The following is a 54151-nucleotide window of genomic DNA, read 5'->3' as shown; positions in this document are numbered from 1 at the left end:
CCAGGGCCAGCTACCAGGCCTTCCCGGAAAAGCCCGACCACAGCTCGTTGAGGTCCGGAAACTTCCATTGGTCCGGGTCCTCGCGCGCCACGATCTTCTCGGTGCAACCCGGCTCGGCCAGATCGATGGTTGCGGGCGGAATGCGCAGGTCCGACTTGGTCGAGAAGAACACCTTGACCTTGGGCGAGGTCAGCGACTGCTGGCCCTGCTCGGTCACCACGCCGATGCGCCCGGAGGTCAGCCGCACCAGCGAGCCCACGGGGTAGATGCCGATGCTCTTCACAAACGCCTGGAACAGCCGGGGATCGAAGTGCCCTTTGGTCCACTCGGCCATGCGGCGCAGCGATTCGGCCGGATCCCAGCCGCGCTTGTAGGGGCGGTCGGAGGTGATGGCGTCGTACACATCGCAGACGGCCGTCATGCGCGCGATCAGGGTGATCTGCTCGCCCTTGAGCTTGTCGGGGTAGCCGGAGCCATCCATCTTTTCATGGTGGTGGCGGCAGGCATCGAGCACCGCAGCCTCCACACTGCCGCCCTCCTGCAGCATGAGATAGCCCTGCACGGGGTGGCTCTGCACCACGGCAAACTCCGCATCCGTCAGCTTGCCCGGCTTGTTGAGCACTGCCAGCGGAATGGCCGCCTTGCCCAGGTCATGCAGCAGCCCCGCCATGCCGGCCACGCGCGTGTGCTCTTCATTCAGGTTGATCTGCTTGGCCAGCGCCACCATCAGCGCACACACCGCCACCGAATGCATGTAGGTGTAGTCGTCTGCCGTCTTCAGGCGGGCCAGGCTGATCAGCGCGCCCGGGTTGCGGGTGACCGAGTCCGAGATCTCTTCGACCAGGCTGCGGGCGTTCTCCGAATTGACCGCCTTGCCCATGCGCGCCTCGCTGAACATCGAGACCATGGCCTGCCTGGCTTCTCCGCAGATCGATGCGGCCGCCTGCAACTCGCTGTGCATGCTGGCGGCAGCCCGGCCACTTGCGCGCCGGGGTGCCGGGGGCGGTGAAGGTGGAGACGGCGGGTCGACCTGCAGGGGCGGCAGCTTGTCGAGCATGCCGAAATCGGTCTCCACCTGAAAATCCGCCTCCTCGCGCGAGACGGAGCGCACACCGGCCGCCACGTCCAACCCCTTGGACGTGTCGATCCAGACCTCTTCGATGGACGCGGCCTTGATGCGCGCCAGGTCCTTGGGCTCCTTCAAGACGAACTTGGCCCGCCAGAACGGGTGGTCCATCCAGGAGCCGCAGAAATCGTGCACATACATACCCAAGGTAAGGTGCTGGATACTGATGCGCTTGAGCATGGGGGAGTGTCCTGTGGCGGCCAAGTGCCTGGTCCATTCTTGTCCATCGTCGGGCTGGTAACAAGCGGGTGATTGCCACTGTGGCAAAAACTCCCTTGCGGTGGTTTCGGGCAGTAGGTTCGCAGGGCAGGGCCCTCAGCCCGCCGCTTCGACCAGCGCGCGCCCCGCAGCGCGCAGCACCTTGCCCGCGCTGTCGCCCAGCAGCAACGAGCCACTGCTGAAGGCCCCGTCGATCAGCAGCGAGAGCTGTGATGCCGTGACCTCGGGCTTTTTCAGCCCCATGCGCTTGCACAGCGCAGCCAGGCGTTTGCGCTGCTCCAGCCGGTGCGCGGCCGATATGGCGCGGGCCGGGTGGGCCGGGTCGGCAAACTCCGCCGCCACGTTGAGCTGCGGGCAGCCGCGGTAACCGGGGCGCGCCACGCGCTCGCCCACCCAGGCGAGCAGGGCGTCGAGCTCGGCGGCGGCATCGGGTGCGTGCGGTGCAACGGCTCCGTCCCACTGCTGCCAGAACTCCCGGTCTTCGCGCTCCAGAAAGGCGGCGACCAGGTCGTCCTTGGTGCGGTAGTAGCGGTACAGGCTGGTCTTGGCGATCTGCGCGCGTTCGATGACCAGGTCGATCCCCACGGCGCGCACGCCCTCGGCATAGAACAGCTGGCAGGCCGTGTCGAGAATGCGCTGCTGTACGTCTCCCATGGGCGGCATGTTCGCGGTGGTGAGCGCCCCCGGGTCTGAATGGGCTGCGCTGGTGGTCTTGCGGGCGGCGGTAGGGCTCATGCCGGCATTGTCCCATATCCCGGGTTGACACAATACAGACCTGTATGTAGCATCGCGCCACCTTCAAAAAAACGTACAGGTCTGTATCGTGATCGAAAACACCTCCACCGCTTCCTCTTCGTCTTCTTCCGCTGCATCCCGCCCGGTGCTGGTCTACGGCGCCGCCGGGCACACTGGCCGCTTCGTGGTGCAGGCCCTGCGCGAACAGGGCCACGCCGTGCTGCTCGCCGGGCGCGACCTGGGCAAGCTGCAGGCTGCCTTCCCCGATGCGCCGGCGGACCAGCTGCGCGTGCAGGCGCTCGACGGCGATGCCGCCGCCCTCACGGCTTTGCTGGCCGAAAGTGCGCTGGTCGTGAACTGCGCCGGCCCCTTTGCCGACAGCGCGCCCCAGCTGCTGCAGGCCGCCGTGCAGGCCCGCGTGCACTATGTGGACGTGTCGGCCGAGCAGCCCACGGCGCGCGAGGTCTTCGGGCAGTGGGGCGAGCGCTTCACCGTCGCCGGCATCTGCGCCGCGCCCGCCGTGGCCTTCTACGGCGCGCTGGGCGACCTGCTGGCCACCAGCGTCCTCGGTGACTGGCCCGACGCCGATGCCGTCGAGCTGCATATCGCCCTGGACAGCTGGCACCCCACCGAGGGCACGCGCAAGACCGGCCAGCGCAACGCCGGCCGCCACGTCGTGTATGCCAACGGCCAGTTCCAGGCGCCACCCGCCGTGGCCCCGCGCAAGACCTGGGCCTTTGCCGCGCCGTTTGGCGAGCAGGGCGTGGTGGGCTTTTCCAGCGCCGATGCCGTCACCATCGCCCACCACATCCGCGTGCCCGACGTGCCCGCCTGGATGAACGAGACCCCGCTCACCGAGCTGCGCGCTGCCGATACGCCCGCGCCCGTGGCGGTGGATGCCTCAGGCAGATCGGCCCAGCGCTTCCTGGTCGAGGTGGTGGTGCGCCGGGGCGGTGAAGAGCGCCGCGCCAGCGCCAGCGGGCAGGACATCTACGCCATCACCGGCCCCCTGGCCGCGCAGGCGGTGGGGCGCATTCTGGCAGCGCGCGGAGGGCTCACCGGGGCCTTGTCGGCGGGGCAACTGGGCGATGCGCGCTCGTTTTTGCAGGCGCTGGCGCCCAGGTACCTGCAGCTCGATTTTGGTGGGTGATGGCGCAGGGGCCATGCCCCTGCGGCTTGTCATGGAAACTGGATTGGGTTTTTGCCAGCCCCCATGCGATCATCCAAGGCAATGACCCATCCACCAACCAAGGGAGTTGCAGTGTGAGCGAGATGGCCAAGGCTGAAGAACCCAACGCTTCGCTGCTGCTGCAGCAAGAGCAACAACAGGCCATGACCGGCCTGGACGGTGTCGAGCGCGTCGTGGCCGAGCCACTGCGCTTCAAGGCCAAGCTGGCCATCGGCGAGAACGCCTATGCCTCGTTGCGCATGGTGAACCGGGGCCGCGAGCTCTGGGACGTGCTGGGCGCAGCCGGCGCCGGAGCGGCTGTCGCCAAGTCCGGCCTGGTGGCGTCGGCGTTCTTTGCGCCCTCGGGCCTGATGGGGGCGCTGGGCGTGGGCGCAGCTGCCACGCCCGTGGGCTGGGTGGCCTTTGCTGCGCTGGCCTCGGGTGGTGTCTGCTATGGCATGTACCGCTGGCTGGGCCACTCCAAGGGCAGCCGGGTCATCGAGATTCCCCGCTGCCTCAACACGCCACTGGACACGCTGGGGCTGGCGCTGTTCGACCTGATCGCGCCGCTGTCGCTGCGGCTGGCGGCAGGGGCCGATGGCGTGGTGCCACCGCCGCGTCACGCCTTCCTGGCCGCGCACCTGGTGGACGAGTGGGGGCTGGATGATCGTTTTGTCGCACAGGCCATGGCCGCCATCGAGCCCGGCCTGGCCGATGCCCCGCCCCAAGAGCTGGCGCGCGAACTGGCCGCCTTTCTGCATGCCAACCCGGACTGCAACCACCAGGTCATTGCGGCCGAGATGGGGAGCTTTCTGGCGCAGATGCTACAGGCCGGCGGGGCAGCGCTGGCCGAGCCCGAGCAGCAATTGCTGGCCCAGGTGCAGCAGACCCTGCAGACCCCGCCGCCCGGCGACGTGGCCAAGGCCTGGACCCGGGCCAGGGAGCATGCGGGCCACTACGGTGGCCAGGTCGCCGGTGCGGCCGGCAAGGCGGCCACATGGACCAAGGAACAGCTGCCAACCGTGCAGCAGATGGAGGAACTCAGAATGCGTGGAACCGAACTGCCCGGACAGATTGCGGGCGCCGTGGGCAAGGCCGCCAGTTGGACCAAGGACCAGATGCCAAGCGCCCAGCAGGTGGAGGAATTGAAGAAGCGCGGCGGTGAGCTGACAGGCCAGGCGGCCGAAACCCTGCGCAGCGCCACCCGCGCAGCGCAGGACGCGTTGCCCACAGCCGAACAAGTCCAGCAAGGGGCGCAGCGCACGGGTGAACTGGCCCGCAAAGGGCTCGATAGGCTCCGGGCGAAGCTCGGTCGTTGAACCGGGCTGGGCGCGGGGGCAGGCGCATCGATCTGTCTATGATGCTGCGCGTATGAAGAAGCCCCTGCTCGCCGCTGCGCTGTTCCTGCCCCTTGTGCTGTCTGGCTGTGACGACGCGCACAGTGCCCGCGTCGAGGAAACCCGGGGCCGCATGGTCGGCACTTGGCTGCGCGAGGCCGAGTTTGAGGGGTCCAAGATGCGTATGGTCGTTGCCCTGGGCCAAGACGGAAAATTCAGCGAACACGCGAAGGTCGTGGCGCCGGATGGCACCACGCAAAGCGAGCATTACAGCGGCGAATGGACTTATGACGGCACCAATTTCAAGCGCCGCTATCTTCAACAAGCCGGCCGCCAGTTCTCAGGCGGTGGCATCCGCTACGCCACCTACCAGCTCACGTCGCTGACCCGCACGGATTTCACGGGCAGAGACAACCGCGAGGGCCGCGAGATTACCTACCGCCGGGTCACTGAAGGCACGGAGCCTTGATGAGCACCGGGCTGTGAAGCCGCCGTAGCGGCTATCACTCCTGCGCCCCCAACCGCAGGCCCAGGGGGCACCGCCATCGTCGCGCCCAGCAGCAGGAACTGCGCTACCACAGAGCCTTACTGCGGAACACGGTGTTGGCGGATGGCCATGGGCTCGACGACCCAGGGCAGTCATCCGGCGCCGCTATAGTGCCAAGGCAGGGCCGCGCCTGGAGAGGGGCACTGCTCTTGCAACCAGAAACCGCTGGACAAAAGCACCGCAAATGAAAAGAAGGAACACCCCGATGCCCGGACCCCACCTCGACGCCCCGCTGTTCATCAAGGACATCTACGAGACCCGGGTCGACACCGCCAAGACCCCGTTCTTCTACAACGACGGCGGCATGCCGGTCTACCTGGCCGATCCGCCCGCCGATGTCACGCCGCTCACACCCGCCGCCACCCACCCGGCCCTGGCAGTGGGCCACGAGTACCTGGTGGCCGACGTGCTGGGCGTAAAGCCCACGCCGCCCTGGGGCGTGGAAACGCAGCTGGGGTTTGCGGCCGAGCAGGTGGAGTTTGCGCCGCTGTGGGCCACGCGCAGCATGGCGGCGGCGTTTGGCATGACGCTGGTGGAGCCGGGGCAGGCCGTGCAGATCGAGAGCCCGGTCACCGCGCTGCAGCAGGTCGAATACGAATACGGCGTCTTCGCCGGCCACTGGTCACCGTACCAGGGTACCGGCAATGCCCTGCTCAGCGTGGTCTGTACCGACCTGGAGCACCATGATTTTCCGCATGTGTTCGCCTCCACCGACCCCACCCAGCCACTGGTGATCTCGGTGGGCCGCTACTGGCCGGCGCTGGGCAAGATACGCCTGGCCGACCTGTGGGTGCCGCGCGGCAGCGCGCTCTACGTGCCGCCCAAGCCGGCCAGCAGCGACCCGGCGGCGGTGATCGACCTGCACAACAACCGCAACTCGGCCCGCGCCTGCTGGGGCGACATTCATCAGAACAGCATTACCACGCACACGCTGCTGCAGACGGAGGGCGGGTTTTTCTACTGGTACTGGAATGGGATTGCGACCGTGCACAGCCGCCCGGTGGCGGTAAGCTGAGCAATTGGTGTGAAGAATCGACAGGGAGCAATGACCATGGACTTGTCCGACCTGAGCATCGGAGTGGGCACCGCCATGCCGGGCGGCTATGTCAAGCCTGCGGACTTCATTGATGCCGTGGACCAGCGGCTGTATGCGGCCAAGAAGAATGGGCGCAACCGGATTGAAGTGGTGTGAGCAAGCGGGAGGCACATGGGCTGCATTCTTTCTTTCAATGGACCTGACGCGGACGTGGCGCAATTGCTTGCGCTGAGTCCTGTGGAGCCCATCAATGCATGGCGGCGGGGTGAGCCTTTGAGTTCCAGGCCGAACAGCAGATTGGCTCGCACCTCGGGGGTGGTTTTGCAGATCAGCGATGCGGAGTTCGAAGAGCTGGAGTTGCAACAGGCGGATGCGATCCGCTTCCTCAATGACCACGACCAGGCGTTGCAGGCCATGCGCACCGTCAAAGGTGTGGAGGTCGCATGCGTGGACTTTGGTATCGCCATGCGCAGCGTCATTGTCCAGTCCGATAGATTCCCCGCCGAGCTGATTGCAGCACTTGCCAAGGTGGGCTGCACCATGGAACTGACGCAATATCCCACGGGGCCCAAGGCCAGGAACCTGCGGCGTTACCGCAAGGCATTCCGGGCATCGGCCCCCTGAGGGATTTCACAGCGCCGGGAGTCGGCGGCCAGTTCAGGCCAGATCGCCGGCGCAAGGCAGGTACAGCCCCTCCGCCGTCGTGATCGACCGCGCCGCGCGCACGGCCCGCGCCGTGGCAATCGCCGTGGCCTCGGCCGCCATGGTCGACAGCACCATCATCCCCGGGTTCTTGCCCGAGACGCCCGTGCCCAGGGTGAAGAGCGTGTCCCCATCGGACATGGTGTGCACCGGGTTGATGCTGCGCGCCAGGCCGTCGTGCGCGGCCACGGCCAGGCGGTGGGCCTGCACCTTGGTGATGGTGGCATCGGTCGCGATCACGCCGATGGTGGTGTTGGTGCCTGCCAGCAGCGGCTTGGGCGCCTCGCCGCGCAGCAGGGCGCGGCGCGTGTCGCGCAGCTGGCGGCCATCGTCGGTGCGGGCGCCGGCGATCACCTGCGCCGTGTCGGGGTCGATCACATCGCCCAGGGCGTTGCATGCGATCAGCGCACCCACGGTGACGCCATCCACGGTGACCGATGCCGTGCCGATGCCGCCCTTCATCGCGTTGTGGATGCCGAAGATCTTGCCCACGGCCGCGCCCGTGCCCGCGCCCACATTGCCCTCGGCCGGGTCGGCGCGCGAGGCGGCCTCGCACGCTGCGTAGCCCGCCGCTGCATCGGGGCGAACGCGCATGTCGCCCACCAGCAGGTCGAACAGCACGGCGCTGGGCACCAGGGGCAGGCGGCCCACCACCACGTCGAAGCCGATGCCGCGCTCTTCCAGCCAGCGCACCGCGCCGCTGGCGGCATCCAGCCCCCACGAGCTGCCGCCCGCCAGCATGATGCCGTGCACCTTTTCCACCAGATTCGATGGGTCGAGCAGGTCCGTCTCGCGCGTGCCGGGCGCGGCGCCGCGCACGTCCACGCCACCGACTGCGCCTTCGCGCGCCAGTATCACGGTGCAGCCCGTGGGCCGGCGCGTGTCGGTGAAGTGGCCGACCTCGATGCCGGGGACACGGGTGATGCTGCCGGCGTCGTGGTTGGCGTGGGTGCCGGAAGAGGTGAAAGTGGTTGTCGTTGGGGTCGTCATGGCCTGTGATTATGGGCGGTGGAAAAGCGCGGTCAGCAGGTCCAGCAGTCGACCTGTTTTCGGCCCCGATGTAACAGTGTGCTTTGAGGTCGTTTAAACGTGACGGGTATCACCTCTCTTGCGACAGCGGAGCACCACAATGGGGCGATAAAACAAGAGAGGAAGGATCACCATGACAACGACACCACCCTGGCGTCAGGCTTTGGCCTGTCTGTTGCCCGCGCTGCTGGCTGGCCTGGGTTCATCGGGCGCCGTGCAGGCGCAGAGCATTGCAACGGGTTCGCGCCACGGGCTTGCACTGCAGGCTGACGGCAGCGTGCTGGCCTGGGGCGACAACCGCCAAGCCCAGCTGGGTTTTGGCAAAACCGTGTATGCCGATGTTGCGCGCGAGATCGGGCTGCCGTCCAGGGCCGTTGCCGTTCGTGCCAGTGCGGCCGGAGCGCTGGTCCTCGATGCCGAAGGCAACGTATGGAGCTGGGGCACCAACCGCAAAGGGCAGTTGGGCGATGGCACGCTCGCGGATCGAAGTACACCCAAGGTGATTTTCAGGGGGGCTACCGCCATCACCAATGGCGATGAATACCTGCCCTCGTTTCTGATCGACAAGGATGGTCAGCCCTGGTGGTGGGGGCCGCTGCCCTCCGGTGTGGACGCCACGGCGCCCGAGCGCGCAGCGCAGGTGCCTGCGCGGCTCACGCAGATTCAGCAGGGCGGTAAAACCACCATTGCGCTGGACGACCAGGGCAAAGTGTGGTCTTGGGGCGAGGGGGTCGCCTGTGCTGGCTCGCCTTCATTCACAGGGCCTGTGGCCATGGCAGATCTGCCCCCGCTCAGGGACATCGTCATCGTCGCCAATCCGTCCAACCGCGCAACACCTCTGTACCAGCAGCCGAGGTTCCCGAGTTCCCTGGTGTATGGCCTGGACCGGGATGGAAAATTTTGGAAATGGGGGACCGAGCCCAACTTTCCCAGCCAGTTGGATGTGCCGCCGCCGCCAAAAACCTTTTGCCCGCCTGTCCAGACATCGAAGGACAGTAGCGGCTTTTCGTACATGCTGCGGATCCATCCGGATCTGGTGCGCGCTGGCGTGGATATCCAGCGCACCATTGCGGGCAGCTGGAGCATGCTGGGGCTGACCTCTGGTGGCGATCTCTGGCAATGGAAAGACGTGATTGAAGGGGAAGCTCCCGGCGTGCGCCTGACTTTGCGACGCGTCGCCACCGATGTGATCGATGCGAGTGGCTATGCCAGCGAGGGGATCTATCTGCGCCCGGGCCTTTTGTACATCACACGCGATGGCAAGCTCTACGGCATGGGCTCCAATACCAGCGGGCATCTGGCCACACCGGCAAGCGAGATCAGTGGCCTGTCCAGTCCGGGGCGCGTGGCCTTGCCTGCGGGCGCCGCGAGCGTGCATGCGCAGCCCACAGGCAGCTATGCGCTGCTCAACGATGGAAGAATTTTTGCCTGGGGCCTGGGCGCTGCCGTGTTCGACCTGGCCAGGTACTTCGACATGGGGCGCTATTCGCAGACGCCCACCCACTTTCCATTGCCTGCACCGGTCGTGAAGCTGGCTGTCGGGTTGGACCAATGGCTTGCGGTGGATGCCTCGGGAAGCGTCTGGAGCTCCAACGGCTGGGGCAGTGAAAGCCGGCCCGGCAATGCCTACCAGGCGGCCATGGTGAGCCGATCCACCGGCATGCCGCTGGCGAGGGATGCCGCAGTAGGCAGCTATGACTACGGTGCAATCCTCGGAGTCGACGGGTCCGTGTGGACCATCGGCAGCGGTGCAGGCATTGCCCGACCCCCACCCGGGATTGGCATGGCGGAGTTCTTTGCCTGGCAGGCGCTTCCGCGCAAGGTGCTGGGCCTGCCACCCTCCATCGTGCAGGTGGCCTCTATCGGAGATGTGAGCGCCAAGGCGTCGTATGCGCTGGACGCCTCGGGCGGAGTGTGGTTCTGGGGTGACCGCACTTTTTATGGAATCGCCGGCCAGGATGGCGCGGCCCTTCCATTCGTCGAGCGCACTGTCAACACCCCCATGCTGCTGCCCCTGGGGCAGAAGGCCACTGCCATCCGCACCCATGACCTGAGCTTCTGCGCGGTCCTGGAAGATGGCTCTGCGCAGTGCTACGGCAAATTCTTCAACGAGCATCTCGGCCAGCAGTTGCGGCTGCATGCGCCGATCAGGGAGCTGTCCATCGGCGCGGATGAGCAGACACTGGGGTTGGCGCGCGGAAAACGCAACGGAACTGTTCATTTCCGCCTTGCCGACGGCACCGTCTGGGCCTGGGGCCAGGGCCGCTACGGGCAACTGGGCGCAGGTATCCATGCCAATACCGCAGAGCCCATTCCCGTCAGCAACGAGGCCGGCACAGGCGACCTGGATCTCGACCCGGCAACACCCAATGTGCCTGCGGCAAGCCGTCCGCCATTCCGTGTCAAGACGCGCCTGGCGGGCAACCTGCGCACGCTGTCGTTCAACGCGGACGTGTTCGGTGCCGGTGATGGTGGTGCGGGCAGCGGCGCCACCAACCTCTACGTCTTTGCCACTGCAGACCTGCGCACCTGGATGCAGCTGGACGAGCAGGGCCAGTGGAGCCTGCTGCGCTCGCCGGTGCCCGCTGCGGCCAGCAACGCGCCGCTTGCCGGGCAAAGCCAGTCGGTGCCGCTGCCCATCCTGCCGCAGTTCGTAGGCACGGGCCTGGCGGGTGTGCGGGTATTCGTGGGGCAGGGGCGCGATGCGCAGGAGATGCTGCAGGCGCAGCGCTTTCGCGAGGTGCTGGAGCTGGCGCCGGAGGAGTGAGTTCTCTGTCGTAAGGCGGTGTGCTCTCAGTTCGCCACCGGCTCGATGCGCGTCACCACATAGGCGCCGGCCTGCTGTTCGGCGCGAAAGCGCACCTTGGCCCCCGCCTTGACCTGCGCGGCCTGGGCCGGGTCGGTGATGCGGAACACCATGGTCATGGGCGGCATGTCCAGGTTGCGGATGGGGCCGTGGCGCAGCGTGACCTTGGCGCTGGCGGCGTCCCAGCGCACGACCTCGCCTTCGCTGAGCTCCGGTGTGGCGGCAGCAGGGGCATTGGTCGCCTGGGCCGCGGCGGGCGCCGCGTGGCTGCCGTGGTCTTCGCCATGGTCATGGTCGTCGCCGGCGAAGGCGGTTGCCGCGCTGAAAAGCAGTGTGGTGGCGAGCAGGGCGATGCGCAGTGGGTGGGTGGTGTGGTGGATCATGTCGATTCCTTCTTGTTGCCTGGGTAGTTCTTGAAAACGCGGGTGCTGCCGTTGCGTGCAACCAGCAGCACGGCATAGCTGTCCTTGCGGCCGCCATAGGCGGGGCCGTCCATGCCGGGTGAGCCGATGGGCATGCCCGGCACAGCCAGGCCCAGCGCATCGGGCTTTTGCCGCAGCAGCGTGCGAACGTCGCTGGCGGGCACATGGCCCTCGACCAGGTAGCCGCCGACCAGGGCCGTGTGGCATGAGCCCAGTTTTTGCGGCAGGCCCAGGCGGGCGCGCACGGCGTTGTTGCCGGTGTCGTGCACCTTCACCGCAAAGCCGTTGGCCTGCATGTGGTCCACCCAGTCCTGGCAGCAGCCGCAGTTCGGGTCTTTCCAGACTTCCACTGGGGTGGGTGCTGCAGCATTCACAGCAAAAGGCAGGGCACCTGCGGCCAGCAGGGGCAGGGTGGCGGTCAGCCAGGCGCGGCGGGTGCGGGGGGTGGTTGGTACGTTTGTCATGGGATGGGCTTTCTTGTCGGGAGTCAGCCCTTGCGGGGCAGCACATTGATGGTGCCGACCATGCCGGCCTGGTAGTGGCCGGGGATCAGGCAGGCGAAGTCGAAGCGGCCCGCACGGTTGAACTGCCAGACGATCTGGCCGCGCTTGCCGGCGGCCACATGGGCCATGTAGGGCTCGTCGTGTTCCATGCCGGGGTGCTTTGCCATCATCTCGGCGTGCTGCGCCAGCGTGGCCTGGGTGCCGAGCACGATCTCGTGCAGCAGCTGGCCCTGGTTGTGCACCACCAGGCGCACGGTCTCGCCTTCGCGCACCTCGATGTGGGCGGGCGCAAAGCGCATGTCGTCGCCCATGCGCAGCGTGATGGTGCGCTGCACGGCCTTGGCACTGCCGGCAATGCCCCAGTCCTGCTGCTCGGCGGGCAGGGCGGCCTTGGGCACTGGCGCGTGGGGCGCATTGCCGTGGGCCCAGGCGGCGCCGGTGCCGGCCAGCAGGGCGGCGGTGGCGACGAGGTGCAGGGCAAGGCGGTTCAATGGTCGGATGGTGTTCATGGTGTGTCCTTGGGTGGGGTCAATGCTGGTGGGGGCCGCCGGTCGCAGCGGGCTTGCGTGCGCTGGCGGCCCCGGGCGCGGTGCCCGGTGGGGTGGTGCGCGGCGGGGCGGGCGTGGCAGCGGGTGTGCCCTGCCATTCATAGGCCTGGGTGCCGGGCGGCTGGGCGTAGTGGCCGGGGTCGCGGTAGTCGCCCGCGGCCTGGTTGGCACGCACTTTGAAGGTGGTGAACATGCCGCCCATCTCCAGAGGGCCGTAGGGGCCGGTACCGGTCATCATGGGGAAGGTGTTGTCGGGCAGCGGCATCTCCATGGCGCCCATGTCGGCCATGCCGCGCTCGCCCATCACCATGTAGTCGGGCACGATCTTCTGGATCTTGCCGACCAGGCCCTTGTGGTCCACGCCGATCATGGTGGGCACGTCGTGCCCCATGGCGCCCATGGTGTGGTGGCTCTTGTGGCAGTGAAAGGCCCAGTCCCCGGGCTCGTCGGCGATGAACTCCACCTGGCGCATCTGGCCCACGGCCACGTCGGTGGTCACCTCGGGCCAGCGCGCGCCCTTGGGCACGGGGCCGCCGTCGGTGCCGGTCACCTCGAACTCGTGGCCGTGGATGTGGATGGGGTGGTTGGTCATGGTGAGATTGCCCACGCGGATGCGCACGCGCTCGCCCTGGCGCGCCACCAGCGGGCTGATGGCCGGGAAGACCCGGCTGTTCCAGCACCAGATGTTGTGGTCCAGCATGGTGTTGACCTTGGGCGTGCGCGCGCCGGGCTCCACGTCGAAGGCGTTGAGCAAAAAGGCGTAGTCGCGCTGCACCGTGGCGATGTGCGGGTGCGCGGCCTTGGGGTGGGTGATCCACAGACCCATCATGCCCATGGCCATCTGCACCATTTCGTCTGCATGCGGGTGGTACATGAAGGTGCCGGGGCGCCGTGCCACGAACTCGTAGACGAAGGTCTTGCCCGGCTGGATGGCCGGCTGGTTCAACCCGGCGATGCCGTCCATGCCATTGGGCAGGCGCTGCCCGTGCCAGTGCACGGAGGTGTGCTCGGGCAGGCGGTTGGTGACGAAGATGCGCACGCGGTCGCCCTCGACCACCTCGATGGTGGGGCCGGGGCTTTGCCCGTTGTAGCCCCACATGTTGACCACAAAGCCCGGCGCGACCTCGCGCACCACGGGCTCGGCCACCAGGTGGAACTCCTTGACCCCGGCGTTCATGCGCCAGGGCGCGGTCCAGCCGTTCAGTGTGACCACGGGGTTGTAGGGCCTGCCGGTGGGCGGGTGCAGCGGCGGCGCGGTGTCGGCGCTGGCCTGCAGGGCGGGCTCGGGCAGCGCAGCCAGGGCCACGCGGCTGACGGCGGCGGTGGCCACGGCCGTGGCGGCGCCTGCCGTGAAGAAATGGCGTCTTTGCATGTCAGTGGCCTTGTGGGGTGGATGCGGCGGTGGCGCCGGAGGCGAGGCCCTGCAGGGCGCCCGGTGAGGTGCCCGTGAGGGCCAGTTGCAGATCGGTCTCGGCCAGCCAGAAGTCGCGCTGCGCCTCGATGGCGCCGGCCACCGATTGCGTGCTGGCGCGCGCCTCGGCCAGCAGCTCCCACACGCTGGCGAGCATGCCGTTGTAGCGCAGCGTGGTTTCGCCCGCGATGAGCTGGCGCAGCGGCACCACCTCATCGCGCTGCTGGCGTGCCAGGTCAAGCGCCGTGCGGTAGGTGAGCCAGGCGCTGCGCACCTCGCTGCGGGCGCGCACGGCGGTGTCCTGCAGCGTGGCGGCGCTCTGCTCCACGCGCGCCTGGGCACGGGTGCGCGCGGCGCCGCCCCAGTCGAACAGGGGCAGCGGCACATCCAGCTCCCAGCCGCGCGTGGTCTCGCGGTGGCTGCTCTCGCGCTCGGTCGTGGTGTTGCGGCTGTAGGCCAGGCCCAGGTCGCCGAACACGGCGCCGGCGCGGGCCCAGCCCTGCTGGCGTGCCTCGGTGTCGAGCTGGCGGCGCGCGGCCTGCACGTCCAGGCGCTCGCGCAGCGCGGTGGCCTCGATCCCATCGGCAGGCAGCGCCGTGGCGGGCAGGGACGGCAACTGTTCGGCGAGGGTGTAGCCCGTCTGCGCCCCCCACAGGCCCATGCTGCGGCTGAGCTGCTCGCGCGCGGTGGCGGCAGCCAGGCGGGCGCGGGCACGCTGGGCATTCGCTTCCTGCAGCACGGCCTGTTCGCGCGCATGCTGCAGGCGGTTGAAGTTGCCCACGCGGGCCATGCGCCGGGCCAGTTCGGCACCGGCCTCGGCGGCTTCGACCATGCGCTCGTGCGTGGCGGCCACCTGCTCGGCCGCCACGGCGCGCAGCCAGGCGCGGCGCGTGTCGGCGGCCAGGGCCACCACCTCCTGCGCGGCCTGCAGCGTGGCCACCTGCATGCGCTCGGCCTGGCGCTCCATGCGCCAGGGCAAGGTGACCAGGTCCAGCAGGCTGAAGGCCAGCGTGCGCTCGATCTCGCGCTCATGGCTGTTGGCCAGCCGCGCGATCGAGAACTGCGGGTTGGGCAGGGTGATGGCCTGCACGCGCTCGGCGTCGGCCACGCCCAGCGCGGCCAAGCGGGCCTGCAGGCCGGGGTTGTGCAGCAGGGCGATGCGCACGGCCGCGTCCTGCGTGAGCGGCTGGGCTAGCCAGCCGTCGATGGCCTGGCGTGCCTTGTCGCGCGCGGCCGGGTCGGCGGCGGGCAGGGTGGCATCGGCGATGCCGGTGCGGCCCTGGGTAAGGGCCTGCACGTCGCCGCGCAGGCCATCGGGCGACACGCTGGCGCAGCCGGTGAGCCAGGCGGCCAGGGCCAGGGCAGACCAGCGCGGGAGCGTGCGTGCGGTCGCGCTCATGGCTGGTGGCCCTGGTGGTGGGCCGCCGGGGCCGCGCCCCGGCCGGCCTCCCAGCGCACGATGTCGGCGTGGCCGCGCGGGAAGGCGGCCACGGCCCGGTGGGCCGCACGCCAGTCGGCCAAGGGGGCATCAACGCCGGGCTGCGGCTGCATGGGGGTGTAGGCCAGCGGAGCGTGGGGGGCCTGTGGCACTGCCGCGGGGGCCGGGTCGACCGCAGCAGGCGGCTGTGCCCCTGCCATGGCGGGCAGCAACAAGGCCAGCCACCCCAAAGGGCGCAGCAAGGGCCAGCGAAGAACGGGTAAGAGGTCGCGCATGGTGCGGTCTCCAGAAGAAACGGGAAGGGAACGGCGCCGTGGCCTGCGGTGTGCGCGCGGTATCGGATATCGGGATACCGGGGCTGTTTGAGCGTGCAGGGGCGGGCGGGCTCGGGGCGGGCGCAGTTCAGGCAGGGGGGCGAAGTGCAAGCCCATGCGCCAGGACAACGGCGCGCAAGGGGCGCCGCTGTGGTGGGCAGTGGTTTGCCAGGCGCTCCCGCACGGGCCGGAACAGGCCCTGGGGGGGCAGCCTCAGGCTATGGGCGGCTTGATGGCCAGCGCGGCGGTGGCGCTGTCAAACGGGGTGGCGGCCGCAGGGGCGGCGCCGGCAGCCAGAGGCAGGGGCGCCGCCGGCATGGCCGGTGGCTCCATCAGGGCCGTGTGGCAGATCTCGCAGGCCGTGCAGTTGGCGTGCTGGCTGTGCGTGGCGCAGCCAGTGCTGGTGGGCGCGCTGCCGTCGCAGGCCAGCGCACCCGCATCGGTGCCGCCATGCCCGCCACCATGCGTGCTGCCATGGTCTGCGGTGTGGGCTGCATCGGTTGCGGATGCGTGGCCGTGCTGGCCATGGTGGTCTGCAACCGCAGCCGGCGCTATCGCCGCCGGCCCATGCTGCATGGGCAGCATCCCTGCGGCCATGGCGGTGCCCACCAGGCCCCGAAAGACCAGCACCACCATCAGCAGATAGAACAGGGGGCCGCGACGCATAGGACAATGATAAGACCTTTGGCTGAGGAGTTCCGCAGGCGCCCGCTTGTCGCATGGTTTACCCGCAAGCTCGCCGCGCACACCGCGCCAGCGGTTACGATGTATCCAGATGTTTTTGCGGCCGCCGCTGGCTGGCCGCCTGCCCATCCTTCCTCTTTCGCGAAAGGCCCCATGCGTGCTTTGCCGCCGTTGGCTACGGGCTCCCTGTCCGCCAGGATACGGCTGCTGATCCTGGTGGCCACGCTGCCCGCCCTGGTGCTGGTGGCCTACCAGGCAAAGGCCAACCGCGAGGAGTCGGTGGCCGCGGCGCGCGAAAATGCGTTGCTGATCACCCGCACCCTGGCCTACAGCCAGCAGAGCCTGATCGACACCACGCGCACCTTTTTGCAGCAACTGGCCACGACCCGCCGGGCGCAGCAGCTCGATGCCCCCGATTGCTCGCACTACTTGGCGGAGGTGCTGGCGCTCAACGCCACCTATATCAACATCGGCCTGCCCCGCGCCGATGGCGATCTGCGCTGCAGCGCCGTGCCGCCCAGGGCGCCGGTGAACCTGACCGACCAGCCCTACTTCCTGCGGGCCATCGTGGCGCGCGAGTTTTCGGTAGGCAGCTTCCAGGTGGACGCGGCGGTCGGCCTGGCCAGCGTGAGCTTTGCGCAGCCGCTGATCGACCCCGAGACCCGCGCCGTGTTGGGCGCTGCGGTGGCCGTGGTGTCGCTCGACTGGTGGAGCCGCCGCCTGCACGAACTGGGCCTGCCCCAGGGGGCCGTGGCCCGCGTGCTCGGCCCCGATGGCCGGGTGATCGCGCGCTTTCCGCCCGATGCGCAGGAACTTGGCACCCAGCCCGACCTGCCCCAGCCGGGCGCTGGCGCACAGGCCCTGCGCGGCGGTGCCAGCCTGCTGGAGACCGAAAACGGTGCCCGCTACATCGAGGTGGCGCGGCCCCTGCTCGAATCCCAGGGCAGACCGGTGGCCAGCATGCGCCTGTCGGTGCCGCTCGATGCGCTGTATGCCCAGGTCGCGCGTCAGATGTGGCGCGACATCGGCTTTTTGCTGCTGGGCCTGCTGGCCTCGTTCGTGCTGGCGCATGAAGGGGTGCGCCGCGGCGTGGGCAAGCCGCTGGCACGGCTGCTGCGGGCCACCGACCAGCTCGCCCAGGGCCAGCAGGTGGCTGCGGTGCCCGAGACGGGCTTTCGCGAACTGGCCCAGTTGGCGCAGCGCTTCAACCACATGGCCCAGGCCCGCCAGCAGGCCGAGGGCGAACTGCGCCAGAGCGAGGAGAACCTGGCCATCACCCTGGACTCCATCGGCGACGCAGTGGTGGCCACCGACGCCGCGGGGCAGGTGGTGCGCATGAACGGCGTGGCCGAGCAGATGACCGGCTGGCCCCTGCGCGAGGCGCGGGGGCGGCCGCTGGCGGACGTGTTTCGCATCGTCAATGCGCGCACCCGCGAGCCATCGAAGGACCCGGTGCAACTGGTCATGGGCAGCGGCCAGGTGGTGGAGCTGTCCAACCACACCACGCTGATCGCCCGGGGCGGCACCGAGTACCAGATCGCCGACAGCGCGGCCCCGATCCGCAATGCCGCAGGCGAGATCACCGGGGTGGTGCTGGTGTTCAGCGACGTCACCGAATCGTACAGCGTGCGACGCCAGCTGGAAGACAACGAGGCGCGGTTTCGCACGCTCACCATGCTGTCCTCGGACTGGTACTGGGAGCAGGACGCGCAACTGCGTTTCGTGACCCTGGAGGGCGAGGCCGCCAGGCGCACGCTGCCGGGCCCCCAGTGGCATGTGGGCAAGACCCGCCACGAGGTGGCTACCGACGACGGCGGCGGGGTCGCTGCGTCGGATGGCATTGCGGTGGACTGGGAGCAGCACGAACTGACCCTGCGCGAGCACCGCGAGTTCCGCGATTTCGAGTACCCGCGCCGCTCCACGGGCGGTGCGGTGGAGTGGGTCTCGGTGAGCGGCACGCCGATGTTCGATGCGGACGGCAATTTCCTGGGCTACCGGGGCATCGGCAACAACATCACCGAGCGCAAGAATGCCGAGCGAGAGTTGCGCATTGCCGCCATCGCCTTCGAGTCGCAAGAGGGAATGCTGGTCACCGATGCCGACACCGTGATCCTGCGCACCAACCGCGCCTTTACCAAGATCACCGGCTACGACAGTGCCGATGCCGTGGGCCGGCGCGCCAGCTTTCTCGCGTCGGGTCAGCACGACGAGGCCTTTTTTGCCGGCCTGCGCCGGACCCTGGACAGCGTGGGCGAGTGGAGCGGCGAGATCTGGAACCGCTGCAAGGACGGGCAGGTGAACCTGCACCAGATGGGCATCACGGCGGTCAAGGACGCCCAGGGGCGGCTCACGCACTACGTGGCCTCGCTGAGCGACATCACGCAGAAGGCGGCCGCCGCCAAGGAGATCGAGCACCTGGCCTTCTACGACCCGCTCACCCTGCTGCCCAACCGGCGCCTGATGATGGACCGGCTGCAGCAGGCCTTTGCCAGCAGCGCCCGCTCGGGCCAGTACGGTGCGCTGCTGTGCCTGGACCTGGACCACTTCAAGAACCTCAACGACACCCTGGGCCACGACATGGGCGACGTGCTGCTGCAGCAGGTGGCCCAGCGCCTCAAAGCCTGCGTGCGCGAGGGCGACACCGTGGCGCGCCTGGGCGGCGACGAGTTCCTTCTGCTGCTCAAGGGCATGAGCAGCGAGCCCACCGAGGCGGCAGAGCACACCCAGACGGTGGGCACCAAGGTGCTCGCCGCGCTGAACCAGCCCTACCAGCTGGCCCTGCACCACGTGCACAGCACGCCCAGCATCGGCGCCGTGCTGTTCAGCGGGCAGAGCCAGTCGGTGGACGAGCTCATGAAGCGCGCCGACCTGGCCATGTACGCCGCCAAGACGGCAGGGCGCAACGCCGTGCGCTTTTTCGACCCGCGCATGCAGGCCGCAGTCACCGCCCGCGCCGCGATGGAGAACGACCTGCGCGCCGCCCTGGCCGAAGAGCAGTTTCGCCTGTACTACCAGGTGCAGGTGGGGCAGGGCGAGCGGGCCATCGGTGCCGAGGTGCTGATCCGCTGGCAGCACCCCGAGCGTGGCCTGGTCATGCCCGGCGAGTTCATTCCCCTTGCCGAAGAGACCGGGCAGATCCTGGCCATCGGCCTGTGGGTGCTGCGCACCGCCTGCCTGCAGCTGCGCCAGTGGCAGGACGACCCCGCCCGCAGCCGCCTGCAACTGGCCGTGAACGTGAGCGCGCGCCAGTTCCGCCAGGGCGACTTCGTGGACCAGGTGTTTGCCGTGCTCAGCGAAACCGGCGCCCGCGCCGACCGCCTCAAGCTGGAGCTGACAGAGAGCATGGCGCTGGACAACGTGCAGCACACCATTGCCCGCATGAACGCGCTGCGTGCACTGGGCGTGGGCTTTTCGATGGACGACTTCGGCACCGGGCAGTCCTCGCTGTCTTACCTCACGCGGCTGCCGCTCGATCAGCTCAAGATCGACCAGAGTTTTGTGCGCAACATCGGCATCCAGCATACCGACGCGCTCATCGTGCAGACCATCATCGGCATGGCGCAGAGCCTGGGCATCGACGTCATCGCCGAGGGCGTGGAGACCACTGCCCAGCGCGAGTTCCTGGCGCAGCACGGCTGCAACCTGTGGCAGGGTTATCTGTTCAGCCGGCCAGTGCCGCTGGAGAACTTCGAGCAGTTGATGGCGCAGCGGTATGCCGGGAGTGCGTAACAGTCCCGGCCCTTGAAGCAGTCAGTACGCCCCACCCACGCCCGCAGCCGCTTGGCAGCGTCGCCCTTTGGGGGGCGGCACGAGGCGCTCAGGGAGTAATCACGGTGCTGGCGGATACGGCGGCACATGCCCGCCTTGCGCCAGCGCGCTGGCCACGGCGAACATCAGCTCCAGGTTGATCTGCTCGGGGTCACGCGGCACCACATCGTAGTGGCACAGGGTGCCCAGCAGCGTGCCGCCGGAGTCCATGACCGGTACGCCGCAGTAGGTGGGGACCGCCTCGCGGGCGGGGTGGCCTTCGGTGCGCGGGTCCAGCAGGGCGTGGGCGGTCTTGAACACGCCCTTGCTGTCGCGCACATAGCAGCAGTAGGTGGCGGTTTCCGCCACGGCCTGCGCGCGCAGGGTGTCCGGGTTTTCCTTGTCGAAATGCACGGCCGCATCGGCCTTGCCATCCTGAAAGCGCCAGATGCCGATGAAACGGTAGTCCGTGAGGCCTGCCAGGTAGGCCAGGGCATCGCGCACGCCGCTGGTGGCCAGAACGGCCTGGAACTGCTCGAAATCACGGACGGTGTGGGCTGGCGCCATGGGCACTCCAATGCGGGGACAGTGCATTGTAGGCAGGTGGGAAAACATCCTGTTTCATTTGTGCCCTCGGGCTTTGCAGGGCTTTGAATGCAACGCTTGTTCCGACAGGGGTGTGCCCGGTGGGGCATGGCACGGAAAATGCTGATACTCTGAAGGCCTTACGCACCCCGACACCCATGCACCAACCCCAGCCTGCAGTCTCCCACCCGCCCAGGCCCGCCAACAAGGGCGGTGCGTGCATCGGCCGCGCGCCCTTGCCGTGACGATTTCGCTCAAGTCCCACTTCCAGCCGATCTTCAGCCTGGCCCATCGCCGCGTGGTCGGCTACGAGGCCCTGCTCCGGGGTACCACGCCCAACGGCACGCCCGTGCCGCCGCCCGAACTCTTCGCCCGCTGCCAGTCGGTCGAAGAGCAGACCGCGCTCGATGTGGCCGCCTGCGAGCTGCACGCCAGCAGCTTTGCGCGCTTTCCCAGGCAGGCGCACTGGCTGTTTTTGAACGTGGATGCCTCCATCTTCTCCAGCGGCAACGCCATGTCTGCCTCGCAGCGCCTGCTGCAGGTCTGCCGCCAGTCGGGCCTGGCGCCCCACCAGATCGTCGTCGAGATTCTGGAGACCGCGATCGATGACCACGTCGATCTCGAAGCGCAGGTGCGGGAGCTCAAGGCCCAGGGCTTTCTGCTGGCGCTGGACGACTTCGGCGCCGGCCACTCCAACTTCGACCGGGTGTTCACCCTGGCGCCCACGCTCGTCAAGCTCGACCGCAGCGTGGTCGTCAAGGCGGCGCAGAGCCAGACCGTGCGGCGCGTGACCACCCAGATGGTCTCGCTGCTGCACGAGTGCGGCGCGCTGGTCCTCATGGAAGGCATAGAGCGGCGTGAGGAAGCCGTCATCGCGCTCGACTCCGACACCGACTTCGTGCAGGGCTACTTCTTCGGCCGGCCCGCCGCGCAATTGCTGCCGCCTGACCATACCTGCGCAGAGATCGAAGAAACCTGGGCCCTGTGCGGCGACCGCTGGCACGATCAGCGCCGCGAGTACCGCGACCGCCTGCAGCCCTATGTACAGACCATGGTGCACGCCTGCGCCGGCATGCAGGCCGGCGCCTCCCTGGCCGAGGCCTGCGCCGCCTTTCTCGGGCTGCCCAATGCCGATGTCTGCTACCTGCTGGACGCCAGCGGCCACCAGGTGGGTACCAACCTGTTCTCCGGGGGGCATGGGCCGGTGCTGGCCGAGCGCGACGCCTTCGCCCCGCTGCGCGACACCACGGGCGCCCGCTGGTCGCGCCGGCCGTACTTTCGCCGCGCCCTGGGCGACGTCGGCGTGGTGCAGGTCACGCGCCCCTACCGCACCATGCAGAGCCTGAGCATGTGCATCACGCTGTCCGTAGGCTTCGAGCAGCACGGCCAGCGCCTGATCATCTGCGGCGACATGGAGTGGACGCCCCTGGACGTGCGGCCGGATTTTTCGGATACGGTGTCCTGACCCCCAGCGGGGCTACCGCCGCTGTCACCACCCATTTTGGCGCTGGCCTTCGGCCCGTCTTCAAGGTACAAGCTCCAGTCCATCCGTTTGCACTGGAGACCTATGCGACTTCGCAACGCCCTGGCCATGCTGGCCCTGATCCTTCTCACCGCACTGCAGTCCGTTCATGCGCAAAAGACCAGCCCTTACGAATACGACGAGATGCGCGACAGGATCAAGCGCTTCGGCACGGGCAATGCACCGATATATGTGTGGGTCCTTACGGGGTTCGATGCGCTCACCATGCCGGCAGACCGCCGGGCGGTGGAGCTGCAGGCGCGCATCCAGCAGGTGGTGACCGAATTGGGCAGCGAGGTGCTGCCGGGCGGGCGCAGGGTCAACCCGCTGGGCGGCGTCATCTTGTGGGTGACCGAGCCGGGCCTGGAGATACTGCAGGCTAGCAGTACCGCGCGCAGGGTGGCCATTGGCCGTGAGTGGTGGTACGACACCTTCCTGTCCAGGGAAAACGGCCTGGACGAGATCGAGCGCCGCCTGCGCCAGAGCGCCAACGGCAAGGTGGATGTGGAAATCACCGTCGATGTGCCCGGTACCGAGTTTGACATCGACCGCCACACCGGCGAAGCCAGCCAACTGATCCAGACCCCGGAGCAACAGCGCACAGCCGTGCAGTCCGCACTGGCCTTGCTGACCGTGCTGGGCGTGCCCATGTACCCCCCGCCCGCCACCACGGCGAGCGGCGCCATCACCGTGCTGGACATTTCGGGGGTGGAGCGCAATGGCACCATGCTGCTGCGGGCCAACGAACAAGGGCTGGCAGAACTGGCCGGGGAGCAGCGGGGCATCATCGCCATGAGGCCCGTGGGCTACCTGCCCATGCGCCCTGCCAACATCAGCGCGCAGCCCTACGGCAACCCACAGGGTGCGGGGCAGACACGCGTGTCTCTCTCGCTCAAACGCGCCTACATGACCAGCACCCCTGCCAGTGTGGCGCCGTACCGCAGGTCCAACCAACGCCTTTTGGACAGCGTGCTCGATCCCTACACCGTCATCGGAACACCGCAGTGGGGCTCGGATTTCAGCTATATCCAACCGGTGCTGTCCGATGCCGACGTGGAGCGCCTGCTGCGCAGCGGCGACCAGCGCCTGCAGGCGATCAGCATTGAAAAGCCCACCAATCGGACCGGACCAGCGCCCTGAGCGCATGCCTGCATGCGCAGGTTTCGAGCCCGTGTCGGCGTGAAGGTGCTCACGTCCCCATGTACCGCCCCGGCCGGTGGTTCATGGCCAGCACCAGGTTCAGCGCCACCGCGCCCGCAATCGACCACAGCACGCGCAGCGGTTCCACCGTGAACAGTGCCAGCAGCACAATGCAGCAATCCACCGCCATCTGGACCTTGCCCGCGCGCCAGCCATAGCGGTCCTGCAGGTACAGCGCGGCAATCCCCACGCCGCCCAGGCTGCAGCGGTGCCTGAAGAGCACCAAAAACCCCGTGCCCGTGATGGTGCCGCCCGCAATCGCCGCATACAGCGGCTGCAACTGCGCGAACTGCAACAACTGCGACTGCAGCTCCGTCATCGCTGAGAGCAGCAGCACCGCGATGAAGGTCTTCACCGTGAACGCCCGCCCCAGCTTGCGCAGCGCCAGCCAGTAGAACGGCAGGTTGATCACGAAGAACAGCTTGCCAAAGCCAATGCCCGTGGCGTAGTGCGCTAGAAAAGCCAGCCCCGCCGTGCCGCCCGTGAGCAGCCCGGCACTGGTGAAGAAGGCCACGCCCACCGAGATCAGGAGTACGCCGGTGAAGATGGCGACGGCGTCTTCGGTGGGGGTGTGGGGGGCGGAAGGAGGCTGGGACTGGGAGGGCGCTGCAGGTGGCTGGAGTGGTGAAGTCGATGCTGCTGGATCGGAGCTGGTCATGGAGGATGCGGGGGGCGCGACGAATCGCTGAAAGGGGCGTGGATTGCAACATGCAATCCGCTTGCATGGCTTGCCCTGCATCAACTGCACGGGGCTGGTATGAAATTGCTTACTCACCGCCCATTGCCGCGTATTGAAAAATCCGATGAGGAATTAACCCTTGGCGTCGGTAGAAAGGGTGAGATCTGCCCTTGGGGTGAAAATTGCTTGTTTTTCTAAGCTATAGAATATTTGGTGAGGACTCAGTTTTTGACCGATTGATTGCAGTATGGATGAGTGAGTTGGAGGTTTTTCGCGATTGCAGGTCCTCCTTCTTCCTTGCGCTTTATATGGTCGTAAGAAACCGACTTGTCCGTATCGAGGTATCCATTGCAAATAGGGCACTTCAAGGCAGAAGCAAGCGCGTTTTGAATGAAGACTTGACTCTTCGAATCATCTGAAAATTTGCTAGGAGAGGCGTCAGCGCTACCTGTGATAATTTTACCATCCAGCCCTGCGAATTTCACTAAATCGCTTTCACCAATACTCGTTCCGGCGTAAAGAGCCTTGATAACTTCGTCTAGGACTGCAGCATAGCGGTCAATGCGCGACTTGCTGCTAATTTTTTGCAGGATGGTAGCGATTAGTTCTTTGTGATCGATCAGAACGGCCTCCAGTTGCGCACGCACTTTGGTGAATCGCATGAAAAATCCGCTATCATTGTTGGCAATTTTCTTTGCTACTAGAGTAACTGTACCCATGAACATTGGCTCAGAGTGGCGACCCGTCGGCCCGTAGTAGTAGACAGCTGGATGTAGTCCAAGACTCCCCTTGTCGTTGCCGGTCAATCTTTTAATTAAGTTGAGTGTCTTATTCAAAGCCTGAACCGTAGCTAAGCCGTCTGGGTCATCGCTCTGATCACTTATCTCTATGGGCTCCCCCTGCTGGTTACGGACAGCGATTAGTATCACGTCAAGCAAAACCTGTAGCGCCGAACGCACTCCTTTGGGACCCCCAAGCGGTAATTCAAGTGTTTTGACTGGCAGTCGAAGTTCAGGATCGAAGAGCGCGACATGGATATTCTTTGCCGCGTGCTCGATTTTGTCAGCGACGTCTTGCTCAAAGGCCGACCAGTACCTGTGTCCCTTGCCTGCGCGAATAATGGCTCGTGCAGCAATTGGCGCGGGCTTTCGACGGTTGCTCAATAAGAGCTCTTCCAGAGTATCAAGCGGTGTGCCCTTTGTATTGATTTTAAAAAAAGAGTTCTCCGCCTTGTCAGCGTCACCGCGCACCCATTGGATAGGGATGCCGCGCGAGACGGCTGTAAGCAGTTTGCTACGTTCCTCGGGCGCGAGTTGAGGGTCGTTGCTTCGTGCTACATAATGCTGCCATTTGCCTACTCGTTCGGCTACTAAATCGCGAGTGCGTGCTGCAGATTTCTTTTGATCTGCAGATATTTCATAGCCAAAAAATTTTTGCGATATTGAGCCGTCTCCATAGTCGTCCTCCACCCAAGCCCGAATAACGCTCAGTCGGTGACCGCCGTCGATCACAAAGAGATAGGTCGGTGATTGCCACAAAATTACGGACGGTATAAGGTCGCCGTTAACAAAGCATTCGAGAAGGGAAACAACTTGCTCCGGAACCCAATGATTTGTCTCTCTCTGAAAGTCTGGCTTTCGCAAGCTTGGACCAATTAGACCGCCTTGGGTGAAGTCTCGCAGTGATATCGTGTTAACCGTTTCAAATGTGGTCACTTCGTTCGTTGCTGCAAAATCTTCGCGCATGATTAGTGCGTCTAAGTTCACCAAATTTGCACGTGTTGCCATCGTCGTCCTTAAAATTTCATGCCATTTTTGTGAAGCCAGACCTTGCGACAGCCCGGCCGCGAACTCTAAAGATCAGTTTTTCCGTCGTTGATCAAGCATAAAAAGCTTCCCCTGACCAGTCCGCTGGATTTGGGAGCTTGAGTAAAACTTGATGCCAGCTTGCCGCAATGGTATCGGAGCTTGATGAGCGCGCAAGCTATTTGCGGCATACGGCAGGCTCGCACGGGTGATGCCTCATGGCGGTGGCGGGTCCTTTCTGCCCACCACCTGCGCAATATGCTCCACAAACAACCGCACCGCCTCCGCCGTGTTGTCCTTCGCCCAGACCACCCCCACCGGCCCGAAGCGGATCGTGCGGTCCAGCGGCAGGATGCGCATGTTGCCCAGGGCCACCTGGTACTGGGCCATGGCCTCGGAGCACACGCCGATGTAGTCGCCCTGGTGCACCAGGGCCTGCAGGGTGGTGATGGCGGCGGTTTCCACCTTGGGCAGCAGCCAGGTGGCGCCGGCGTCGAGCAGGGCGGCATCGAGCTGCGAGCGGGTGAGCGTGCCCTTGGGCGGCATGATCCAGTTATCGTGGACCAGGTCGATCAGGCGGATGGGGGCCTTGGCGTCCCAATGGCGGCTGGCGCGGCCCACCACCAGGCAGACGTTGTCGTCGAACAGCTCGCGGTGTTCCAGCCCATCCTTGTAGGCGCGTGAATCCAGGGAACACACCGCTACGTCCAGCTGCTTGTTGTCGATGCCTTCAAGCAACTGGGTCAGCGGGCTTTCGGACACGGTGACCGAGATGTAGGGGTACAGGGCCTGGAACTCCACCAGCGCCTGCGGTATGCCGCGCGCCACGCCGGCCCATACGCTGCCGATGTGCAGGCGCGCGGTGCGCCCCTCGGCCAGGGCGCCCAGCTCGGCCTGGGTGCGCGAGATGTCGCCCAGCACGCTGATGGCCAGGCGCTTCATGATGATGCCGGCAGGCGTGAGCTGGATGCGCCGCCCGCGCGTGACCAGTTGCGTGCCCACCAGTTCCTCCAGGTCGGCCAGCCAGTGCGACATGGCCGACTGCGTCATGTGCATGCGGGCGGCGGCCTCGGTCAGGGTGCCGGCCTCGTCCAGCACCATGAAGGATTCCAGATGCTTCACCTTGAGCCGGCGGGCCCATGCCACTTGGTCGTACGTCGTCATGAGTGAATACTAATGGATCCATCGCGCGAATTCACTGGTCCACGGGGCGCCCGCGCCGAATAATTGCCGGCATGCCTGCAGCGCTTTCTTTCATGCTGCTGCCAGCTTCAAGCCGCCCACCTCCCGGAGATCTGCCGATATGAAGAAACCTTTCTGCTTTGCTGCTGCCGCCAAGGCCGTGGCGCTCGCCCTGTCGCTGGCCGCTCTGCCTGCCGCCCAGGCGCAGGACGCAGCCAACTACCCCAGCCGCCCGATCCGCCTGGTGGTCTCGCAGCAGGCGGGTGGCAGCTCTGACACCGTGGCGCGCCTGTGGGCCGAGCATGCGGGCAAGGCCATCAATGCCACCATCACGGTGGAGAACAAGCCCGGCGCGGGCGGCATCATTGCTGCGCAGCAGGTGCTGGGCCAGCCGGCCGATGGCTACACGCTGATGTTCGGCGGCGTCTCGCAGATGGTGCTCAACAAGTTCGTCTACAAGCCGCTGCCCTACGATCCAGAAAAGGACTTCGTCGGCGTGGGCATGCTCAGCACCGTACCCTTCATCCTGGTGGCCAACCCGGCCACGGGCTTCAAGTCGCTCGACGATCTGGTGAAGTACGCCAAGGCGAATCCTGACAAGCTCAACTTCTCCTCCTCGGGCCTGGGCAATTCGACCCAGCTGGCGGTGGAGCTGCTGCAAAAGAAGCTGGGCATCAGCATGACCCATGTGCCCTTCAAGGGCGAGCCCGATGGACTGATGGCCACCATCGGCGGGCAGACGCAGGTGATGGCGCCGGTGGGCGGCTCGGCGCTGCCGCACATCAAGAACGGCAAGATCGTGCCCCTCGTGGTGCTGGCCCCCTCGCGCCTGCCCGAGCTGCCCGACGTGCCGGCCGCCAACGAGCTGGGCGTGAAGGACTTCGACACCATGGGCTGGAGCGGCATCGTCGCCAAGGCCGGCACGCCCGCCGCCATCATCGCCAAGCTGCACGAGGGCACGCGCGCCTTCCACGCCAGCGCCGAGGTACAGGCCAAGCTCAAGGGCATGAACGCCATCTCCATGGCCGGCCCTGCCAGCCAGTTGATGGACGTGGCGCGCCGCGACACCAAGGCCTGGGGCCCGACGCTCGAAGCCCTGAACCTCAATCCCAAGTAAATCCGGTCTGTCTCCGCGGCGGTCGCCCTGCGTGGCGGCCGCTGCGCAGCCGCTGTCGTCTCCCTCATTCTTTTCCGAGTCTCCTGATGAAAAAACAAGCAATGGTGTCCTGCCCGCAGCCCGAGGCGGCGGAGTCCGGCATCGAGATCCTGCGCGCGGGTGGTAACGCGGTGGACGCTGCCGTGGCCATCGCGCTGTCGCAGACGGTGGTGGACCCGCTGATGTGCGGCATCGCGGGCTTTGGCACGGCGGCGGTGTTCCTGCCGGACAAGGCGGGTAAGGAGGCGCATGAGTACTTCGACTTCCATGCGCCCGCGCCGCTGGCCGCGCGCGAGGACATGTGGGCGGATCTGCTCGAAGGCGAAACCAAGGACGGCTTCGGCTTCATCCTCAAGGGCCGGGTCAACGACATCGGCGCGCAGTCCATCGGCACGCCGGCAACGCTCAAGGGCCTTGCGGCCATGCACAGCGCGCACGGCCGCCTGCCGTGGAAGGAGGTGGTGGCCCCGGCCATTGCCTGGGCGCGCGATGGCTACTTCGTGCGCCCCGGCATGTACTCCTTCTGGATCGACCAGACCCTGGCCGGCCGCGCCAGCAACATGGACCGCCTGCACTACAGCGACGAAGGCCGCGCCCTGTACTGCCGTCCCGACGGCAGCGCCAAGCCCATCGGCACGCCCATCGTGAACGGGAACTTCGCCCAGGTGCTGGCCCAGGTGGCCGCTGAGGGCATCGCCCCGTTCTACGAAGGCGAGCTGGCCCGGCGCATGGTGGAGCATGTGCAGTCGCTGGGCGGCCTGCTGAGCATGGACGACCTCAAGAGCTACCAGGTGCGCCGCACCCAGCCGCTGGTGGGCCGCTACCGCGACCGCGTGGTGACCACGAACCAGCCACCGGGCGGCGGCGCCATGCTGCTGCAGATGCTCACCATCCTCGAAGAATTCGCCCTAGGTGATATCGAACACAACAGCCCCGAGTACCTGCGCATCCTGAGCGAGGTGATGAAAAAAGCCACCACCGACAAGGACCGCCACATCGGCGACCCGGCCTTCGTCGAGGTGCCGCTGGACCAGTTGCTGTCCAAAGACAACGCGGCGCGCGTGGCGGCCGACATCCGCGCCGGCAAGCGCCACAGCGTGGAGCGCGTGAACCTCGGTGCCCCCGTGCCCAAGGACACCACCCAAGTCAGCGTGGTCGACGGCGAGGGCGGCTGCGTCTCCATGACGCATTCGCTGGCCATGCCCTCGGGCGTGATCACGCCGGGCATGGGCTTCTTCTACAACGGCTGCATGGGCGTGTTCGACCCGCGCCCAGGCCGCGCGGGCAGCATCCAGCCAGGCAAGAGCCGCTTCACCTCGTCGTGCCCGAGCATCGTCTTCAAGGACGGCAAGCCCGAGATCGTGCTCGGCGCTCCCGGCGGTACGCAGATCGCCATGGGCGTGCTGCAGGTGCTGCTCAACCTCATCGACCACGGCATGGGCATGCAGGAGGCCGTGTCGGCCCCGCGCTTCTCGTCCACCAGCAACTCCATCGACGTGTGCAACCGCATCCCCCGCTACGTGGCGCGCGAGCTGCAGGCCCAGGGCTACGAGGTGCTGCGAAACCCGTACAACTACACCATCGGCTGGGTGCACGGCGTGCAGATCGGGGCCGACGGTGCGTTGCATGGCGGCGCCGATCCGGGGCGTGACGGGGTGGCCTACAGCACCGCAGTGGCCGCCTGAAAAGCCCGCTGATGACTCCCGGCCTGGCCGCAGGGCAGGGGGCTGCTACCCAGGCCTGCCCAGTGCCAGAAACTCCCGCAGGCTGCCCACGCCCAGCTTGGCGAAAATGCGCTCCTTGTAGGTGACGATGGTTGCTGGCGACAGGTCCATCGTGCGGCCTATTTCCTTGGCGGTGTATCCGTCCATCAGCAACTCTGCAGTGGACCGTTCGCGCGGGGACAGTGTGCTCCAGGCATCGTGCCCCGCCGCCGTTTCTTCCTCATCCTCGGGAAACGCCAGCTCGTCGTGCCGGCAGGCCAGGCCCATGAGCGTGCTGCCGTACTGGCCGAGCAGCGTGGAGGCCCGCCCCATGTTGAGCGGCACGCGCGAAAAATAGAAGTTCAGGTAGCAGCTGCGGTCGTCCCACTGGCCCAGCAGCGAGATTTTGCCGGTGAACCCCGGCTCGTCGAACAGCACCCGCCGGTACTCCGTATCCCCGATGCTGGTGGGCGACATGCGCAAAAGCCGCAAGTCAGGGCCCTGGCCAGGGGCCTCCGGGGCGTTGTCGCGCACCAGCGGGTAGTTGGGGTCGCGCTGGTACAGGTGCTTGACGTAGATGTCGGTGGTGGAGTCGATCAGGCGCTGATCGCAGACGCTGGCCGCCGCCGCATGGCGGATGCGGCCCTGGTGGTCGTAGCTCAGGTGGCTGAAATGGTCGGCGCCGAGCACAGTGTGGATGCCTGCCAGCAGGCGGGCGTGAAAGCCGGGCCTGCCGATGTCCGCCACGCAATGCCCCAGCCAGGCGTCGCGGGTCGACAGCGCGGGGATGCAATCCATGTGTTTTTGTCTCCTGTGCGCTCTGCTTGCGTGGGGGTACGCAGGCGCGCTTTCCTGAAATGATGCCACAGACCCTGGGCGCACGCATGTCCCCTTGCGAGGGGACAGACAGGGGACACGATGCTTTCCAGAATGGCAGCTCAGTCAACGCCGAGATGCCATGCACGTCCTGCCCCGCTACCCTTACCGCCGCCCGCCCGAACTGGACGGGCTCCCTCAAGATTCCCGCCCCGCCGTGGTCATCGGCGGGGGGCTGACCGGCCTGGCGCTGGCGCTCGACCTGGCGCGCCGCGGGGTCCCCGTGCTGCTGCTGGACGATGACGACACCGTCGGCGTGCGCGGCCTGGCATCGCGGGGCATGTGCTGGGCACAGCGCACGCTGGACATTTTCGAGCGCCTGGGTGTGGCCGGGCGCATCACCGCCAAGGGCGTCGCCTGGAACGTGGCGCGCGTGCTCGCCAAGGACCAGCCGGTAACGTCCTACACCTTGCAGGACCAGCCCGACCTGCGCCACAACGGTTTTGCCAACCTGCAGCAGTACTACGTGGAGCAGTACCTGGTGGAAGCCTTGCAGGCCGAGCCGCTGGCCGAAGTGCGCTGGCTGAACAAGGTCGAGCACATCGCACAGTACCAGGACGGAGTGCGCCTTGCCGTGGGCACCCCCGATGGGCACTATGAACTGGACGCGCAGTGGGCCGTGGCCTGCGACGGTGCCTCCAGCCCCAGCCGTGCGGCCCTGGGGCTGGAGCCCGTCGTGCACGACCGCACCGAAGATCGGTGGATCATCATCGACATCACGGCGCCTGGCTGCGGCTGGGCCCAGGAGCGATGGACCTGGCTGGACGCTTCGGCCAACGGCGGGCGCGCGGTCTGGCGCCACAAAATGGCCGACGATACCTGGCGGCTCGATTTCCAGCTGCGCGAGGAGGAAGACGCGGTGCAGGCCGCCACGCCCGAGGCCATGCGCCGCCGCGTGCACGCCCTGTTCGGCGAGGCTCTGGAGTTCGAGATCGCCTGGTCCGGCGTGTGGGCTTACCGGCACGAGTGCCTGGAAGACCTGCGCAGCGGGCGCGTGCTGTTTGCTGGCGATGCGGCGCACCTGGTCGCGCCGTTCGGCGCGCGGGGCGGCAATGGCGGCGTGCAGGACGCCGACAACCTGGGCTGGAAGCTGGCCCTGGTGCTGCAACATGGCGCCGACGAGGCGCTGCTGCATACCTACTCCACCGAGCGCAAGCAGGGTGCGCTCGAAAACATCCGGCAGGCACGGCGGTCTTCGCGCTTCGTGCACCCGCAAGGCCATGCCTCGGCCCGGCTCTGGCGCGAAGCCATCATCGCCATGGCGCCGGACTGTGCCTGGGCGGCGCGGTGCATCAACACCGGCAGGCTCTCCAACCCCTGCCGCTACGCCGATTCGCCGCTGCTCGCAGGCGGCGCAGGGGAGGGCGCCGCACTGCCCGACGTGCGGCTCGCAGAGACGACCAGCCTGCACCATCTGCTCGGCCCCTGGTTCACGCTGCTGGTGTTTGGTGACCGCCTACCGCCCGCTCTGACCGCCGTGAACCACCCGCTGCTGACCGTGGCCTTCCTCGCCCCGGCCTGCGATGCCCTGGCCCGAGCAGCGTTGCAGCGCCAGCTCGGTGTGGGGGCGGACAGCGGCGAGTGCTGGCTCATCCGCCCCGACCAGCATGTGGCCACGCGCCTGGCCCACCAATTCCCCACACAGGTGCCGGCCATGCTGGCCCGTGCCCTCGGATCTGCCTCCACCGCTTCACCACTGGCCTCAGCCCATGACATGCACGCAACCACAGCTTGACGACGTACTCGAGTCCCTCATCGCGTTGACCGACGCCGCCACTCCCGCCGTGCAGAGCGACCTGCTCGCCCGCCTGGTGCTGGCGCTCGCGGCCGAAATCGACGACGCCGCGCGGCTGCAGGCCGCCATCGCCAGCGTGGCCCGCTCCGCCGGCCGCAGCCTGCAGCCGGCGCTGCCCTGACCCCAATCCCTGACCTTTTGATCTGAAAGAAACCATGAGCCATTCCACTGCATTCGCTTCGCAGGCCGACCTGGCCGAGAAGAAAACCAGCTTCACCCAGCTGTCCGCCAACGCCTGGGCCTACACCGCCGAGGGCGACCCAAACTCCGGCGTGATCATCGGCGACGACAGCGTGATGGTCATCGACGCCACCGCCACCCCGGTGATGGCCGCCGCCCTGGTGCGCCGCATCCGCGAGGTGACCGACCTGCCCATCCGCCACGTGGTGCTCACCCACTACCACGCGGTGCGCGTGCTCGGCGCTGCGGGCTTCGTGCCCGAGGGTGCGGTCAACGTCATCGCCAGCCGGGCGACGCGCGAGCTGATCGTGGAGCGTGGGGCAGAGGACATGGCCTCGGAGATCGGCCGCTTCCCGCGGCTGTTCCAGGCCCAGGAGAGCATTCCCGGCCTGACCTGGCCGACCATGGTGTTCGACAAGGAGCTGACCATGCACCTGGGCAGCCTGGAGGTGCGCCTGCTGCACCTGGGCGCCGGCCATACCAGCGGCGACTCCATCGTCTGGATTCCGTCGCAGGGCATCGTCTTCTCGGGCGATCTGGTGGAGTTCAACGCCGGTGTCTACACCGGCGACGCGCACCTGGCGGCCTGGCCCGCGACGCTTGACCGCCTGACTGCCCTGAAGCCCGAGCAGCTCGTGCCCGGCCGCGGGCCGGCGCTGCGCACGGCGGCCGACAGCCTGGGCGCCATCGAGTACACGCGCGCCTGGGTGCAGACCCTGCTGCAGTGCGCGCGCGACGGCGTGGCCGCCGGCCACACGCTGCAGCAGGTGTATGCCGACACGCGGCGCGTGATGGACCCCGTGTTCGGTCATGTCTTCATCTACGAGCACTGCATTCCCTTCGACGTGTCGCGCGCTTATGACGAAGCCCAGGGCATCGCCAACCCAAGAATCTGGACGGACGTGCGCGACCGCGAGATGTGGGCCGCCATCCAACCCTGAACCGAACGACACCTCCGACCGACATTCCCATGAAACTTGCCACCCTTCGAAACCACCGGCGCGACGGACAGCTCGTCGTCGTCAGCCGCAACCTGCAGCGCATGCGTGCCTTGCCTGAATGCCCCACCTTGCAGGAGGCGCTCGACCAGTGGGACCGCATGCGGCCCGCACTGCAACGGGTCGCCGACGAACTGGAGGCCCGCCAGGGGCCCTTCGAAGCCTTCCACCCCGAGGCCTGCGCGGCGCCGCTGCCGCGCGCCTACCATTGGCTCGATGCATCGGCCTACCTGAACCATGTGGAGCTGGTGCGGCGCGCGCGCGGCGCCGACACGCCCGATGAACTGCGCCGCGACCCGCTGATGTACCAGGGCGGGTCCGACGACTTCCTGGGCGCGCACGACCCCATCGAAGCCGCCGACGAGGCCTTTGGCATCGACCTGGAGGCCGAAGTGGTGGTGATCACCGGTGACGTGCCGCTGGGCTGCAGCGCAGAAGCTGCGCTCGGCGCGGTGCGCCTGGTCGGCCTGGCCAACGATGTCACGCTGCGCCACCTGGTCCCGCCCGAGATCGCCAAGGGCTTCGGCTTCCTGCAGTCCAAGCCGGCCACGGCCCTGTCCCCGGTGTTGGCCACGCCCGATGAGCTGGGCCCGCACTGGCGCGGCGGCAAGCTGCACCTGCCGCTGGTGTCCACGCTCAACGGCGGGCGCCTGGGCGCGCCCAATGCCGGCGTCGACATGGACTTCGACTTCGGCCGTTTGATAGCCCATGCCGCGCGCACGCGCCGGCTGGTGGCGGGCACCATCGTGGGCAGTGGCACGGTGTCCAACCGCGACCCCGCTGCGGGCGTGAGCTGCCTGGCCGAGCGCCGGGTGCGCGAGCAATTGGGCGGTGCCTCCACGCTCACCCCCTTTCTGCGCCACGGCGACCGCGTGCGCATCGAGGTGCGCGACCCGGACGGCCACAGCGTGTTCGGCGCCATTGCGCAGACCGTGCGCATTGGCGGGGTGCCTGCGTGAGCGCACCGGCGCAGCTGCGCCTGCACACCTACTTTCGCAGTTCTGCAGCCTTTCGGGTGCGTATCGCGCTGGAGCTCAAGGGCCTGGCCTGGGAGCCCGTGGCCTGGCAACTGGCGGCCGGCGAGCACTGCGGCGAGGCCTACCGCGAGATCGCGAGCTTTGGGCTGGTGCCGCTGCTGGAAATCGACGGGCTGCGGCTGCAGCAGTCGCAGCCCATCATCGAATACGTCGATGCGCGGTTCCCGGCCGTGCCGCTGTTGCCTGCGGATGAGCCTGGCAAGGCGCGGGCCCGCGCGCTGGCCCAGCTCGTGGCCTGCGAGATCCACCCGCTGAACAACCTGCGCGTGCTGAAGTACCTGCGTGGCCCGCTCGGCCTGCCCGAAGCCGAGGTCAACACCTGGTACCGCCACTGGTGTGCCGAAGGCCTGGCCCGCATGGAGGCCGAGCTGCAGAGCGTGCCCACGGTCGGTGACTACGCGCTGGGCGCCTCGCCCTCGATCGTCGACTGCTTTCTGGTGCCGCAGCTGTTCAATGCGCGGCGCTTCGAGGTGGACCTGCGTCCCTATGGGCGTGTCCTCCATATTGAACAGGCCTGCATGGACCTGCCCGCATTCCAACGCGCCCAACCCGCCAGCCAGGCGGATGCACGCTGAACACAACCACCCACGGAGACCATGATGAAAACCATCCCCACACCCGCAATGCGTGCACGACGGGCCCTTCTGGCGGCTGCCGGCCTGCTGCCCCTGTCCCGGCTGGCGCGCGCCAGCGGCGCCGACAACCGGCCGATTGAGTGGGTGGTGGGCTATGCCGCTGGCGGAGGCTCTGACGTGGTGGCCCGGCTGATCGCCGAACCCATGTACAAGACGCTGGGGCAGGCCATCGTCATCGTCAACAAGCCCGGCGCCGCAACCAACATCGCGGCCGACTACGTGGCGCGCTCGCGGGAGCGGGGCCGCACCCTGTTCAGCGGCGACTTCGCGACCCTGGCCGCCAACCCCGCGCTCTTCGAAAAGCTCAGCTACGACGCCGCCCGGGACTTGGCTCCGGTCGGCATGATCGCGCGTTTTCCCTTGATTCTCGTGGTGGCGCCCGGCGTGCCTGCCGGCAACTTCAAGGAGTTCCTGGCCTGGGCCAAGCCCCGCCCGCAGGGCGTGACCTACGCCTCGCCCGGTGCCGGCACGGCCCACCACCTGGCGACCGAGCTGCTGCGCGAGCGCACGGGCCTGAACCTCGTGCATGTGCCTTACCGAGGCGCAGCGCCTGCGGTGCAGGACTTGCTGGGCAACCAGGTCGACTGCATGCTGATCGACTCGGCCAGCGGGCTGCCGCACATCGCGGGAGGCAAGCTGCGGGCGCTGGGCGTCACCACAGGCGTGCGCACGCGCGTGCTGCCCGAGCTGCAGACCCTGGCGGAGCAGGGCCTTGCCGGCTTCGATGCCTATTCGTGGCAGGGCCTCACCGTGCCCACGGCCACCGCACCGGAAGACGTGAAGCGTTTCAATGCAGCCCTGGTCGCGGCACTGAATTCCGAGGCGGTGCAAGCCAAATTGCTGGCGATGGGCGTGGAGCCCACGCCGGGCACCGCCCAGCAGATGGCCGCCTATGTAGGCACCGAGCGCGAGCGCTGGGGCAAGCTGATCCGCGAGCGTGGCATCAAGGTCGATTGAGGTGCCCGTGACCACCACGATCCAATACGACGATCTCGTCGAGTCCGTTGCTGCTGCGCTGCAGTACATCTCCTACTACCACCCCAGCGACTACATCGCCCACCTGGCGCGCGCCTACGAGCGCGAGCAGAGCGCCGCGGCCAAGGACGCCATCGCCCAGATCCTGACCAACAGCAAGATGAGCGCCACCGGCCAGCGCCCCATCTGCCAGGACACCGGCATCGTCAACGTGTTTTTGAAGGTGGGCATGGACGTGCGCTGGGAAGGCTTCCCCGGCGGTCTGGAAGACGCCATCAACGAAGGCGTGCGCCGTGGCTACAACCACCCCGACAACACCCTGCGCGCCAGCGTGGTGGCCGACCCCGAGTTCGACCGCAAGAACACCAAGGACAACACGCCTGCGGTGATCTTCGCGCAGATTGTGCCCGGCAGCAGCCTGGACATCACCGTCGCGGCCAAGGGCGGCGGCAGCGAGAACAAAAGCAAGATGATCATGCTCAACCCCGGCGACAGCGTCATCGACTGGGTGCTCAAGACCGTGCCCACCATGGGCGCCGGCTGGTGCCCGCCGGGCATGCTGGGGATCGGAATCGGCGGCACGGCCGAGAAGGCGGTGCTCTTGGCCAAGGAAAGCCTGATGGACGATCTCGACATGTACGAGCTGCAGGCCAAGTCCTCGCGCGGCGAGAAGCTCGACAAGGTCGAGGAGATGCGCCTGGAGCTGTACCACAGGGTCAACGCCCTGGGCATCGGCGCGCAGGGCCTGGGCGGCCTGACCACGGTGCTGGACGTGAAGATCAAGATGTACCCCACGCACGCGGCCAGCAAGCCCGTGGCGATGATCCCCAACTGCGCTGCCACGCGCCATGCGCACTTCGTGATGGATGGCTCGGGCCCGGTGTACATGACCCCGCCCTCGCTGGACCTGTGGCCCAACGTGAACTGGGCGCCCGACTACAACAAGAGCAAGAAGGTCAACCTCGATACCCTGACCAAGGAAGAAGTGGCCAGCTGGAAGCCCGGCGACACCCTGTTGCTCAATGGCAAGATGCTCACCGGCCGCGATGCCGCGCACAAGCGCATCAAGGACATGCTGGCCAAGGGCGAGAAGCTGCCCGTGGACTTCACCAACCGCGTGATCTACTACGTGGGCCCGGTGGACCCGGTGCGTGACGAGGCCGTGGGCCCCGCCGGCCCGACCACCGCCACGCGCATGGATGGCTTTACTGAGATGATGCTGGCCGAGACCGGCCTGATCGCCATGATCGGCAAGTCCGAGCGCGGCCCGGTGGCCATCGAGGCGATCAAGAAGCACCAGAGCGCCTACCTGATGGCCGTGGGCGGCGCTGCCTACCTGGTGAGCAAGGCCATCAAGACCGCCAAGGTGCTGGGCTTTGCGGACCTGGGCATGGAAGCCATCTACGAATTCGATGTGGTGGACATGCCGGTGACGGTGGCGGTGGATGCGGGGGGGACGAGTGCCCACATCACCGGGCCGGCGGAGTGGCAAAAGCGGATTGCCATGGGTGCATCCAAGACAATCACGCTGGAAAGCGTCTGAGAAAGGAAATGGCGATGTTCGATGAAGGAGACCTGGCTGCTGCCCGCCCTGAGGGCATGGAGCCCGAAGAGTGGCGCCTGCGCGTGCAACTGGCTGCGTGTTACCGCGTGTTCCACGCCCGGGGCTGGAGCGAGGAGATCTTCAACCACATCACGCTGAGTGTGCCTTCGCATGCAGGCCACTACCTCATCAACCCGTTCGGGCTGCACTACGGCGAGGTGACGGCGAACAACCTGCTCAAGATCGACCTGCAAGGCAACCCGGTGGGGGCTGCGGACTACCCGGTGAACCGTGCCGGCTTCGTGATCCACAGCGCGATCCACGCGGCGCGCGAGGACGCGCATTGCATCATGCACACCCACCATACGGCGGGCGTGGCGGTGTCGTGCAAGGAGGAAGGCCTGAAGTTCAACAACTTCTATGCGGCGTTCCTGAGCGGCAACGTGTCCTACCACGCCTTCGAGGGCATCACCGTACACCCGGGCGAGCAGGACCGCCTGGTGCAGAGCCTGGGCGCCAGCAACTGCCTGATCCTGCGCAACCATGGTCTGCTGGTGACGGGCCGGAGCCTGCCCGAGGCCTTCTACTTCAACTATGTGCTGCAGCGCGCCTGCGAGGTGCAGGTGATGGCCGATTCCATGGCCGGTGCCAACACCCCCATCCCGGCCCAGGCGCTGGAGGTATCGTCGCGCGACGTGGGGCTGACCGACCCGGACAACGATCTGTATGCCAAGCTGTTCTGGGCGGCTGTGCGCCGGGCGGGGCTGGGTCTTCATGACCTGGTGGAGCCACGGATGGGTATTTTCTAGGCTGGGTGACCCCGGTTTTCACTTACCATCGCCGGGCCGTGGCATCCACCGGGCAGGGGATTGCCGCCACCGTTTCGCACGCATTGATTGCACAACAAGCACAGGAGACAAACCATGAGCCTTTCCCCCGCAACCTCCCGCCGCGACATCCTGCAACTGGCCCTGGCCGGCGCCGCAGGCACGCTGCCCTTCATGGCCCAGGCCCAGGCGCTCGATACCGTGAAGATCCTCGCCGGCTTTGCCGCCGGTGGCACGGTAGATACCCTGGCCCGCCGCGTGGCGACCCAGATCACCGGCGGCTATGCCAAGTCGGCCGTGGTGGAAAACAAGACGGGTGCTGGCGGGCAGATCGCCATCACCACGCTCAAGGCGGCCCCGGCGGACGGCGCCACGCTGCTGGCCACGCCCATGTCCATGCTGGGCATCTACCCCCACACCTACAAGAAGCTGCCCTACGACCCGGTGGCTGATGTGACCCCCGTCTCCCTGGGCGTGGTGTTCGACATGGGTTTTGCCGTGGGCCCGCAGGTGCCCGCCTCGGTGAAGACCGTGCCCGAGTTTCTGGAGTGGTGCAAGGCCAACCCCACGGGCGCCAACTTCGGCTCGCCCGCACCGGGCTCGGTGCCGCACTTCGTGGGCGAGCTGATCAGCCGTGCCGGCAAGGTCGACATGCGCCACGTGGGCTTTCGCGGATCGCAGCCGGCCATCCTGGACCTGCTGGGTGGGCAGATCGCGGCGGTCTCGGCCCCGGTGGGTGAGTTCTTGCCGCACCTCTCAGGCGGCAAGATCCGCGTGCTGGCCACCTCGGGTGCCACGCGCAACAAGTTCATGCCCAATGTCAGCACCCTGATCGAGCAGGGCTACAAGGACATGGCCTACAACGAATGGTTCGGCTTCTTCCTGCCGGGCAAGGCGCCGGCCGACGTGGTGCAAAAGGCCAATGCCGCCATCCGCACCGCATTGGCCGACAAGGACGTGGTCGCCGGGTTGGCGGCCATGGGCCTGGAGGCGCGTTCGTCCACTCCGGCCGAGCTGGCGGCGTTGCTGAAGGCCGATGGCGACAAATGGGGTCCCATCGTGAAAGCCATCGGCTTCACTGCGGAATCCTGAGAGGCCCCCCGCGATCGGGGCCTGCCTGTGCCCCAATCGGTCAGTTTTTCCCTGGCGGTGCAGGGGCCAGTTGCAGCACGGCCAGCGCGCTGGTCAGCTCAGCCCGCCTGCGGGCTGCCTCTTCCTGGCGGATGGGCGCGTTGGCGCGCTCGTGTTCTCCGCGCGCGTTGTTGAGCCGGCTCTTCATCTCGGTGTCGAGCGCGATGCGCTCGGTGAGAAAGCGCCCATAGCCCGCCTGGCCCGCATACAGTTGCGAGAGCAGGACGGTGAAGCGCGCGTTCTCTTCCTCCACGAGGTCGGCGTAGGCAGGCGGGGCATTCTTCAGCCGGAACTCCGCCCCGGCGTTCACGCACTCTCGGCGCAGGCCCGCCCAGGACTGGATGGCCTGCTTCTCCTCGGCGTTGGGGATGGCGGTGCTGGTCAGCAGGTCTGGTGTCGCTGTTTGTGCATTGGCAGCGCTTCCAATCCGGGGCCTGAGCGCTGCCAGCGCGCTGTGCTTGTCCATCCCGGCAAAGCAAATGGCGCTGGGGTCGTCTGCGGCGCTGCGCTGTACCGGGGGGCCTGCTTGGCATCCGGCAAGGACGACGCAGACGGTTGCGATGTGAAGCATCTTCATTTTTTTGCCTTTCGTTCAAACGGTGCGCCGCTCACCTTGGGCACGCGGCGTGCGGTTCGTTTCACTCTAACCAGATTGGACACACACCGGAGCGAGGGGCCGGGCGGACGCGCTGTCCTCCTACACAAGCCCCTGTTGAAGCCCCGCTCGTCGCAATGGATGGCGCAGGGCGTTGGTCGCCTCCTACAGGGGCTCGCGCGGGCCGCAGGTCCAATCTCTGGTGCCAGCCATCAACCGGAGACACCCGTGGACTCGATCAACAACAACCAGGCAGAAGAGACGCACAAGCACCTCGCAGGCGGCGATGCTGCCAGTCGCATCCAGGACATGGCGCAGGGCGCTGGCTCCTGCTTCTTCTGCACCAATGCACCCGATGGAGAAACGCAGGGCACGCGGCCCATGAGCATCGAGAAGGCGGACGAGGCCGGCCACCTGTGGTTCCTCAGCGCGTCCGACAGCCACAAGAACCGCGAGATCGAAGCCGACCCACAGGTGCGCATCTTTCTGCAAGGCGCCAAGCACTCGGGTTTTCTGGTGCTGGAAGGCACTGCCACCATCCACCGCGACAAGGCCTTGATCGGCGAACTGTGGAACCCGGTCATGAAGACCTGGTTCACCGACGGCAAGGACGATCCGCGCATCACGGTGATCCAGGTCGTGCCCGCATCCGGCTACTACTGGGACAACAAGCACGGGGGCCTGGTGGCGGCCACCAAGATGGTGATCGGCGCCGCCATCGGCAAGACGCTGGACGACTCCATCGAGGGGCAGCTTCGCCCATGATGCGCCTGCCTGCTTTTTGGTGACGATTTCCATGCAAGGCTTTCGGCGCCTGGGCCGGGCTCTCATCCGCATGCCGGTGCTGGGGGTTCTGATCCTGGCGGTGCGCAACTACGTGCTGCACCAGAGCGCCAACCAGGCCGGCAGCCTGGCATTCTCGTCGGTGCTGGCCATGTTTCCGCTCTTGATCCTGCTGTCCGCCGCTGCCGGGTATTTCGGCCAGCCGGGTGACGCAGCGGCGCTGGCCGAACGGGTCATGGGCTACGCGCCCCAGCTCGTGCGTGAGGCCATGCAGCCGGTGATCCAGCAGGTGCTGGCCCAGCGCAACCAGGCGCTGCTGACGGTGGGGCTGATCGTGACGCTGTGGACGGGATCGTCGGGCATGCAGGCCGTGCGATCGGCGCTGAACCGCTCGTACGGCATCGCGCGCGGCCTGCCGTTCTGGAAGGCGCGCATCAAGGTCACGCTGTTCACGGTGATCGTGGGCTTTGGCGTGCTGTTGACCTTCAGCTCCGTCATCATCATGCCGCGCATCTGGCTGTTCGTCGTGTCCAGCGTGGAGGGGGCCAACCAGGTGGTCTGGCTGTACGACAGTGTGCGCTATGGTGCGGCCTGCATCACCCTCACGATGCTCTACGCGCTGCTGTACGGCTGGCTGCCCGACATTCCCCAACGCATCGGCACAGTGCTGCCGGGCGCCCTGGTGGGCGCTGTGCTGTGGGCGCTGGCCGCCGCCACGCTGTCGTACTCGCTGCGCAGCGCCGGCAAGCTCGCCCTGGTCTATGGCAGCTTCGCGGGCGTGGTGGCGACCCTGGTGTTCCTCTACATCAGCGCCACCACGCTGATCTTTGGAGCCGAAGTCAATGCAGTGCTGCGCGAGAAGCACCAGGCGCCATTGCCCTCTGGCGCAGCCTCTGATACGGATTTGCCTTCAACCGTCTAACTTCGTTGGTCCGCCTTGCCGTGCTACAGCACTGTCTGCGGCTTCCCGCCTAGTTATACGGTTGAATGCAAATCCGTATGAAGCTGCCCAAGGCCCTGCAGGCTGAGGATCCGCGGATCCAGTAGCCCAGGCGCAAAAAAAGCGGCCGAAGCCGCTTGTTCTGTGCAGCGCACATTCAAGCCTTGTCGATGGCCTTCTTCACTGCTTCCTTGGCGTCACCCACCTTGGCTTGGGTCTTGCCCACGGCCTGGTCGGCCAAGCCTTCGCCCTGCAGCTTTTCGCTGCCCACGAGCTTGCCTGCGGCTTCTTTGACCTGGCCCTTCAGATCGGTGGCGTGGCCTGCAACTTGGTCTTTGTTCATGGTTCGCTTTCTGTCGTTGGTTGGCACCGCGAAACGTGCGGTGAAGCAAGGATGAACCTTGCGGCCATGCGCCGCTGTAAGAATGCAACCCATCCAGGTGTCGGCGAAGCCGGTGCGGGGGGCAAAGGGCATTTGGAAGGACTGGGCACCAGTGTCAGTGTTCGCGTGCAAAACAGAAATTGGTGCTTGGTACGTACTGCCGTAAGATATTTGACTGCTGCAATTTTTTGCTTTCGCAACGACATTTTTACCCGAAGAACAATTTTCTGAATGTGTCATTGCATGCGCATCCTTGCCAGACAGCCGTCGGCCAACGAGGCTGTCGGGAAGTTGTGTTTTACCCGCTTCCCATTTTTATAAGTCATGACCACTCCTTCCATTGCTGAACTTCTTGGATCTTCCATGACAGGTCTAGCCGGGCCGCAACTGATCACGCGCGCCATCCTGACGCTGTATGGCAATGTAGGGAGCAACCTGGATACTAGGGACTGGACGGTCATCATGCAGAGCAGCAACCCCTTGGAGGCTGCGGAGAGGGCGCTTGTGCGCCAGTACCAGGACAAGGACTACCTGTTGCGCAACCTGCAGCTGTACAGCGCGCGCGGGGCCCGGCCCGAGCAGGCGGAGTACACCTACCGGCAGCTGGCCGAGCGCATGGGCTTCACGTACGACGCCAACTGGTCCGTCGGTACGCCGTACGAGTACCTGCGGCTGAAGTCCACGGCAGAACTGGCGGGGATTCTCGAACCCATCCTCGATCGCACCATCACGACCACCGCGGGCGGTACATTCAGCGGGCTGGTCGGGGCCACGGACGTGTTCAAGTCCACCATTCCAGCCCTCAACGGGACGACCATCACCGGCGATGCCTCGGACAACGATGTCCTGACCCTGACCACCGCCGGCACGGTCACCATCAACAACGGCAGCACCGGCGGCACCATCAGTGGAATCAAGGTGCTGAACCTGGCCGATGGCACCAACACCATCACCTACAACACCTCGGCGGGCTTCACCACCATCAATGGCGGGACGGGCGATGACACCTTCATGCCGAACACGGCCCTGTTCCCCATCACGGTCAAGGGCGGCTCCGGCACCGACACCATCGTCCTGGCGGCAGCCTATGCCGCAACCGCCTCCGGCAGCGGCGCCTTTGCCAGCAGGGTCACGGGTTTCGAGAAGCTGGTCCTCACCAGCGCGACCAGCCAGACCATCGACCTGCAGACCCTGGGCAACTACAGCGATGTGACTTTCTCCGGCGCGAACGGTCTCACACTGAGCAATCTGCCAAGCAACGGCAAGATCACGCTGACGGGCGCCGGCACCGCGTTCACCATTTCCAATGCGGCGTTTGTCGGCGGGGTCAATGACGTCATCAACCTCACGCTCACCGACGGCAGCACCTCCGGCGTAGCGTTCGCCACCACGGGGATCACGGCCAGCGGTGTCGAGACCGTGAATATCAGTGTCAAAGACACCCAGGCCACACCCACTGGTGTTTTCAACAACAACATGACCTGGCTGGGCAACTCGGTCAAAACCTTCAACGTCAGCGGCAACGCCGGTTTGACCCTGTCGTCCAGCAGCACCTCGCTGACCACGGTGGATGCCAGTGGCATCACCCTGGGCGGCTTCACCTGGACGGCCAGCGCCCTGACCGGCACGGCCACCGTCAAGGGCAGCGCCACGGGCACCAACACGGTCAACATGAACTCCGCAACGGCGGGCGTCAACTACACCGGCGGCTCCGGCAACGACAACGTCACCATCAATGCCACCGTCTCCAGCACGGCAGCACTGGGCAATGGCAACAACTCGCTGGCCCTGAACGGCGTCACCATCCTGGGCACCTACACTGCGGGCACGGGCACCGACAGCCTGGCGTTCTTTTCCTCCGTGCCGGACCTGAGCAATGCCGCCATCACCGGCTTCGAGAACCTGACGGTGACCAACAATGCCAACATCACCGCCACGATCGCACAGATGTCGCAGTTCACCGGCACCGTCAATGCGGCAGGCACCGAAACCCTGAACCTGACCACCGCCGGCACCTTCAACGCTTTCAGCACGATTGAAAAGTACAACCTTGCCAACGGCACCAACAACTTCACGTCGGCCAATGTCGCCGTGAGCGTGATTGGTGGGTCCGGTGCCGATACCCTGAATTTCACGACCAACCAGATCATCAACTTCCTGACGACGGTTGATGGCGGCAACGGCACCGACACCCTGAACATCGGCGCCACCACCACCCAGAACATCGACCTGAGCACCAAGGTCGCCAGTATCGAGATCATCAACATCGCAGGCAGCATCGGTACTGCGAGTGTCATCAACCTCAACGGTGCGGGTGTCACCCTCAACTACACCAAGAGCACCGGTGACAACACGATCACCCTCGGGACTGGCGGGCAGACCTTGAACCTCCTGGGCTCCAGCTCTGCCGCCACAACGGTCACGGGTGGAGCTGCGGTCGATGTGATCAATCTGCAATCTTCAGGCTCCGGGTCGGAGACGTTGATAGCCACAGGCGCCAACATGTCGAACCGGACGCAGGTCGACGTCGTGGGCAACTTCAATGCCACCGGGACTGACTATTTCAAGACCGGCGTGAATGCCGCAACCCTCTCGTCAAGGACGTTTGTCAATCTCAACACCGGCGCTTACCTGACCGCTATCGAAGCCGATCTGACTGCGCTTCTCAACAGCTCCGATCAGGCTTTCTTCATCACGATCTCGGGCGGCTCGGCCGCAGGCACCTACCTGTTCCAGAACACGGGCTCGGACACCAGCCAGTTCGATGACACCGACTTCTTCGTCCAGTTGACAGGAACTGTCGGCACCATCACTGTCGGCAACCTCATTGCATAAGAGGCTCATTCCCGAGGCCGCCCGAAGTCCGCTTTCAGGCATCAAGACGCCAGGGTTCAAGAAAATTGGGCTAAAGATCGGGTGATCGCATGGCCCGCAAGGCTGCATTGATTCGATCGGCGGTGTCCGCAGAGGTCGCCATCGGACTGAGCGTCGACACATGCGCCCGCCCGATGTTGCCCAGGGGCAGGCGCTGCAGCAGGTGCCCCAGCGGCACCAGCGCCAAGCGCAGCAGCTGGCCGAGCACCTCATTCCCGTCGTGCAACTGCAGAGCGTAGCGCAGCATCGCGGTGTGCGAGCGCCAGTGCAGGCCCAGCCGCGTCTGGCCCAGCACGTGGGCTGCTTCCAGCCAGGGCCAGCGCGTGGCCGGCGGCTCGCCTGCGCTGGCGTCGAAGCGGGCCAGGAGATGGTCGAACGCCTGGCGCTGCAGCGCGGGCGCCTGGGGTGGGTGGTCGCTCATGCGCATGCACCGGGGCCTTGCGCGCTGGGCTGGCGCAGCGCCAGTTTCAGCCACCTGCGCTGCCGATGGCGATAGAACACCCTGGCAAAGGCGGCGCTGATTGGCGTCATCACCCACGGCAGGTAGCGTGCCCGCACGAAGACCTCGTCGGTGTAGCAGGTGCGCCCAGGGGTCCCCGGCAAGCTGTGCACCGTGATGCGGTGGTCCCACACGCGCATGAGCTGGCCGGTGCCGTTGTCACGCAGCAGGGGCCAGGCGCCGGGGATGCCGTCGCAGGGGTGCAGGCTGATGCGTGCAGTCTGCCGGCCCATGGGCAGCAGGCCAAAGAGTGCGAAGCGCAGCTCGGTGTCGCCCAGGGGCCAGTGCGTGGGCCAGGGGCCCTGCACGGTGGCGAATTGCAGCAGCGGGGCGGTGATGTAGCGGAACAGGGCCGTGGTCTGCAGCTGTGTGGCCACCCAATCGGCAGGGGCGGGCAGGGTGGTGGTCAGGCGGATGCGCACGCTGCCGGTTGGGCACGTCAGCGTGCTGGCGGGTGGCCCCATCTCGGCGATGCCCATGGCTGCGGCCACGGCGGCATCGGAGGTGGAGGTGGTGGTGATTGCGTCGCTGCTCATGCCTGGTTGTCCTGTGCAGCGGGGGGCGTAGAGCCCTGCTCGGGCCGCAGCATGCGCAGGCCGTTGGCCACCACCAGCAGGCTGGCGCCCATGTCGGCGAACACCGCCATCCACATGGTGGCCTGGCCCGTGAGCGCCAGGCCGAAGAACACCGCCTTGATGCCCAGCGCGAGCGTGATGTTCTGCACCAGCACGGTGTGCGTGCGCCGCGACAGGCGCACCGTCTCGGCCACGCGGCGCAGGTCGTCGTTCATGATGACCACGTCGGCCGTCTCCATGGCCACGTCGGTGCCGGCGGCACCCATGGCAAAGCCGATATCGGCCTTGGCCAGGGCCGGGGCGTCGTTGATGCCGTCGCCGGCCATGGCCGTCATGCCGTGCTTTTGCTGCAGCGCGGCGATGGCGGCCAGCTTGTGCTCGGGCAGCAGGCTGGCCTGCACCTCGGCAATGCCGGCCTCCTGCGCGGCGGCCTGGGCGGCGGCGGCGTGGTCGCCGGTGAGCATCACCGGCACGATGCCCAGGGCCTTGAGGTCGGCCACGGCCTGCACGGCCTGGGGGCGCAGGGTATCGGCCACGGCGAACAGGGCGCGCACGGCACCGTTGTCGGCCAGCAGGGTCACGCTGCGGCCCTGCGCCTCGTGCGCGGCGGCAGCGGCCTCGACCGCGTCGGTCCACAGGTTGCGCTCCTGCATGGAGCGGCGGTTGCCCAGGTGCCAAGTGCTGCCGGCAATGCGCCCCTGCACACCGCGCCCGGCAAGGGCCGTGAAGTCCTCCACCTCAGGCAGTGATGTCTGCGCTTCTCCCAGTCCGGCCACGATGGCCTTGGATACCGGGTGGTCCGAGCGGCCCGCCAGCGCGCGCGCCACGTCGGTGGCCGCATCGCCGCCAAACTGCGCCTGCCCCACCAGCACCGGGCGGCCGGCGGTGATGGTGCCGGTCTTGTCGAAGGCTACGGCGCGGATGCCGCGCGCCTGCTCCAGCCAGGCCCCGCCCTTGACCAGGATGCCGCGCCGCGCGGCAGCCGCCAGCCCGCTGACCACGGTGACCGGCGTGGAGATCACCAGCGCGCAAGGGCAGGCAATGACCAGCAACACCAGCGCGCGGTAGATGGCGTCGAGCCAGCCCCAGCCCAACAGCAGTGGCGCGCCCACGGCCACCACCACGGCCAGCACGAAGACGGCAGGGGTGTAGATGGCAGCAAAGCGGTCCACGAAGCGCTGGGTAGGAGCGCGGCTGGCCTGGGCTTCTTCCACCGAGCGGATGATGCGGTCCAGCGTGGTGTTGCCGGCGGCCGAGGTCACCTGCATCAGCAGCTCGGCCTGGGCGTTCAGCGTGCCCGCGTACAGGCGGTCGCCGGGGACCTTGTCCACGGCCAGGCTCTCGCCGGTGACGCTGGACTCGTCCACCGCGCCGCGCCCGGTGGTCACCGTGCCGTCCAGCGGCACGCGGCCGCCGGGGCGCACGCGCACCGTGGCGCCCAGCGCCACCTCGGCCGCAGGCACACTGCGCCACTGGCCATCGGGCTGCTGCACGTCGGCCTGCTCTGGGCTCAGCGCCAGCAGCGAGCCGATGGCGTTGCGCGCGCGGCCTGCGGCCCCTTCCTCGATGCGCTCGGCCAGAGCATACAGGGCCATCACCATCGCCGCTTCGGGCCACTGGCCGATGGCGAAGGCGCCCGTGACCGCCACCGCCATCAGCGCACTGATGCCCAGTTGTCCGCGCAGCAGCGAGCGCATGCCGCTCTTGTACACCCCCAGGCCCGCCAGCAGGATGGCCGCAGCCGCCAGCGCCATGCCCGCGCCGTGCCAGATGGGCGTATCGGGGCCGAGCAGGTGGGCCAGCTCGGCCCCGGTGGCCGCCACCAGCGCCGCGCCAATGCGGCCCCAGCCGGGCAGGGCGCCGTGGTCGTGGCCTTCATGGTCACCACCATGCTCTTCGTGGTCGGCATGCGCCTTGTGGTCATGGCCTTCGTGGCCGTGCGGCGCGGCAGGGGCCTTGGCCGGTGCCGCATCGTCAGCGCAACTGCTGCCAGAGGTGCAGCAAGAGACATTGATCTGGGGCGCGCGGCGCGCAGTGCCCACCTTGGGCATGGGCAGGGCCACGGGCGTTGGGGACCCTGGCTCCGGCGGGCCTTGGGATATGGTGGATCGGCTGGTTTCTGTCATGGCTTTTTTCCTTTGCGGGGGCGGATTGCGATCCGCCATGCCATGATTGGAATCCTTGAAGTCACTTGAAGGTCAAGCGCATGCCAGCAGACACAGCAAGGTTACGCATCGGTGAGGCCGCCCAGCGCTCGGGCGTCTCCACCGCCAATATCCGCTACTACGAGAAAGAGGCCTTGCTTGCGCCCGGCCCGCGCAGCGAGAGCAGCTACCGCCTGTACAGCGATGCCGACATCCACCAGCTGCGCTTCATCCGCCTGTGCCGGGCCATGGACATGTCGCTGGGCGAGGTACGCACCCTGCTGGCGCTGGACCGATCGGCCGCCGGTGCCGACCACACGGCCTGCGACACGCTGGACGAGCACCTCACGCACGTGCGCATCCGCCTGCAGGAGTTGAAGACCCTGGAGCGCGACCTGATCGCCCTGCGCCGCCGCTGCGACGGCACCGACGGGCATTGCCATGTGATCGACGCGCTGCACGAGCGCGCTGATGCCGAGCCGGTGGCACCACCTGGGCCTGCGCCGGCCAAGCGGCATGTGTGATGAGACGGCCAGGGACTGACTCAGCGCACGGTCGCCCGTGAAACTGGCTTGGCGTGCGCTCGCAAGTGGTTGCAGACCTTGTTCAGGTCACTTTTCGGGTCAGGCTTGCCACGCGACAGGGCGCGCTCGGTTTGCACCACCATGTCCTCGAAGCGCGGGTTGGATGCAAGGTACGCCAGGATCAGCCGGGAGTAGCCGGTGTCGCCATCGAAATGGCATTGCGTAGCCTCTCCCATCGCGCTGCCAGAGGGTGGGTGGCCGTTGACCAGCGCCTCCAGCGCCACCAGGTCGTGCAGCCGGGCCAGCCACGGCGAGAACGCGCTCTGGAGTTGTGATCGGCATGCGGCCACGTCGGCGGGGGTTGTCAGTGCACTGTCCCCATCCAATGCGCCTGACCAGCGCAGCACCGCCGTCTGCGTGGCGTGCAGCTGCGGCACCGCCTGGTGCATCAGTCCGTCTACATACCGGTTGCACACTTCGGCGCGCACGTCGAAGTACATGACTCCTATTTCCGGCGTCGTCGAGTGGCGCAGGTACACCTGGATCCGTTCATGCGCGGTGGTCTTGGTGAAAAGACCGGGGCGGCTGGCGTCTTCTTGCACGTAGCCTGCGGCCTGCAGCACAGCCGCCGCAGCGCGCCCCAGTTCGCCCAGCGTGGCATCGATGTCCGCGAATCTCCGGTCGAGCCGTGTGAACACGGGTGCAGGCCCGTTGTGCCGCCCACCGTGCCGAAAACCGCACACCTCTTCAGCGAGGGCGGCAGGGACGCCGAAGACGGCATCGTGGCCGTGCTCCGCACGAGATTGGAGCGCTGCCTGCAGCAAGGGCGCCAGCGCCCTGGGCGCAACGCCTTCGATGCCGAGGTGGTCGCCGCCCTCCGACAGGACATGGGAGACCGTCCACACCCGCGCCCCATCGCGGCAGAGAAACGCCATCGAGGCGTTGGTGCTCTCGTCCTCGGCGCACCCGACGACGATGCAGTTCAGCGACAGGACTTTCATCAACAGCGGATCGATCATCCGATGAAAGAACTCGTTGAAAACGATGACGTACGTGCCGTTGGCCAAAAGTGCGCCCGCCATGGGCACGGTACCTGGCGGCACGGGCTGTGCGCTGTCGGTCAAACCCAGCTCGGCAAGAACGTCTGCACCGGCCTTCGCTGCCACGCTGATCCAAGAAACCCTGTAACCCATCGCCACCCCCTGGCACTGCTGCTGGACATGCGGCGAGTTTGCACTCTTTTTTCAGTGCCTGATCAATGTCCGCCGAACACGTCCGCAGGGGGCGGGGACACATGCCGCCGCAGCTGGCCGTCGGCGACTTCGAGTGCCTCCGGGTAGCTGGCCCAGGGCCCCCGCACGGTGAGGACCGGGGAGCCTTCTTCGTCGAAGATGAAGATGCTGTGGGGCACCGGCGCGCGCTGCCGCAAAGTGACGGGCCTCACCATGTAGACGGAACCATGCAGTTCGATGTTGGGAGGCCAAGGGGTGTTCATGCCGGCACCTGTTGCAAATGTTTCAACTGCGGCCATGCTATGCCCAGAAGCACCATCTGGGCGATCGCCAGCCCGGATGAGCGTGACGTACTGCACGGATGCAGTCCGCATGTTGCAGTGCTCTCTACACCACCGACCAATCCCCATCCCGCACCACCGGCACCCCATTCAACCGGACCAGGCCATCCTGGCTGCCCAGCGCCGCCGTGGCGTCGTTCACCAGAATGTAGGTGTCGCCGCCGTAGCCAAAGGCGATGGCCTTGTTCGCGCCGGCCGTACGGGCGGCCAGGGCGGCCGGCCTTGCCTGCCATGTGCACCGCCGTGCACGCTGCGCGCTAAAGTTGTATGATACTTATCATGCGAAATAGCAAGACCACTGCCAGAAGCGCTGCCAAGGAGGCCACGCACGAGCGCATCGTGTCCGTGGCGGCCCGCGCCATTCGCCGCAGTGGCTACGACGGTACGGGGGTCGCGGACATCATGAAGGAGGCGGGTCTCACGCATGGCGCCTTCTACGCGCACTTCGATTCCCGCGAAGCCATGCTGGCCGAAGCCGCAGCGAAGGCATGCGCGGAGTCCGCAGCCGCTGCCGCCAACGTGGTGGCCAGCGTGCCGCCAGGCGCGGCCCTGGCGTCCATGCTCGCCAGCTACCTCTCCCGGGGGCATGTGGAACAGGTGGAGCTTGGGTGTCCCCTGGCCGCGCTGGGCTCCGAAACCGTGCGCCAGGCGCCCGAGGTGCGGCGGGTCGCCACCCGGCACATCAAGGAAGTGGTCGATCTGATCGCCCGCCAGTCACCGGACTGGGGGCAGCCCGCCGCCCACGAGCGCGCGCTGGTCACCGTGGCCACCATGGTCGGGGCCTTGCTGCTGGCGCGTGCGGTGGACGAGCCCGGCCTGTCGGACGGCCTGCGCGAAGCAGCGCTCAAGCACCTGGCGCCTTCCGCGCCCTGAACCGCACGTGCAGGCCGTGCGCATTTTTTTGCCATTTAATATGATGATCGTCATTCGAAATATGCCAACCCGCAAGGAGACACCATGAAAGCCTTCGTTCTTGAGCGCTACGGCAAACAGCGTGCATTGCGCCTGGCTGACGTGCCCCGGCCGGAACTGCGCGCCGACGAGGTGCTGGTGGAGGTGCATGCGGCGGGGGTGAACCTGCTCGACGCCAAGATCCGCAATGGAGAGTTCAAACCCATCCTGCCCTACAGCCTGCCGCTGGTCCTGGGCCACGACGTGGCAGGGGTGGTGGTAGAGGTCGGCCCGCAGGTGCGCCAGTTCAAGGTCGGCGACGAGGTCTATGCCCGGGCCGATGATTTCCGCATCGGCAGCTTCGCCGAGTTCGTGCCGGTCAAGGAATCTTCACTGGCACCCAAGCCCGCAGGCCTGTCCATGGTGGAGGCCGCTTCCATCCCCCTGGTGGGGCTCACGGCATGGCAGGCCCTGGTGGAGCGGGGCGGGCTCCAGCGCGGGCAGAAGGCCTTCATCCAGGCGGGCTCCGGGGGTGTCGGCACCTTCGCCATCCAGTTGGCCAAACACCTGGGCGCCAGCGTCGCGACCACCGCAGGCGCAGCCAGTGCACAGGCCATGCACAAGCTGGGCGCCGACCTCGCCATCGACTACCGCACGCAGGACGTCGAGACCTTGCTGCGCGGCTACGACCTGGTCCTGCACAGCCAGGACGGCAAGGCGCTCGAAAAATCCCTGCGCGTGCTCAAGCCGGGTGGCAAGCTGATTTCCATCTCCGGCCCGCCGGACCCGGCATTTGCCAAGGGCAGCAAGGCGCCTGGCATCGTGCGGCTGCTGCTGCGCTTGATCAGCGCAGGCGTGCGGCGGCGGGCGAAAGGCCTGGGCGTCGACTATTCCTTCCTCTTCATGCGGGCCGATGGCGGGCAACTGCGGGAGATCACCCGCCTCATCGAGACCGGAACCATCCGCCCGGTGATCGACAAGGTGTTCCCGTTCGACGCCACCAACGAGGCGCTGGCGTATGTCGAATCCGGCCGTGCCAAAGGCAAGGTCGTCATCCAGCTCAAGTGATACGGACTTGCCTTCAACCGTCTAGCGTCGTTGGTTCGCCTTGCCGTGCCGCAGCACTGTCTGCGGCTACCGCCTAGCTAGCCGATTGAATGCAATTCCGTATGAGCCCTTTCGCATCCATCCCCGGAGTTCCCATGAAAATCGAAAATGCCGTCGTCCTCATCACCGGTGCCAATCGCGGCATCGGCCTGGCCTTTGCCCGTGAGCTGCTTGCCCGCGGTGCGCGCAAGGTGTATGCCGGTGCGCGCGATCCTGCCAGCATCACCCCCCAGGCGGGCGTGCAGGCCCTGCGGCTGGACGTCAACCACCCGGGCGAGGTGGCTGCAGCCGCAGCGCTGGCGCAGGACGTCACCCTGGTCATCAACAACGCCGGCATCGCCCAGCCCGGGGGCTTTCTGGCGCCCGACAGCGAAGAGGTCTCGCGGCGCATCTTCGAGACCAACTTCTTTGGCGTGCTGCGCGTGAGCCAGGCCTTCGCGCCCATTCTTGCGGCCAACGGCGGCGGTGCCTTGCTCAACGTGCTGTCGGTTGCCTCCTGGGTGAATGGCGGCGAGCTGGCCGCCTACTCCGCCAGTAAATCGGCGGCCTGGTCGCTGACCAATGCCCTGCGCAACGAACTGGCGGGGCATAAGACGCAGGTGCTGGGCCTGCACATGGCCTATGTCGACACCGACCTCACGCGCGGCTTCGACGTGCCCAAGACCAGCCCCGAGCAGATCGTCAAGCGCGCGCTGAACGGTTTGGAGTCGGGTCTGGACGAGGTGCTGGCCGATGAGCTCACCCAACACGTCAAGATCGGGCTGACCGCGCCCCGGCCCAGCTACCTGCCGCAGGCGGCCTGAGCTGCCCCCAATCCAGTTGCGGCTCTGTGCGTGGCGCGGGTCTCCTGCGGCGCGAGGCGCATGTCCGACCGGTTCGGTATGCCGGACCGGCGTTTCGCCGGGTGCCATCCCGGCCAATCGGCCGTCCCGGTTGCCTTCGATGAAGAACCGGGCCGCAAGGCGGCCCTCGGCTACACCGGTTACCCAGCACCCGTGGTCCCCTGAACGGGTCGAAGTGCCAGCCCCACGTTCTCGACAGGTGCGACCACCAATCTTTGATCCTCCTGGATGAACTTGCTGCGCCTGGGCAGGGCAACCCTGAACAGGCCTTGCCCTGGGCCACCCGTCAACCCGTTATAAGTTCGTTGATCAAACTATGTCGGGTTTGTCCCGATGTATTGCACAAACTGGGGCTTACATAATTTGTTCGTCGTCCGCACTAAATGACTTCATGTCCTGAAGAGGCTCCCTGGGCAAGCTGGGCGCACAGGTCCTGCGGGAGGGCAGGCGGCACGACAAGCATGAACGCCAGATTCAGCAACCAAGGCCCGCACGAGGCCAATCACGGAGACAAAGATGAAACTGAAGACAACATTGACGGCCCTGGCGCTTGGCTTGGCCAGCGCTGGCGCTTTTGCCCAGGTCGTGGGCGTGAGCTGGTCCAACTTCCAGGAAGAGCGCTGGAAGACCGACGAGAAGGCCATCAAGGACCAACTGGCCAAGTTGGGTGCAAGCTACATCAGCGCGGATGCGGGCGGATCGCCGGAAAAGCAGCTTTCCGACGTGGATTCGCTGATCGCCAAAGGCGCCAAGGTACTGATCGTGCTGGCGATGGACAAGGACGCGATCCTGCCGGCCGTCAACAAGGCCGCGCAGCAGAA

52 protein-coding genes (1 of these 52 cut by a window edge) are annotated in these 54151 nt (G+C 66.8%); 29 read left to right on the top strand and 23 right to left on the bottom strand.

Annotated features, from left to right (window positions below; translation table 11 throughout):
* Positions 1 to 10: 10 nt before the first annotated feature.
* Both ACSQ9E_RS13725 and ACSQ9E_RS13720 read right to left on the bottom strand, forming a co-directional pair.
* Positions 11 to 1306 carry an HD-GYP domain-containing protein gene (locus ACSQ9E_RS13725; RefSeq protein ID WP_436218113.1) on the bottom strand — a complete coding sequence of 432 codons (1296 nt, stop codon included), beginning with the start codon at positions 1304 to 1306 and terminating at the stop codon, positions 11 to 13.
* Between the two features lie 135 nt (positions 1307 to 1441).
* Complete coding sequence (locus ACSQ9E_RS13720) at positions 1442 to 2080, bottom strand: TetR/AcrR family transcriptional regulator (RefSeq protein WP_082604350.1); 639 nt, start codon at positions 2078 to 2080, stop codon at positions 1442 to 1444.
* Positions 2081 to 2168: 88 nt separating this feature from the next.
* Here ACSQ9E_RS13720 and ACSQ9E_RS13715 point away from each other — a divergent pair, with 88 nt between their 5' ends.
* The 6 genes from ACSQ9E_RS13715 (at position 2169) to ACSQ9E_RS13690 (ending at position 6792) form a co-directional block, all read left to right on the top strand.
* A complete protein-coding gene (locus ACSQ9E_RS13715) occupies positions 2169 to 3230 on the top strand; it encodes a saccharopine dehydrogenase NADP-binding domain-containing protein (RefSeq protein ID WP_436218112.1) in 1062 nt (353 codons plus the stop codon).
* 122 nt (positions 3231 to 3352) lie between these two features.
* Positions 3353 to 4567: a hypothetical protein gene (locus tag ACSQ9E_RS13710; RefSeq protein WP_436220220.1), complete on the top strand. Its 1215-nt coding sequence runs from the start codon at positions 3353 to 3355 to the stop codon at positions 4565 to 4567.
* Positions 4568 to 4619: 52 nt separating this feature from the next.
* Complete coding sequence (locus ACSQ9E_RS13705) at positions 4620 to 5054, top strand: hypothetical protein (RefSeq protein ID WP_057269364.1); 435 nt, start codon at positions 4620 to 4622, stop codon at positions 5052 to 5054.
* A gap of 283 nt (positions 5055 to 5337) precedes the next feature.
* A complete protein-coding gene (locus ACSQ9E_RS13700) occupies positions 5338 to 6147 on the top strand; it encodes a hypothetical protein (RefSeq protein ID WP_436218111.1) in 810 nt (269 codons plus the stop codon).
* 36 nt (positions 6148 to 6183) lie between these two features.
* Complete coding sequence (locus tag ACSQ9E_RS13695) at positions 6184 to 6324, top strand: GGDEF domain-containing protein (protein WP_235514753.1); 141 nt, start codon at positions 6184 to 6186, stop codon at positions 6322 to 6324.
* Positions 6325 to 6339: 15 nt separating this feature from the next.
* A complete protein-coding gene (locus tag ACSQ9E_RS13690) occupies positions 6340 to 6792 on the top strand; it encodes a hypothetical protein (protein ID WP_436218110.1) in 453 nt (150 codons plus the stop codon).
* A gap of 33 nt (positions 6793 to 6825) precedes the next feature.
* Here the strand turns inward: ACSQ9E_RS13690 and ACSQ9E_RS13685 are convergent, their stop codons facing one another.
* Positions 6826 to 7860 (bottom strand): P1 family peptidase, encoded by a 1035-nt coding sequence (locus ACSQ9E_RS13685; protein ID WP_436218109.1) that lies wholly within the window; start codon positions 7858 to 7860, stop codon positions 6826 to 6828.
* 172 nt (positions 7861 to 8032) lie between these two features.
* On the opposite strand from ACSQ9E_RS13685, the gene ACSQ9E_RS13680 reads away from it, so the two are divergent.
* Positions 8033 to 10666 (top strand): RCC1 domain-containing protein, encoded by a 2634-nt coding sequence (locus ACSQ9E_RS13680; protein ID WP_436218108.1) that lies wholly within the window; start codon positions 8033 to 8035, stop codon positions 10664 to 10666.
* 26 nt (positions 10667 to 10692) lie between these two features.
* On the opposite strand, the gene ACSQ9E_RS13675 is transcribed toward ACSQ9E_RS13680, so the two are convergent.
* The 7 genes from ACSQ9E_RS13675 to ACSQ9E_RS13645 all read right to left on the bottom strand — a co-directional run bounded on the left by ACSQ9E_RS13675 (position 10693) and on the right by ACSQ9E_RS13645 (position 16007).
* Entirely contained in the window at positions 10693 to 11088 is a 396-nt protein-coding gene (locus ACSQ9E_RS13675; protein ID WP_436218107.1) for a copper-binding protein, read from the bottom strand.
* Positions 11085 to 11591, bottom strand: a complete 507-nt coding sequence (locus ACSQ9E_RS13670; protein WP_436218106.1) for a DUF411 domain-containing protein — start codon at positions 11589 to 11591, stop codon at positions 11085 to 11087. Before ACSQ9E_RS13670 ends, ACSQ9E_RS13675 begins: the two co-directional genes overlap by 4 nt.
* A 23-nt stretch (positions 11592 to 11614) precedes the next feature.
* Positions 11615 to 12139, bottom strand: coding sequence for a cupredoxin domain-containing protein (locus ACSQ9E_RS13665; RefSeq protein ID WP_436218105.1), 525 nt, complete (start codon positions 12137 to 12139; stop codon positions 11615 to 11617).
* 19 nt (positions 12140 to 12158) lie between these two features.
* The gene (locus ACSQ9E_RS13660; RefSeq protein WP_436218104.1) at positions 12159 to 13550 is read right to left on the bottom strand and encodes a multicopper oxidase family protein; all 1392 of its coding nucleotides are present in this window, start codon (positions 13548 to 13550) and stop codon (positions 12159 to 12161) included.
* Between the two features lies 1 nt (position 13551).
* On the bottom strand, positions 13552 to 14988 hold the full coding sequence (locus ACSQ9E_RS13655; protein WP_436218103.1) for a TolC family protein: 1437 nt from the start codon (positions 14986 to 14988) through the stop codon (positions 13552 to 13554).
* Positions 14985 to 15302 (bottom strand): hypothetical protein, encoded by a 318-nt coding sequence (locus tag ACSQ9E_RS13650; protein ID WP_428000964.1) that lies wholly within the window; start codon positions 15300 to 15302, stop codon positions 14985 to 14987. The genes ACSQ9E_RS13655 and ACSQ9E_RS13650 overlap by 4 nt, the downstream gene beginning before the upstream one ends.
* Positions 15303 to 15554: 252 nt before the next feature.
* Positions 15555 to 16007, bottom strand: coding sequence for a hypothetical protein (locus tag ACSQ9E_RS13645; protein WP_436218102.1), 453 nt, complete (start codon positions 16005 to 16007; stop codon positions 15555 to 15557).
* A 171-nt stretch (positions 16008 to 16178) separates the two neighbouring features.
* Between ACSQ9E_RS13645 and ACSQ9E_RS13640 the strand changes: the two genes are divergently transcribed.
* A complete protein-coding gene (locus tag ACSQ9E_RS13640) occupies positions 16179 to 19754 on the top strand; it encodes a bifunctional diguanylate cyclase/phosphodiesterase (protein ID WP_436218101.1) in 3576 nt (1191 codons plus the stop codon).
* A 99-nt stretch (positions 19755 to 19853) separates the two neighbouring features.
* Here ACSQ9E_RS13640 and ACSQ9E_RS13635 read toward each other — a convergent pair whose 3' ends face one another.
* Positions 19854 to 20339 (bottom strand): hypothetical protein, encoded by a 486-nt coding sequence (locus tag ACSQ9E_RS13635; protein WP_436218100.1) that lies wholly within the window; start codon positions 20337 to 20339, stop codon positions 19854 to 19856.
* Positions 20340 to 20598: 259 nt separating this feature from the next.
* On the opposite strand from ACSQ9E_RS13635, the gene ACSQ9E_RS13630 reads away from it, so the two are divergent.
* On the top strand, positions 20599 to 21822 hold the full coding sequence (locus ACSQ9E_RS13630; RefSeq protein ID WP_428000962.1) for a sensor domain-containing phosphodiesterase: 1224 nt from the start codon (positions 20599 to 20601) through the stop codon (positions 21820 to 21822).
* Positions 21823 to 21924: 102 nt separating this feature from the next.
* Complete coding sequence (locus ACSQ9E_RS13625) at positions 21925 to 23019, top strand: hypothetical protein (protein WP_436218099.1); 1095 nt, start codon at positions 21925 to 21927, stop codon at positions 23017 to 23019.
* Between the two features lie 49 nt (positions 23020 to 23068).
* On the opposite strand, the gene ACSQ9E_RS13620 is transcribed toward ACSQ9E_RS13625, so the two are convergent.
* The 3 genes from ACSQ9E_RS13620 to ACSQ9E_RS13610 form a co-directional block, all read right to left on the bottom strand.
* Positions 23069 to 23737 (bottom strand): YitT family protein, encoded by a 669-nt coding sequence (locus ACSQ9E_RS13620; RefSeq protein ID WP_436218098.1) that lies wholly within the window; start codon positions 23735 to 23737, stop codon positions 23069 to 23071.
* A 242-nt stretch (positions 23738 to 23979) separates the two neighbouring features.
* Positions 23980 to 25503 carry a GmrSD restriction endonuclease domain-containing protein gene (locus tag ACSQ9E_RS13615; protein ID WP_436218097.1) on the bottom strand — a complete coding sequence of 508 codons (1524 nt, stop codon included), beginning with the start codon at positions 25501 to 25503 and terminating at the stop codon, positions 23980 to 23982.
* Positions 25504 to 25779: 276 nt separating this feature from the next.
* Entirely contained in the window at positions 25780 to 26727 is a 948-nt protein-coding gene (locus ACSQ9E_RS13610) for a LysR family transcriptional regulator (protein ID WP_436218096.1), read from the bottom strand.
* 139 nt (positions 26728 to 26866) lie between these two features.
* On the opposite strand from ACSQ9E_RS13610, the gene ACSQ9E_RS13605 reads away from it, so the two are divergent.
* Both ACSQ9E_RS13605 and ggt read left to right on the top strand, forming a co-directional pair.
* A complete protein-coding gene (locus ACSQ9E_RS13605) occupies positions 26867 to 27862 on the top strand; it encodes a Bug family tripartite tricarboxylate transporter substrate binding protein (protein WP_436218095.1) in 996 nt (331 codons plus the stop codon).
* An 86-nt stretch (positions 27863 to 27948) separates the two neighbouring features.
* The gene (gene ggt / locus ACSQ9E_RS13600) at positions 27949 to 29586 is read left to right on the top strand and encodes a gamma-glutamyltransferase (RefSeq protein ID WP_436218094.1); all 1638 of its coding nucleotides are present in this window, start codon (positions 27949 to 27951) and stop codon (positions 29584 to 29586) included.
* Between the two features lie 45 nt (positions 29587 to 29631).
* Here ggt and ACSQ9E_RS13595 read toward each other — a convergent pair whose 3' ends face one another.
* A complete protein-coding gene (locus ACSQ9E_RS13595; protein ID WP_436218093.1) occupies positions 29632 to 30402 on the bottom strand; it encodes a helix-turn-helix domain-containing protein in 771 nt (256 codons plus the stop codon).
* 160 nt (positions 30403 to 30562) lie between these two features.
* Between ACSQ9E_RS13595 and ACSQ9E_RS13590 the strand changes: the two genes are divergently transcribed.
* The 9 genes from ACSQ9E_RS13590 (at position 30563) to ACSQ9E_RS13550 (ending at position 39562) form a co-directional block, all read left to right on the top strand.
* Complete coding sequence (locus tag ACSQ9E_RS13590) at positions 30563 to 32215, top strand: FAD-dependent oxidoreductase (protein WP_436218092.1); 1653 nt, start codon at positions 30563 to 30565, stop codon at positions 32213 to 32215.
* Positions 32190 to 32396 carry a DUF2783 domain-containing protein gene (locus ACSQ9E_RS13585; RefSeq protein ID WP_428000949.1) on the top strand — a complete coding sequence of 69 codons (207 nt, stop codon included), beginning with the start codon at positions 32190 to 32192 and terminating at the stop codon, positions 32394 to 32396. The genes ACSQ9E_RS13590 and ACSQ9E_RS13585 overlap by 26 nt, the downstream gene beginning before the upstream one ends.
* Before the next feature lie 34 nt (positions 32397 to 32430).
* Positions 32431 to 33396, top strand: coding sequence for an MBL fold metallo-hydrolase (locus ACSQ9E_RS13580; protein WP_428000948.1), 966 nt, complete (start codon positions 32431 to 32433; stop codon positions 33394 to 33396).
* Positions 33397 to 33425: 29 nt separating this feature from the next.
* On the top strand, positions 33426 to 34412 hold the full coding sequence (locus ACSQ9E_RS13575) for a fumarylacetoacetate hydrolase family protein (RefSeq protein WP_436218091.1): 987 nt from the start codon (positions 33426 to 33428) through the stop codon (positions 34410 to 34412).
* The gene (gene maiA / locus ACSQ9E_RS13570; RefSeq protein WP_436218090.1) at positions 34409 to 35065 is read left to right on the top strand and encodes a maleylacetoacetate isomerase; all 657 of its coding nucleotides are present in this window, start codon (positions 34409 to 34411) and stop codon (positions 35063 to 35065) included. Before ACSQ9E_RS13575 ends, maiA begins: the two co-directional genes overlap by 4 nt.
* A 24-nt stretch (positions 35066 to 35089) precedes the next feature.
* Positions 35090 to 36082, top strand: a complete 993-nt coding sequence (locus ACSQ9E_RS13565; protein WP_436218089.1) for a tripartite tricarboxylate transporter substrate binding protein — start codon at positions 35090 to 35092, stop codon at positions 36080 to 36082.
* A gap of 7 nt (positions 36083 to 36089) precedes the next feature.
* Positions 36090 to 37643: a fumarate hydratase gene (locus tag ACSQ9E_RS13560; RefSeq protein WP_436218088.1), complete on the top strand. Its 1554-nt coding sequence runs from the start codon at positions 36090 to 36092 to the stop codon at positions 37641 to 37643.
* A gap of 14 nt (positions 37644 to 37657) precedes the next feature.
* Entirely contained in the window at positions 37658 to 38452 is a 795-nt protein-coding gene (locus ACSQ9E_RS13555) for a class II aldolase/adducin family protein (RefSeq protein ID WP_436218087.1), read from the top strand.
* 114 nt (positions 38453 to 38566) lie between these two features.
* Positions 38567 to 39562 carry a Bug family tripartite tricarboxylate transporter substrate binding protein gene (locus ACSQ9E_RS13550; RefSeq protein ID WP_436218086.1) on the top strand — a complete coding sequence of 332 codons (996 nt, stop codon included), beginning with the start codon at positions 38567 to 38569 and terminating at the stop codon, positions 39560 to 39562.
* Between the two features lie 40 nt (positions 39563 to 39602).
* Here the strand turns inward: ACSQ9E_RS13550 and ACSQ9E_RS13545 are convergent, their stop codons facing one another.
* Complete coding sequence (locus tag ACSQ9E_RS13545) at positions 39603 to 40067, bottom strand: hypothetical protein (RefSeq protein WP_436218085.1); 465 nt, start codon at positions 40065 to 40067, stop codon at positions 39603 to 39605.
* Positions 40068 to 40424: 357 nt separating this feature from the next.
* Between ACSQ9E_RS13545 and ACSQ9E_RS13540 the strand changes: the two genes are divergently transcribed.
* Together ACSQ9E_RS13540 and ACSQ9E_RS13535 are read left to right on the top strand one after the other, a co-directional pair.
* Complete coding sequence (locus ACSQ9E_RS13540) at positions 40425 to 40961, top strand: pyridoxamine 5'-phosphate oxidase family protein (protein ID WP_436218084.1); 537 nt, start codon at positions 40425 to 40427, stop codon at positions 40959 to 40961.
* A 31-nt stretch (positions 40962 to 40992) separates the two neighbouring features.
* A complete protein-coding gene (locus tag ACSQ9E_RS13535) occupies positions 40993 to 41901 on the top strand; it encodes a YihY/virulence factor BrkB family protein (protein ID WP_428000940.1) in 909 nt (302 codons plus the stop codon).
* 175 nt (positions 41902 to 42076) lie between these two features.
* Here ACSQ9E_RS13535 and ACSQ9E_RS13530 read toward each other — a convergent pair whose 3' ends face one another.
* Positions 42077 to 42262 (bottom strand): CsbD family protein, encoded by a 186-nt coding sequence (locus tag ACSQ9E_RS13530; RefSeq protein WP_057202964.1) that lies wholly within the window; start codon positions 42260 to 42262, stop codon positions 42077 to 42079.
* 402 nt (positions 42263 to 42664) lie between these two features.
* On the opposite strand from ACSQ9E_RS13530, the gene ACSQ9E_RS13525 reads away from it, so the two are divergent.
* Complete coding sequence (locus tag ACSQ9E_RS13525) at positions 42665 to 45136, top strand: beta strand repeat-containing protein (protein ID WP_436218083.1); 2472 nt, start codon at positions 42665 to 42667, stop codon at positions 45134 to 45136.
* Between the two features lie 70 nt (positions 45137 to 45206).
* Here the strand turns inward: ACSQ9E_RS13525 and ACSQ9E_RS13520 are convergent, their stop codons facing one another.
* From ACSQ9E_RS13520 to ACSQ9E_RS13510, 3 genes are read right to left on the bottom strand one after another with little or no spacing between them, the layout of a single operon-like run.
* Positions 45207 to 45596, bottom strand: coding sequence for a DUF3703 domain-containing protein (locus ACSQ9E_RS13520; protein WP_428000938.1), 390 nt, complete (start codon positions 45594 to 45596; stop codon positions 45207 to 45209).
* Positions 45593 to 46210 carry a hypothetical protein gene (locus tag ACSQ9E_RS13515; RefSeq protein ID WP_436218082.1) on the bottom strand — a complete coding sequence of 206 codons (618 nt, stop codon included), beginning with the start codon at positions 46208 to 46210 and terminating at the stop codon, positions 45593 to 45595. The genes ACSQ9E_RS13520 and ACSQ9E_RS13515 overlap by 4 nt, the downstream gene beginning before the upstream one ends.
* Positions 46207 to 48375: a heavy metal translocating P-type ATPase gene (locus ACSQ9E_RS13510; protein ID WP_436218081.1), complete on the bottom strand. Its 2169-nt coding sequence runs from the start codon at positions 48373 to 48375 to the stop codon at positions 46207 to 46209. The genes ACSQ9E_RS13515 and ACSQ9E_RS13510 overlap by 4 nt, the downstream gene beginning before the upstream one ends.
* A gap of 80 nt (positions 48376 to 48455) precedes the next feature.
* On the opposite strand from ACSQ9E_RS13510, the gene ACSQ9E_RS13505 reads away from it, so the two are divergent.
* Entirely contained in the window at positions 48456 to 48917 is a 462-nt protein-coding gene (locus ACSQ9E_RS13505; RefSeq protein ID WP_057269430.1) for a MerR family transcriptional regulator, read from the top strand.
* A 20-nt stretch (positions 48918 to 48937) separates the two neighbouring features.
* Here ACSQ9E_RS13505 and ACSQ9E_RS13500 read toward each other — a convergent pair whose 3' ends face one another.
* From ACSQ9E_RS13500 to ACSQ9E_RS13490, 3 genes are all read right to left on the bottom strand, one after another.
* Positions 48938 to 49999 (bottom strand): hypothetical protein, encoded by a 1062-nt coding sequence (locus ACSQ9E_RS13500; RefSeq protein WP_436218080.1) that lies wholly within the window; start codon positions 49997 to 49999, stop codon positions 48938 to 48940.
* A gap of 173 nt (positions 50000 to 50172) precedes the next feature.
* Positions 50173 to 50412 carry a hypothetical protein gene (locus ACSQ9E_RS13495; RefSeq protein ID WP_428000934.1) on the bottom strand — a complete coding sequence of 80 codons (240 nt, stop codon included), beginning with the start codon at positions 50410 to 50412 and terminating at the stop codon, positions 50173 to 50175.
* 124 nt (positions 50413 to 50536) lie between these two features.
* A complete protein-coding gene (locus ACSQ9E_RS13490; protein ID WP_436220219.1) occupies positions 50537 to 50701 on the bottom strand; it encodes a bluetail domain-containing putative surface protein in 165 nt (54 codons plus the stop codon).
* Positions 50702 to 50757: 56 nt separating this feature from the next.
* Between ACSQ9E_RS13490 and ACSQ9E_RS13485 the strand changes: the two genes are divergently transcribed.
* The 4 genes from ACSQ9E_RS13485 to xylF all read left to right on the top strand — a co-directional run.
* The gene (locus ACSQ9E_RS13485) at positions 50758 to 51363 is read left to right on the top strand and encodes a TetR/AcrR family transcriptional regulator (protein WP_436218079.1); all 606 of its coding nucleotides are present in this window, start codon (positions 50758 to 50760) and stop codon (positions 51361 to 51363) included.
* 84 nt (positions 51364 to 51447) lie between these two features.
* Positions 51448 to 52449, top strand: coding sequence for an NADP-dependent oxidoreductase (locus ACSQ9E_RS13480; RefSeq protein ID WP_436218078.1), 1002 nt, complete (start codon positions 51448 to 51450; stop codon positions 52447 to 52449).
* Positions 52450 to 52583: 134 nt separating this feature from the next.
* Positions 52584 to 53291, top strand: a complete 708-nt coding sequence (locus tag ACSQ9E_RS13475) for an SDR family oxidoreductase (RefSeq protein WP_436218077.1) — start codon at positions 52584 to 52586, stop codon at positions 53289 to 53291.
* Between the two features lie 555 nt (positions 53292 to 53846).
* A protein-coding gene (xylF, locus tag ACSQ9E_RS13470) for a D-xylose ABC transporter substrate-binding protein (protein WP_436218076.1) crosses the window boundary here: on the top strand, positions 53847 to 54151 show its start. It continues 715 nt past the right edge of the window; the window shows 305 of its 1020 coding nt (coding positions 1-305); the start codon lies at positions 53847 to 53849; its stop codon lies beyond the right edge, outside the window.

The sequence above is a fragment of the Acidovorax sp. LjRoot118 genome, assembly GCF_964253575.1.
In the GTDB taxonomy this organism is placed as follows: domain Bacteria; phylum Pseudomonadota; class Gammaproteobacteria; order Burkholderiales; family Burkholderiaceae_C; genus Acidovorax.
Note: the sequence above shows the minus strand (reverse complement) of the source record. Positions and strands in the feature narration are given on the sequence as shown.

What these genes read in the sequence shown, in the direction of transcription:
- ACSQ9E_RS13725 (WP_436218113.1), bottom strand. Translation starts at nt 1,306, where the DNA reads ATGCTCAAGCGCATCAGTATCCAGCACCTTACCTTGGGTATGTATGTG.
- ACSQ9E_RS13720 (WP_082604350.1), bottom strand. Translation starts at nt 2,080, where the DNA reads ATGAGCCCTACCGCCGCCCGCAAGACCACCAGCGCAGCCCATTCAGAC.
- ACSQ9E_RS13710 (WP_436220220.1), top strand. Translation starts at nt 3,353, where the DNA reads ATGGCCAAGGCTGAAGAACCCAACGCTTCGCTGCTGCTGCAGCAAGAG.
- ACSQ9E_RS13705 (WP_057269364.1), top strand. Translation starts at nt 4,620, where the DNA reads ATGAAGAAGCCCCTGCTCGCCGCTGCGCTGTTCCTGCCCCTTGTGCTG.
- ACSQ9E_RS13700 (WP_436218111.1), top strand. Translation starts at nt 5,338, where the DNA reads ATGCCCGGACCCCACCTCGACGCCCCGCTGTTCATCAAGGACATCTAC.
- ACSQ9E_RS13695 (WP_235514753.1), top strand. Translation starts at nt 6,184, where the DNA reads ATGGACTTGTCCGACCTGAGCATCGGAGTGGGCACCGCCATGCCGGGC.
- ACSQ9E_RS13690 (WP_436218110.1), top strand. Translation starts at nt 6,340, where the DNA reads ATGGGCTGCATTCTTTCTTTCAATGGACCTGACGCGGACGTGGCGCAA.
- ACSQ9E_RS13685 (WP_436218109.1), bottom strand. Translation starts at nt 7,860, where the DNA reads ATGACGACCCCAACGACAACCACTTTCACCTCTTCCGGCACCCACGCC.
- ACSQ9E_RS13680 (WP_436218108.1), top strand. Translation starts at nt 8,033, where the DNA reads ATGACAACGACACCACCCTGGCGTCAGGCTTTGGCCTGTCTGTTGCCC.
- ACSQ9E_RS13675 (WP_436218107.1), bottom strand. Translation starts at nt 11,088, where the DNA reads ATGATCCACCACACCACCCACCCACTGCGCATCGCCCTGCTCGCCACC.
- ACSQ9E_RS13670 (WP_436218106.1), bottom strand. Translation starts at nt 11,591, where the DNA reads ATGACAAACGTACCAACCACCCCCCGCACCCGCCGCGCCTGGCTGACC.
- ACSQ9E_RS13665 (WP_436218105.1), bottom strand. Translation starts at nt 12,139, where the DNA reads ATGAACACCATCCGACCATTGAACCGCCTTGCCCTGCACCTCGTCGCC.
- ACSQ9E_RS13660 (WP_436218104.1), bottom strand. Translation starts at nt 13,550, where the DNA reads ATGCAAAGACGCCATTTCTTCACGGCAGGCGCCGCCACGGCCGTGGCC.
- ACSQ9E_RS13655 (WP_436218103.1), bottom strand. Translation starts at nt 14,988, where the DNA reads ATGAGCGCGACCGCACGCACGCTCCCGCGCTGGTCTGCCCTGGCCCTG.
- ACSQ9E_RS13650 (WP_428000964.1), bottom strand. Translation starts at nt 15,302, where the DNA reads ATGCGCGACCTCTTACCCGTTCTTCGCTGGCCCTTGCTGCGCCCTTTG.
- ACSQ9E_RS13645 (WP_436218102.1), bottom strand. Translation starts at nt 16,007, where the DNA reads ATGCGTCGCGGCCCCCTGTTCTATCTGCTGATGGTGGTGCTGGTCTTT.
- ACSQ9E_RS13640 (WP_436218101.1), top strand. Translation starts at nt 16,179, where the DNA reads ATGCGTGCTTTGCCGCCGTTGGCTACGGGCTCCCTGTCCGCCAGGATA.
- ACSQ9E_RS13635 (WP_436218100.1), bottom strand. Translation starts at nt 20,339, where the DNA reads ATGGCGCCAGCCCACACCGTCCGTGATTTCGAGCAGTTCCAGGCCGTT.
- ACSQ9E_RS13625 (WP_436218099.1), top strand. Translation starts at nt 21,925, where the DNA reads ATGCGACTTCGCAACGCCCTGGCCATGCTGGCCCTGATCCTTCTCACC.
- ACSQ9E_RS13620 (WP_436218098.1), bottom strand. Translation starts at nt 23,737, where the DNA reads ATGACCAGCTCCGATCCAGCAGCATCGACTTCACCACTCCAGCCACCT.
- ACSQ9E_RS13615 (WP_436218097.1), bottom strand. Translation starts at nt 25,503, where the DNA reads ATGCGCGAAGATTTTGCAGCAACGAACGAAGTGACCACATTTGAAACG.
- ACSQ9E_RS13610 (WP_436218096.1), bottom strand. Translation starts at nt 26,727, where the DNA reads ATGACGACGTACGACCAAGTGGCATGGGCCCGCCGGCTCAAGGTGAAG.
- ACSQ9E_RS13605 (WP_436218095.1), top strand. Translation starts at nt 26,867, where the DNA reads ATGAAGAAACCTTTCTGCTTTGCTGCTGCCGCCAAGGCCGTGGCGCTC.
- ggt (WP_436218094.1), top strand. Translation starts at nt 27,949, where the DNA reads ATGAAAAAACAAGCAATGGTGTCCTGCCCGCAGCCCGAGGCGGCGGAG.
- ACSQ9E_RS13595 (WP_436218093.1), bottom strand. Translation starts at nt 30,402, where the DNA reads ATGGATTGCATCCCCGCGCTGTCGACCCGCGACGCCTGGCTGGGGCAT.
- ACSQ9E_RS13590 (WP_436218092.1), top strand. Translation starts at nt 30,563, where the DNA reads ATGCACGTCCTGCCCCGCTACCCTTACCGCCGCCCGCCCGAACTGGAC.
- ACSQ9E_RS13585 (WP_428000949.1), top strand. Translation starts at nt 32,190, where the DNA reads ATGACATGCACGCAACCACAGCTTGACGACGTACTCGAGTCCCTCATC.
- ACSQ9E_RS13580 (WP_428000948.1), top strand. Translation starts at nt 32,431, where the DNA reads ATGAGCCATTCCACTGCATTCGCTTCGCAGGCCGACCTGGCCGAGAAG.
- ACSQ9E_RS13575 (WP_436218091.1), top strand. Translation starts at nt 33,426, where the DNA reads ATGAAACTTGCCACCCTTCGAAACCACCGGCGCGACGGACAGCTCGTC.
- ACSQ9E_RS13565 (WP_436218089.1), top strand. Translation starts at nt 35,090, where the DNA reads ATGAAAACCATCCCCACACCCGCAATGCGTGCACGACGGGCCCTTCTG.
- ACSQ9E_RS13555 (WP_436218087.1), top strand. Translation starts at nt 37,658, where the DNA reads ATGTTCGATGAAGGAGACCTGGCTGCTGCCCGCCCTGAGGGCATGGAG.
- ACSQ9E_RS13550 (WP_436218086.1), top strand. Translation starts at nt 38,567, where the DNA reads ATGAGCCTTTCCCCCGCAACCTCCCGCCGCGACATCCTGCAACTGGCC.
- ACSQ9E_RS13545 (WP_436218085.1), bottom strand. Translation starts at nt 40,067, where the DNA reads ATGGACAAGCACAGCGCGCTGGCAGCGCTCAGGCCCCGGATTGGAAGC.
- ACSQ9E_RS13535 (WP_428000940.1), top strand. Translation starts at nt 40,993, where the DNA reads ATGCAAGGCTTTCGGCGCCTGGGCCGGGCTCTCATCCGCATGCCGGTG.
- ACSQ9E_RS13530 (WP_057202964.1), bottom strand. Translation starts at nt 42,262, where the DNA reads ATGAACAAAGACCAAGTTGCAGGCCACGCCACCGATCTGAAGGGCCAG.
- ACSQ9E_RS13525 (WP_436218083.1), top strand. Translation starts at nt 42,665, where the DNA reads ATGACAGGTCTAGCCGGGCCGCAACTGATCACGCGCGCCATCCTGACG.
- ACSQ9E_RS13520 (WP_428000938.1), bottom strand. Translation starts at nt 45,596, where the DNA reads ATGAGCGACCACCCACCCCAGGCGCCCGCGCTGCAGCGCCAGGCGTTC.
- ACSQ9E_RS13515 (WP_436218082.1), bottom strand. Translation starts at nt 46,210, where the DNA reads ATGAGCAGCGACGCAATCACCACCACCTCCACCTCCGATGCCGCCGTG.
- ACSQ9E_RS13510 (WP_436218081.1), bottom strand. Translation starts at nt 48,375, where the DNA reads ATGACAGAAACCAGCCGATCCACCATATCCCAAGGCCCGCCGGAGCCA.
- ACSQ9E_RS13505 (WP_057269430.1), top strand. Translation starts at nt 48,456, where the DNA reads ATGCCAGCAGACACAGCAAGGTTACGCATCGGTGAGGCCGCCCAGCGC.
- ACSQ9E_RS13500 (WP_436218080.1), bottom strand. Translation starts at nt 49,999, where the DNA reads ATGGCGGGCGCACTTTTGGCCAACGGCACGTACGTCATCGTTTTCAAC.
- ACSQ9E_RS13495 (WP_428000934.1), bottom strand. Translation starts at nt 50,412, where the DNA reads ATGAACACCCCTTGGCCTCCCAACATCGAACTGCATGGTTCCGTCTAC.
- ACSQ9E_RS13485 (WP_436218079.1), top strand. Translation starts at nt 50,758, where the DNA reads ATGATACTTATCATGCGAAATAGCAAGACCACTGCCAGAAGCGCTGCC.
- ACSQ9E_RS13480 (WP_436218078.1), top strand. Translation starts at nt 51,448, where the DNA reads ATGAAAGCCTTCGTTCTTGAGCGCTACGGCAAACAGCGTGCATTGCGC.
- ACSQ9E_RS13475 (WP_436218077.1), top strand. Translation starts at nt 52,584, where the DNA reads ATGAAAATCGAAAATGCCGTCGTCCTCATCACCGGTGCCAATCGCGGC.